This is a genomic window from Streptomyces sp. NPDC031340, assembly GCF_055569945.1.
This window is the reverse complement of the sequence record NZ_JBVIIE010000009.1, coordinates 113,187-170,719: the sequence shown is the minus strand read 5'-3', so window position 1 is coordinate 170,719 and position 57,533 is coordinate 113,187. Positions and strand designations below refer to the sequence as shown.

The 57,533-nt window shown below is 71.8% G+C and carries 47 protein-coding genes, 1 tRNA gene and 1 pseudogene (1 of these 49 only partly in view); 28 read left to right on the top strand and 21 right to left on the bottom strand.

The window, feature by feature from the left end; all coding sequences use genetic code 11:
- Positions 1-264: 264 nt before the first annotated feature.
- Positions 265-1,266 (bottom strand): helix-turn-helix transcriptional regulator, encoded by a 1,002-nt coding sequence (locus ACZ5GT_RS09295; protein WP_469017605.1) that lies wholly within the window; start codon positions 1,264-1,266, stop codon positions 265-267.
- Between the two features lie 62 nt (positions 1,267-1,328).
- Between ACZ5GT_RS09295 and ACZ5GT_RS09290 the strand changes: the two genes are divergently transcribed.
- The 3 genes from ACZ5GT_RS09290 (at position 1,329) to ACZ5GT_RS09280 (ending at position 5,535) form a co-directional block, all read left to right on the top strand.
- Positions 1,329-3,008 carry an MFS transporter gene (locus tag ACZ5GT_RS09290; protein WP_469017601.1) on the top strand — a complete coding sequence of 560 codons (1,680 nt, stop codon included), beginning with the start codon at positions 1,329-1,331 and terminating at the stop codon, positions 3,006-3,008.
- Between the two features lie 240 nt (positions 3,009-3,248).
- Positions 3,249-3,446 carry a hypothetical protein gene (locus ACZ5GT_RS09285; RefSeq protein ID WP_469017598.1) on the top strand — a complete coding sequence of 66 codons (198 nt, stop codon included), beginning with the start codon at positions 3,249-3,251 and terminating at the stop codon, positions 3,444-3,446.
- A 277-nt stretch (positions 3,447-3,723) separates the two neighbouring features.
- Positions 3,724-5,535, top strand: coding sequence for an aKG-HExxH-type peptide beta-hydroxylase (locus tag ACZ5GT_RS09280; protein WP_469017781.1), 1,812 nt, complete (start codon positions 3,724-3,726; stop codon positions 5,533-5,535).
- A 43-nt stretch (positions 5,536-5,578) separates the two neighbouring features.
- Here the strand turns inward: ACZ5GT_RS09280 and fxsT are convergent, their stop codons facing one another.
- From fxsT to ACZ5GT_RS09260, 4 genes are all read right to left on the bottom strand, one after another.
- A complete protein-coding gene (gene fxsT / locus ACZ5GT_RS09275) occupies positions 5,579-9,358 on the bottom strand; it encodes an FxSxx-COOH system tetratricopeptide repeat protein (protein ID WP_469017595.1) in 3,780 nt (1,259 codons plus the stop codon).
- Positions 9,359-9,531: 173 nt separating this feature from the next.
- Positions 9,532-10,638 carry a MoxR family ATPase gene (locus ACZ5GT_RS09270; RefSeq protein WP_469017592.1) on the bottom strand — a complete coding sequence of 369 codons (1,107 nt, stop codon included), beginning with the start codon at positions 10,636-10,638 and terminating at the stop codon, positions 9,532-9,534.
- Between the two features lie 104 nt (positions 10,639-10,742).
- On the bottom strand, positions 10,743-12,245 hold the full coding sequence (locus ACZ5GT_RS09265) for a VMAP-C domain-containing protein (RefSeq protein ID WP_469017589.1): 1,503 nt from the start codon (positions 12,243-12,245) through the stop codon (positions 10,743-10,745).
- The gene (locus ACZ5GT_RS09260) at positions 12,242-13,327 is read right to left on the bottom strand and encodes a TIR domain-containing protein (protein WP_469017586.1); all 1,086 of its coding nucleotides are present in this window, start codon (positions 13,325-13,327) and stop codon (positions 12,242-12,244) included. Before ACZ5GT_RS09260 ends, ACZ5GT_RS09265 begins: the two co-directional genes overlap by 4 nt.
- Positions 13,328-13,542: 215 nt before the next feature.
- On the opposite strand from ACZ5GT_RS09260, the gene ACZ5GT_RS09255 reads away from it, so the two are divergent.
- The 4 genes from ACZ5GT_RS09255 (at position 13,543) to ACZ5GT_RS09240 (ending at position 18,118) form a co-directional block, all read left to right on the top strand.
- The gene (locus ACZ5GT_RS09255; RefSeq protein WP_469017583.1) at positions 13,543-14,304 is read left to right on the top strand and encodes a DeoR/GlpR family DNA-binding transcription regulator; all 762 of its coding nucleotides are present in this window, start codon (positions 13,543-13,545) and stop codon (positions 14,302-14,304) included.
- Positions 14,301-15,248 carry a 1-phosphofructokinase gene (gene pfkB, locus ACZ5GT_RS09250; RefSeq protein ID WP_469017580.1) on the top strand — a complete coding sequence of 316 codons (948 nt, stop codon included), beginning with the start codon at positions 14,301-14,303 and terminating at the stop codon, positions 15,246-15,248. The genes ACZ5GT_RS09255 and pfkB overlap by 4 nt, the downstream gene beginning before the upstream one ends.
- Positions 15,249-15,564: 316 nt before the next feature.
- Positions 15,565-17,697 (top strand): PTS fructose transporter subunit IIABC, encoded by a 2,133-nt coding sequence (locus ACZ5GT_RS09245; protein ID WP_469017577.1) that lies wholly within the window; start codon positions 15,565-15,567, stop codon positions 17,695-17,697.
- Between the two features lie 166 nt (positions 17,698-17,863).
- On the top strand, positions 17,864-18,118 hold the full coding sequence (locus tag ACZ5GT_RS09240; RefSeq protein WP_469017574.1) for a hypothetical protein: 255 nt from the start codon (positions 17,864-17,866) through the stop codon (positions 18,116-18,118).
- 46 nt (positions 18,119-18,164) lie between these two features.
- Here the strand turns inward: ACZ5GT_RS09240 and ACZ5GT_RS09235 are convergent, their stop codons facing one another.
- The 4 genes from ACZ5GT_RS09235 to ACZ5GT_RS09220 form a co-directional block, all read right to left on the bottom strand.
- On the bottom strand, positions 18,165-18,911 hold the full coding sequence (locus tag ACZ5GT_RS09235) for a DUF6227 family protein (RefSeq protein ID WP_469017571.1): 747 nt from the start codon (positions 18,909-18,911) through the stop codon (positions 18,165-18,167).
- Between the two features lie 198 nt (positions 18,912-19,109).
- Positions 19,110-20,333, bottom strand: a complete 1,224-nt coding sequence (locus ACZ5GT_RS09230) for a L,D-transpeptidase (RefSeq protein WP_469017568.1) — start codon at positions 20,331-20,333, stop codon at positions 19,110-19,112.
- Positions 20,334-20,500: 167 nt separating this feature from the next.
- The gene (locus tag ACZ5GT_RS09225; protein ID WP_469017563.1) at positions 20,501-21,529 is read right to left on the bottom strand and encodes a P1 family peptidase; all 1,029 of its coding nucleotides are present in this window, start codon (positions 21,527-21,529) and stop codon (positions 20,501-20,503) included.
- Positions 21,519-21,851 (bottom strand): low temperature requirement protein A, encoded by a 333-nt coding sequence (locus ACZ5GT_RS09220; RefSeq protein WP_469017557.1) that lies wholly within the window; start codon positions 21,849-21,851, stop codon positions 21,519-21,521. The genes ACZ5GT_RS09225 and ACZ5GT_RS09220 overlap by 11 nt, the downstream gene beginning before the upstream one ends.
- A 183-nt stretch (positions 21,852-22,034) precedes the next feature.
- Here ACZ5GT_RS09220 and pflB point away from each other — a divergent pair, with 183 nt between their 5' ends.
- The 3 genes from pflB to ACZ5GT_RS09205 are packed head-to-tail and all read left to right on the top strand — an operon-like array spanning position 22,035 to position 25,407.
- The gene (gene pflB, locus ACZ5GT_RS09215; protein ID WP_469017554.1) at positions 22,035-24,335 is read left to right on the top strand and encodes a formate C-acetyltransferase; all 2,301 of its coding nucleotides are present in this window, start codon (positions 22,035-22,037) and stop codon (positions 24,333-24,335) included.
- A 12-nt stretch (positions 24,336-24,347) separates the two neighbouring features.
- Complete coding sequence (pflA, locus tag ACZ5GT_RS09210) at positions 24,348-25,175, top strand: pyruvate formate-lyase-activating protein (protein ID WP_469017548.1); 828 nt, start codon at positions 24,348-24,350, stop codon at positions 25,173-25,175.
- A 43-nt stretch (positions 25,176-25,218) separates the two neighbouring features.
- Positions 25,219-25,407 (top strand): hypothetical protein, encoded by a 189-nt coding sequence (locus ACZ5GT_RS09205; protein WP_469017545.1) that lies wholly within the window; start codon positions 25,219-25,221, stop codon positions 25,405-25,407.
- Positions 25,408-25,450: 43 nt separating this feature from the next.
- On the opposite strand, the gene mscL is transcribed toward ACZ5GT_RS09205, so the two are convergent.
- From mscL to ACZ5GT_RS09175, 6 genes are all read right to left on the bottom strand, one after another.
- Positions 25,451-25,933, bottom strand: coding sequence for a large conductance mechanosensitive channel protein MscL (gene mscL / locus ACZ5GT_RS09200; RefSeq protein WP_469017542.1), 483 nt, complete (start codon positions 25,931-25,933; stop codon positions 25,451-25,453).
- 138 nt (positions 25,934-26,071) lie between these two features.
- On the bottom strand, positions 26,072-26,647 hold the full coding sequence (locus tag ACZ5GT_RS09195; protein ID WP_469017539.1) for a hypothetical protein: 576 nt from the start codon (positions 26,645-26,647) through the stop codon (positions 26,072-26,074).
- A 215-nt stretch (positions 26,648-26,862) separates the two neighbouring features.
- Entirely contained in the window at positions 26,863-27,705 is an 843-nt protein-coding gene (locus ACZ5GT_RS09190) for an S-methyl-5'-thioadenosine phosphorylase (RefSeq protein ID WP_469017536.1), read from the bottom strand.
- Between the two features lie 80 nt (positions 27,706-27,785).
- Complete coding sequence (locus ACZ5GT_RS09185; protein WP_469017533.1) at positions 27,786-28,079, bottom strand: FmdB family zinc ribbon protein; 294 nt, start codon at positions 28,077-28,079, stop codon at positions 27,786-27,788.
- 67 nt (positions 28,080-28,146) lie between these two features.
- On the bottom strand, positions 28,147-29,439 hold the full coding sequence (locus ACZ5GT_RS09180; RefSeq protein WP_469017530.1) for an MFS transporter: 1,293 nt from the start codon (positions 29,437-29,439) through the stop codon (positions 28,147-28,149).
- 419 nt (positions 29,440-29,858) lie between these two features.
- Complete coding sequence (locus tag ACZ5GT_RS09175; protein WP_469017527.1) at positions 29,859-31,394, bottom strand: potassium/proton antiporter; 1,536 nt, start codon at positions 31,392-31,394, stop codon at positions 29,859-29,861.
- A 228-nt stretch (positions 31,395-31,622) separates the two neighbouring features.
- On the opposite strand from ACZ5GT_RS09175, the gene ACZ5GT_RS09170 reads away from it, so the two are divergent.
- A complete protein-coding gene (locus ACZ5GT_RS09170; protein ID WP_469017522.1) occupies positions 31,623-34,463 on the top strand; it encodes a penicillin acylase family protein in 2,841 nt (946 codons plus the stop codon).
- Between the two features lie 185 nt (positions 34,464-34,648).
- On the opposite strand, the gene ACZ5GT_RS09165 is transcribed toward ACZ5GT_RS09170, so the two are convergent.
- Positions 34,649-35,251, bottom strand: a complete 603-nt coding sequence (locus tag ACZ5GT_RS09165) for a 5-formyltetrahydrofolate cyclo-ligase (RefSeq protein WP_469017776.1) — start codon at positions 35,249-35,251, stop codon at positions 34,649-34,651.
- A 132-nt stretch (positions 35,252-35,383) separates the two neighbouring features.
- Here ACZ5GT_RS09165 and galU point away from each other — a divergent pair, with 132 nt between their 5' ends.
- From galU to ACZ5GT_RS09130, 7 genes are all read left to right on the top strand, one after another.
- Complete coding sequence (galU, locus tag ACZ5GT_RS09160; protein WP_469017519.1) at positions 35,384-36,286, top strand: UTP--glucose-1-phosphate uridylyltransferase GalU; 903 nt, start codon at positions 35,384-35,386, stop codon at positions 36,284-36,286.
- Positions 36,287-36,290: 4 nt separating this feature from the next.
- Positions 36,291-37,613 (top strand): molybdotransferase-like divisome protein Glp, encoded by a 1,323-nt coding sequence (gene glp / locus ACZ5GT_RS09155; protein ID WP_469017516.1) that lies wholly within the window; start codon positions 36,291-36,293, stop codon positions 37,611-37,613.
- 131 nt (positions 37,614-37,744) lie between these two features.
- Positions 37,745-38,224, top strand: coding sequence for a cyclic pyranopterin monophosphate synthase MoaC (gene moaC, locus ACZ5GT_RS09150; protein WP_469017513.1), 480 nt, complete (start codon positions 37,745-37,747; stop codon positions 38,222-38,224).
- Positions 38,221-38,763 carry a MogA/MoaB family molybdenum cofactor biosynthesis protein gene (locus ACZ5GT_RS09145; protein WP_469017510.1) on the top strand — a complete coding sequence of 181 codons (543 nt, stop codon included), beginning with the start codon at positions 38,221-38,223 and terminating at the stop codon, positions 38,761-38,763. Before moaC ends, ACZ5GT_RS09145 begins: the two co-directional genes overlap by 4 nt.
- Before the next feature lie 20 nt (positions 38,764-38,783).
- Complete coding sequence (locus ACZ5GT_RS09140) at positions 38,784-39,440, top strand: GNAT family N-acetyltransferase (RefSeq protein WP_469017507.1); 657 nt, start codon at positions 38,784-38,786, stop codon at positions 39,438-39,440.
- 186 nt (positions 39,441-39,626) lie between these two features.
- Positions 39,627-40,925 carry a divisome protein SepX/GlpR gene (gene sepX / locus ACZ5GT_RS09135; protein WP_469017504.1) on the top strand — a complete coding sequence of 433 codons (1,299 nt, stop codon included), beginning with the start codon at positions 39,627-39,629 and terminating at the stop codon, positions 40,923-40,925.
- A 110-nt stretch (positions 40,926-41,035) separates the two neighbouring features.
- A tRNA-Ala gene (locus ACZ5GT_RS09130) sits at positions 41,036-41,109 on the top strand.
- A gap of 669 nt (positions 41,110-41,778) precedes the next feature.
- Here the strand turns inward: ACZ5GT_RS09130 and ACZ5GT_RS09125 are convergent.
- Complete coding sequence (locus ACZ5GT_RS09125) at positions 41,779-42,261, bottom strand: GNAT family N-acetyltransferase (RefSeq protein WP_469017501.1); 483 nt, start codon at positions 42,259-42,261, stop codon at positions 41,779-41,781.
- A 45-nt stretch (positions 42,262-42,306) separates the two neighbouring features.
- On the opposite strand from ACZ5GT_RS09125, the gene ACZ5GT_RS09120 reads away from it, so the two are divergent.
- Complete coding sequence (locus ACZ5GT_RS09120) at positions 42,307-43,131, top strand: exodeoxyribonuclease III (RefSeq protein WP_469017495.1); 825 nt, start codon at positions 42,307-42,309, stop codon at positions 43,129-43,131.
- Between the two features lie 524 nt (positions 43,132-43,655).
- Here ACZ5GT_RS09120 and ACZ5GT_RS09115 read toward each other — a convergent pair.
- Positions 43,656-43,853 carry a hypothetical protein gene (locus ACZ5GT_RS09115; protein WP_469017488.1) on the bottom strand — a complete coding sequence of 66 codons (198 nt, stop codon included), beginning with the start codon at positions 43,851-43,853 and terminating at the stop codon, positions 43,656-43,658.
- 199 nt (positions 43,854-44,052) lie between these two features.
- On the opposite strand from ACZ5GT_RS09115, the gene ACZ5GT_RS09110 reads away from it, so the two are divergent.
- On the top strand, positions 44,053-44,790 hold the full coding sequence (locus ACZ5GT_RS09110) for a phosphotransferase (RefSeq protein WP_469017482.1): 738 nt from the start codon (positions 44,053-44,055) through the stop codon (positions 44,788-44,790).
- Between the two features lie 75 nt (positions 44,791-44,865).
- Positions 44,866-45,000 carry a hypothetical protein gene (locus ACZ5GT_RS09105; protein ID WP_469017479.1) on the top strand — a complete coding sequence of 45 codons (135 nt, stop codon included), beginning with the start codon at positions 44,866-44,868 and terminating at the stop codon, positions 44,998-45,000.
- 232 nt (positions 45,001-45,232) lie between these two features.
- On the opposite strand, the gene ACZ5GT_RS09100 is transcribed toward ACZ5GT_RS09105, so the two are convergent.
- The gene (locus ACZ5GT_RS09100) at positions 45,233-46,816 is read right to left on the bottom strand and encodes a recombinase family protein (RefSeq protein ID WP_469017476.1); all 1,584 of its coding nucleotides are present in this window, start codon (positions 46,814-46,816) and stop codon (positions 45,233-45,235) included.
- Between the two features lie 34 nt (positions 46,817-46,850).
- On the opposite strand from ACZ5GT_RS09100, the pseudogene ACZ5GT_RS09095 reads away from it, so the two are divergent.
- Positions 46,851-46,982, top strand: a pseudogene (locus ACZ5GT_RS09095) (exodeoxyribonuclease III); the annotation flags it as partial.
- Between the two features lie 14 nt (positions 46,983-46,996).
- Here ACZ5GT_RS09095 and ACZ5GT_RS09090 read toward each other — a convergent pair.
- Complete coding sequence (locus ACZ5GT_RS09090) at positions 46,997-47,647, bottom strand: MerR family transcriptional regulator (RefSeq protein ID WP_469017472.1); 651 nt, start codon at positions 47,645-47,647, stop codon at positions 46,997-46,999.
- A gap of 134 nt (positions 47,648-47,781) precedes the next feature.
- Here ACZ5GT_RS09090 and ACZ5GT_RS09085 point away from each other — a divergent pair, with 134 nt between their 5' ends.
- The 4 genes from ACZ5GT_RS09085 (at position 47,782) to ACZ5GT_RS09070 (ending at position 51,401) form a co-directional block, all read left to right on the top strand.
- Positions 47,782-49,326 (top strand): flavin-containing monooxygenase, encoded by a 1,545-nt coding sequence (locus ACZ5GT_RS09085; protein ID WP_469017469.1) that lies wholly within the window; start codon positions 47,782-47,784, stop codon positions 49,324-49,326.
- Complete coding sequence (locus ACZ5GT_RS09080) at positions 49,323-50,240, top strand: alpha/beta fold hydrolase (RefSeq protein ID WP_469017464.1); 918 nt, start codon at positions 49,323-49,325, stop codon at positions 50,238-50,240. Before ACZ5GT_RS09085 ends, ACZ5GT_RS09080 begins: the two co-directional genes overlap by 4 nt.
- Positions 50,237-51,121: an SDR family oxidoreductase gene (locus ACZ5GT_RS09075; RefSeq protein ID WP_469017461.1), complete on the top strand. Its 885-nt coding sequence runs from the start codon at positions 50,237-50,239 to the stop codon at positions 51,119-51,121. The genes ACZ5GT_RS09080 and ACZ5GT_RS09075 overlap by 4 nt, the downstream gene beginning before the upstream one ends.
- A gap of 88 nt (positions 51,122-51,209) precedes the next feature.
- Positions 51,210-51,401 carry a hypothetical protein gene (locus tag ACZ5GT_RS09070; RefSeq protein ID WP_469017458.1) on the top strand — a complete coding sequence of 64 codons (192 nt, stop codon included), beginning with the start codon at positions 51,210-51,212 and terminating at the stop codon, positions 51,399-51,401.
- Positions 51,402-51,595: 194 nt separating this feature from the next.
- Here the strand turns inward: ACZ5GT_RS09070 and ACZ5GT_RS09065 are convergent, their stop codons facing one another.
- Positions 51,596-55,021 carry a S41 family peptidase gene (locus ACZ5GT_RS09065; protein ID WP_469017773.1) on the bottom strand — a complete coding sequence of 1,142 codons (3,426 nt, stop codon included), beginning with the start codon at positions 55,019-55,021 and terminating at the stop codon, positions 51,596-51,598.
- A 156-nt stretch (positions 55,022-55,177) separates the two neighbouring features.
- On the opposite strand from ACZ5GT_RS09065, the gene ACZ5GT_RS09060 reads away from it, so the two are divergent.
- Complete coding sequence (locus ACZ5GT_RS09060; protein ID WP_469017455.1) at positions 55,178-55,780, top strand: TetR/AcrR family transcriptional regulator; 603 nt, start codon at positions 55,178-55,180, stop codon at positions 55,778-55,780.
- Between the two features lie 220 nt (positions 55,781-56,000).
- Positions 56,001-57,533, top strand: the 5' portion of a protein-coding gene (locus ACZ5GT_RS09055; protein ID WP_469017450.1) for an MMPL family transporter. 696 nt of this gene lie beyond the right edge of the window; the window shows 1,533 of its 2,229 coding nt (coding positions 1-1,533); its start codon is at positions 56,001-56,003; the stop codon falls past the right edge of the window.

Genomic DNA, 57,533 nt, shown 5'->3' with positions numbered 1-57,533 from the left:
CGGCGACCGGGGTCGGATGGACACACCTTCACCCCCCACGGACCACACCCGGTCCCGACGCAACCCCCCGGCGCCGGGACTCTCCCTGAGCCGGGCTTCGGCGCTCTTCCCCCGGGGCGCCGGAGCCCGGCTCCTCCTGTGACTTCTGCCGGGGCAGCCGGGGCACCGGGGCGATCGGGGCATCAGGACGGTCGCAGCGGTCGCAGCGGTCGTAGCGGCGGTGGCAGCCGGGGCAGTCGGAGCATTCGGGGTGGCCAGGGTCGCCTACCCCGCATCCCGGCCCGGTTCAGGGGCGCCTCCGCTTCCGGCCCGCGTCAGCCGTCCGCCCATCTCCCGTACGGCGGCGACCAGTTCCTCCGGCTCCCGGACCGTGAACTCGAACCCCAGGACGGCGAGCCGGGCCGCCAGCCACTCGACCGAGTCGCCGACCGTGGCCCGCAGGCGGCAGCCGGCGGCGCCGAGGGGTTCCGGAGTCCCCAGCCAGGACGGCACGCGCGCCGCGACGGCCTCGACGGGCGCGGCGAACGTGACCTCGAAGTCGTAGCCGTACGTCTCGTGCCGCCGCTGTATCGACTGCCGCAGGTACTCCGCCGCGCTCCCCGTCGGCAACTCCCGCGGAGCGAACCGCGTACCCGTCGCGAACGGGCGGCTCACCCGGTCGACGCGGAACGTGCGCCAGTCGGCGCGGTCGAGGTCGTAGGCGACGAGATACCAGCGCCGTCCCGTCGACACCAGCCGGTGCGGCTCGGTGACGCGCCGCGACTCGGTGCCGTCCTTGGCCCGGTAGGCGAACCGCAGCCGCTCCCGTCCCGCCACCGTGGACGCTATGGCGGTGAGCGTCTCCGAGGCGATGCTCGGCCCGTCTCCGCTGGTCAACGGCGTTGTCGCGGACTGGAGGGCGGCGACGCGGGGACGCAGGCGGGAGGGCAGCACCTGGTCCAGCTTCGCCAGGGCCCGTACGGACGCCTCCTCGACGCCCTCGACCGCGTGCCCCGCGCCGGCCCTGAGGCCGACCGCGATCGCCACCGCCTCCTCGTCGTCGAGCACCAGCGGCGGCATCGCCTTGCCCGCGACCAGCCGGTAGCCGCCGTCGGCCCCCTTCGTGGCCTGGACCGGGTAGCCCAGCTCGCGCAACCGGTCGACGTCGCGCCGGACCGTGCGCCGGGAGACGCCGAGCCGGTCGGCGAGCTCGCCGCCGGGCCATTCACGAGGCGTCTGGAGCAGGGACAGGAGCTGCAGAAGCCGGGCCGGGGTGTCCGTCGTCATGCCTTCGAGGATGCCGGAGAACTAGGACATGATCTGACCTATTGCCCCCATAGCTTCGAACCATGACCTCAACAGAAACCCGTGGGGACACGTCCGACACGCCCGGCACGCCCCTCGTCACCGCCGAAGGCGCCGCGGAAAGCGCTGCGGAAAGCGCCGCGGAGCGCACCGCGGACCGACGCCGCTGGTTCGCCCTCGCCATCGTGATGACGGCGGCCTTCATGGACCTCGTCGACGTCACGATCGTCAACATCGCGATCCCGTCGATCCGGCAGGAGTCCGGCGCTTCCTTCAGCCAGATCCAGTGGATAACGGCCGGCTACGCGCTGGCCTTCGCGGCGGGCCTGATCACGGGCGGCCGGCTCGGTGACATCCACGGCCGCAAGCGGTTGTTCCTGATCGGCATCGGCGGCTTCACGCTCGCGTCGGCGCTGTGCGGCTTCGCCGCGAACCCGGAGATGCTGGTCGCCTCCCGGATCCTGCAGGGCGGCATGGCGGCGATGATGGTCCCGCAGGTCCTGTCGATCGTGCACGCCACCTTCCCGGCGCACGAACGCGGCAAGGTCTTCGGCCTGTTCGGCGCGGTCGTCGGGCTGGGCGCGGTCTCCGGCCCGCTGCTGGGCGCGCTGCTGACCGAGTGGAACCTGTTCGGTCTGGAATGGCGGCCGATCTTCCTCATCAACCTGCCCGTCGGCATCGCCGGACTGTTCCTCGGCGGCCGTTTCATCACCGAGTCGAAGGCGCCGCGGGCGCTGAAGCTGGACCTGGTGGGCGTCGTGCTGGCGACGCTCGCGCTGCTGATGCTGCTCTACCCGCTCACCCGCGGCCTCGAGCTGGGCTGGCCGCTGTGGGGGCACCTGTCGATGGCCGGCTCGGTCGGCGTCTTCGTGGCGCTGGTGGCGTACGAGCGGCGGAAGGCGGCGCGGGACGGCTCCCCGCTGGTCGAACTGTCGCTGTTCAAGGTCAAGAGCTTCGCGGCCGGGATCGCCGTGCAGACGGTGTTCGGGACCGGGCTCGGCGTCTTCTTCCTGGTGTGGACGCTGTACATGCAGACCGGCCTGGGCTGGAGCCCGCTGCGGGCGGGGCTGACGGGCGTGCCCTTCTCGATCGCGGTGTCCGTTGCGGCCGGGCTGTCCGTGCAGAAGCTCGTTCCGCGCTTCGGACGCAAGGTGCTGCAGGCGGGCGCGCTGGCGATGGGGGCGGGCGTGCTGCTCTACATCTGGGAGTCCGGCCGCTACGGCCTCGGTATCGCCCCCTGGCAGATGGCACCGCCCCTTGTCGTCATGGGCGCCGGCATGGGCCTGATCATCGCCCCGCTGACGGACGCGAACCTGTCCGAGGTGCCGCGCGAGCACGCCGGTTCGGCGTCCGGGCTCATCAACACCGTGCGGCAGATGGGCAACGCGCTGGGGCTCGGGCTGGTGTCGGTGGTCTTCTTCGGCGAGATCCCCGACCGGCTGAGCCGTCAGGCCGTGGGCCCTGCCTTCGTGGACGCCTTCCGGCACGCGATGGGGTGGGTGGCCGCGGTGATGGCCGTGATCTTCCTGCTGATGTTCGCCCTTCCCAAGCGGGCGGAGACCGCTTCGGGCGGGGGAGCGGAGGTCGCGTCGGCCGGGGGTTCGGAGGTCGCGCCCGCCGGGGTCGCGGAGGCTGCGTCCGCAGGGGGCGTGGAGCCCGGGGACGCGGAGGGCGTGAGCCCGGTGGACGACCGCGCGGAGGCGGGTGCGGCAGCGCTGACGTGACCCTGCGATCCGGGCTCCCGGTGGTTCCGGTGGTCCCGGTGCTCCTGGTCCTCCCGGTCCTTCCGGTGGTCAAGTTGGTCAAGAGTCCGGGTGATCCCGCGGGCTCCCGGTCCCCGCAACTGCCTGCGGTGGCCGGGAGCCGCGGGGTGTCAGCGGTGGTACGGCGTCGGGGCGGGGGCAGGGAACCCGTTCGACCTGCCCAGGCTCGGCGGCAGGCACTTTTTGCTATACGGTGACGCCATGTCATCGACGGAACACGCCACCTCCCGTGAAGTGACGCAGTCCGAGGCGCCGCGATCGTGGCTGCCGGCCCTGTCAGGACTGTCGCTCGCGGAGGTCGCGGCCCTCGACGACGCCGTCCTGCGCCCGTCGGTCGAACAGCTGCGCAGGCGTGTCCACCGTCCGCTGTCCACGATCGCCGGCAGCGACGGCAGCTAGCCCGTCCGGCCGACCTGCCGGAACCGTGGCGCCCGCCACGCTCGACCGTAGGCGTGTCGTCGAGGACCCGGGTTCCCCGTCCGTGCCCCCTTTCCGGCCGACATCCCGGCATCCCGGCATTCGGGCCTTCCGCCATGCGTTCCGGCGCACACCACCGCAAGCCTCCGTCGCCCGGAGCCGGCCCGACCCGCCGGACAGACCCCGAGGCCGACGCCCCGATCCGACGCGGACGTGCACCCCACGTCACGGCCCCTGTGAACGAGGAAACGTCGTGCCCATGCGCCTTCACCACCTCTCGGACCCCGTTCTGCGGTCGCTCAGCTCCGTCACCGAGGACGAGGAGGCCGTCGCCTTCCTGCTGGAGGCGGAGGTGAGCCGCCGGCTCCTGCTGCTGCGGGCGCTCCTGGACGGCGCGACCGAGACCCCGCACTGCGACACCGCCGCCGTGCGGGTGCACTGGCAACTCCTGGAGGCCGCCGAACGCGCGGCTCCCGCGGCCTTCCGCACCGTACTGCTCGACCCCCAGGTCGGCGTGTGGTCGGCGGCCTTGGTGCGCAGGCTGGCCCGGCCGGATCCGCGGGGGACGCCGGACGAGGCGCCGCTGGGCGTGGAGTTCGGCTTTCTCGGACAGCTGGCGGCGGTCGTGCACGTCGCCGCGGGCGCCGACTTCGACGTGCGCGTGCCCGTACGGGAGGGCCGGGTCTTCCTTCCCGGGCTCGGCCGGGCAACCGTCGGCGGGGACCCCTGGGGCACCGCCCGGGTGTGGGCGCAGGACGGGGTGGTGCGCGTCGCCGCGGGCGGGGTGACCGTCACGCTGCCCGCCGACCCGGAACAGGACGGCCCCGGATGGGAGGGACAGCGCCGGCTGCGCGCGGAGCACGCCGGGACGACCCTGGACCTGGTGCTGGACGACCTGGGACCGTATGCGCCGGTGCCGGCGCTGCCCGCGGCCGGCCGGCTCTCGCCCGCTCGCCACGCCGCCTGGCAGCGCTGGTTCGAGCGCATGTGGCCGGTCATGGTCGACGACCGTCCCGAGGGCGCCCGCGCGCTGGCCGCGGGGCTGCGCTCCATCGTCCCGCTCCCACGCGGAGAACGGCTGCGGGCCCGCGCGGCGTCCTCGAGCGACGCCTTCGGGTGCGTGCTGCTGTCGGAGCCCGACGAGGACGCGGAGGTGCTCCCCGCCCAGGTCGGTGTCGCCGTGCTGCACGAGTTCCGGCACACCCTCCTGAACGGCGTCATCTTCCTCACGCCCCTCTTCGAGGAGTGCGACGACCTCTTCCACGCCCCGTGGCGCGACGACCCGCGCCCGCTCGGAGGCCTGGTGCACGGCGCGTACGCCTTTTCGGGGGTCGTGCACTACTGGCGCACGCGCGGTCCGAAGGGGCTCGCGGGATTCGAGTTCGCCCTGTGGCGCAGCGCCGTGCGTGAGGTCATCGGGACGCTGCGCCGGCACCCGGCGCTGACCGCGCCGGGGCGCGCGCTGATCGACGCGCTGGACGAGCAGACCGCGGGCCGGCAGGCGGAGCCGGTGGGGGCGCGCGAGCAGCGTCTCGCGTCGCTCGCGGCAGCGCACCACCGTGCCGCCTGGCGCGCCCACCACATGCACACGCCCCAGGCGTACGCCGAGCGTCTGGCGCATGCCTGGGGTGCCGCCGAGCGAGCCGGGAAGCGAGCCGGGGGGCGCTCAGACGACACCGCGCGCCCCGAGGCTGTCCTGCGCGCCGACCCGCACGCCTGCCGGCTGGACACCCTCGCCCTGCTGGCACGCCTGCGCCTCATCGCGCCCGCGGAGTTCGCCGCCCTGCGCGCCGTGGACGACCCGGCGAACAGCGTCCCCGGAGCCGTCCCCGCCGACCTGGCGCTGGTGGACGGCGACGCCGTGGCCGCGGCGAAGCTGTACGGCGAGGAACTGCGCGCCCCCGACGCCCGGCCCGCGGCCTGGGCGGGGCTCGGCCTGGCGCTGATCGAGTGCGGCGAGCGGGCGGCGGGAACCGCGCTGACCGAGCACCCGGAACTGGCCGTGGCGGTCAGCCGCGCGCTGCCCGTCCCGCCGGACCCGCTCGCGCTGGCCCACTGGCTGGCCCACTGAACGGTCCGTCGGGCGCCCCGGTGTCCGGCCCGGCGGCCGTCCGTCACAGGGGCAGCGGGTCGATGTCGCAGTCCGCGCGATGTCCCCAGTCGGCGGCCTGGATCACGGCCGGGTGATCGCCGCCCAGGGTGCGGCGCAGGCGTTCGCGGGTGTCCTGGCGCAGGGCCTGCGCCTCCTCCTCCCGTCCCACCGCCCGTAGGTCCATGGCGAGGTTCGCGGCGCAGGCCAGGGTGGAGGGGTGGTCGTCGTCGAAGACCTCCCGCGACCGGCGCAACGTCTCGGTGTCCAGTTCCAGAGCCGCCGCAGCGTCGCCCAGCGCGTAGCAGTCGCTGGCGAGGTTGGTGCGGCAGATCAGGGTGGAGGGGTGGTTCTCGCCGAGTTGCCCGGTGAACCGTTGCAGGGCCACGGTGTCGACGTGGTGCGCGGTCGCCGCGTCGTCCAGCAGGCGGTGGATGACGGCGAGGTTCAACGCGGCGGACAGGGCGTGGGGATGGTACGCGCCGTACGTCTCCTCGTAGCGGTGGCAGATCGCCGTGCCGAGGTCCGACGCCTCCCGCAGGCTGCCCCGGTGGCGCAGGTGGATGGTCATCTCGAGGCTGGCCGCCATCGACTCGGGGTTGTGCTCGCCGTACCGGCGCACCAGTTCGGCGTGGATCCGCTCCGCGGTCGCCGCGGCCTCCTCGTGCTCGCCGGCCTTGCGCAGTGCGACGGCGAGCAGACGGAGGCAGGACAGCGTGAACGGGTTGGCGTCGCCGAGCAGCGTCGTGCAGTGCTGCGTGATCTGGTGGTGATAGGCCAACGCCTTCTGGTAGTCGCCCAGTTCACGCAGGTCGACGATCATGCCGAGCCAGGTGCGCAACGAGTCGATGTGGTCCTGGCCGAAGATCTGGGTGCGGCTGCGCCAGGTCTGCTCGTCCAGTTCCAGGGCCTGGGCGAAGCGGCCGACCAGTCGCAGGCTCACCCCGAGGTTGTGCGCGGCCCGCAGGGTCTCGGGATCGTCCGGGCCGAGGAGTTCCAGATACTGCCGGTGCACCGACTCGGCGAGTTCGAGCGCCTCGGTGAAGGCCCCGCGCACCCGGTGGTCGATGGCGACGTTGCCGAGCGCGTCCAGCGTGTCCGGGTGACCGGGGCCGAGCGCCCGGGTGTGGGCCTCCAGCGTCGCCGCGTTGAGTTCGGCCGCCTCCTGGTAACGGCCCATGTTGAACTGCAGGAAGCCCAGCCAGCGGGCGATCTGCAGGGTGTGCGTGTGCTCCTCGCCGAGGTCGCGGGACCAGGTCTCGTAGGCCGAGCGGGCCAGTTCCAGGCAGGACTCGTAATCACCCCAGCGCAGCAGGTACTTGACCTCGTTCACCACCAGGCGGCGCACCCAGGCCGAGTCGGAGCGCACCGCCTCCGAGACGACGACGTGCGGGTACAGGGCGCCGTAACGGTCCCAGCGCAGGGCGTCGTTGGGATCGTTGGGGTCGCTGGCCACCAGCAGCAGGTGGGCGCCGCGCCGCATGGTGGCCCGGTCCTCCTCGGTCATCCGGAACTGCAGCGCCGCCTGCACCAGCCGGTGCATCTGCAGGGAGTTGGTGCGGTGGTTGAAGCGGGCCAGGGAGTACCGGCCGATGTCGCGGATGACCTGACCGAGGCGGATCGGGTCGTCCAGCGCCGCGTCGAGTTCGGGCGTGACGGGACCCGGCGGCACACGCGAGAGCATGCTGCGCGCGATCGGCTCCGGCGCGTAGAAGGAGCACACCTGAAGGAGCTGGTAGGCGGCCGGATTCTTCGCCTCCAACTGGTCCAGGGAAATGTTCCAGGCGGCTATCACCGGGTGCTGGTTGCCGAGCGGCGCGGTGCCGCGCAGCAGGTCGACGCGTTTCTCGTCGAGCAGCCGCAGGTACTCCTCCACCGGCATGCCGGTCTCCGCGTGCCACGCCGCGGCCTGCTCTATGGCGAGCGGCAGATCGCCCAGCGCCTCCGCGAGCCGGTCGGCGTCCGCGTCCTCGATCTCCGGACCCCGTGCCCGTATCAGCTGCTTGCTCTCCTCCCGCAGGAAGACGTCGACCTCCAACGGGCGGGCCAGTGAAGCCCACTGGGGGTTGCGCGAGGTGACCAGGATGTTGCCCGGCCCGCCCGCGGGGAAGAACTGCCTTACGGACTCCGGGCTTTCGGCATTGTCGAAGACCAGGATCCAGCGCGAGTACGGCACGCCGGTGCGCAGCGCCTCCAGGACCGCGGCCACGGTCGAGGAGGCGTCGGAGCCGGTCGGCAGGCCGAGTCTCGGGGCGAGTTCCACCAGGGACAAGGAGATCTGCGCGGTCCGCTCCGCGGAGATCCACCAGATCACGTCGTACTCGCTCATCCGGCGGTACAGGTACTCGACCGCCAGCAGGCTCTTCCCGACGCCGCCCATGCCGTGCAGGGCATGGGGCAGTACGGCGGTCGCCCGCTCCCGCAGCAACCGCTGGTGAAGTGCGTCGAGCAGCGCTTCACGGCCGGTGAAGTTCGGGTTCCTGGGCGGGATGTTGCCCCAGATCGTCGGCGTGGAACCGGCGCGTCCGCCGCCTGTCGTGTCCGCCGGGGCCTGCTGCGGCATCACCGGCCTCCTCTTCCCGTGAAGGGTCGTCTCGTGAACGGTGCTTCCATGAAGGGTGCTTCCACGAACAGTGGTTGAGTGCAGGGTGGTTCCCTGAGCGGTGGTGCCCTGAGCGGTGGTGCCCTGAGCGGTGGTGCCGTGCCGCGGTGCCCGCCGCGCGTCGTCCCGGCGGGCCGCGAGCGCTGCGTCGGCCGCGAGGACCTCGTCCACTTCTCTCGCCGGCTTCAGGAACGGTCCGGACAGGGCGTGGAGCACGGCGCTCTCGGCCACGAGCCACGGCCCGGACTCCTCGTCGACCGGGGGGAGCCGGTGCTCGGCGGCCCCGCGCAGCAACCGGGGCAGTCGCCACAAGTGTTCCCCGCCGGGTCCCCTGCGATCCCCCACGAACTCGACGACCCGCACCAGATCCGGTCGCCGTGCGGCGGCCAGCAGCTCGTCGCGGACGCCGGCGTCGAACTCGAACGTCCCCGCCTCCCGGCCCACCGGCACGACGAGGCCGTACACGAGCAGTTGGGCGAAGTCGCTGAGGGAGGTGCCGGGCAGCAGCGCCTGCTGGATCTCGGTGATCAGCCCGGCGGTGAGAGGGACGGCGGCGAGCATGGTCGCCAGCGTGAACACGTCGCGCGGCACGGACGACCGAAAACCCGCCACCCGCGCCGCCGGCGTGCGCGCCGGCTCGCCGTCGCCGGCACCGACGGGCACGCGCGCGTGGGGGAACATCACGGTCAGCGGCAGCCACGCGGGCGGGGCCGCGCTCAGCAACCCGGACCAGGCGTCCAGCCAGCGGGGTGCCAGTTCGAGCACCGGGACCGGGACGTCAGGCCGATGACCGGGCGGCATGTCCCGCACGTCCGGGCCGAGGCCGCGAGGCCGCCAGCGCGTCCGGTGGTTGGGCACGCCCGGCCCGGGGGAGCGCAGCAGCACCTGCCAGCCGCGCAGTCCCGTCGCCCGCCACACCGGGTGGGGCAGCAGGTGGATCAGGGCGGTCGGCCCGGACTGTCCCCAGCGGCGCAGCAGGGGTTCCACCTCGTGCGTGCGCCAGCGGGGGCCCGCGCCGTCGGTGAGGAGCAGGGTCAGCCGCGACGCCGCGTGCCGGCGCGGCAGCGCCGCCGGGTCCGCGCTGCGGGCCAGCGGGAGCCGGTGCACGGTGACGCGGCGGGTCGCGCCCACGTGCTGCAGGACCGTCGCGAACTCACCGACCGTCGGCAGCCAGAGGCCCATCGTCGGACCGGTGTCGGCCACCACCGCGACCTCCCGGACGCCGACGCGTCGGAGCGTGCCGCCCAGGCGCCGCAGCGCGTCCGGGACGCCGGGGGGCAGGGCGGGGGGAAAGCCGCCGCTGCTCCGGGAGGCGGGCCAGGAGGGGCGGCTCCCGGTCGGGGTTCCGTCCGGGAATGGGGCTCGCCGTGGCCCCGTCACGGCTCCTCCGTCGTGGTCCACTCCCAGACGGCGTCCACGGCCTCCTGCCAGCCGCCGTTCTCGGCCAGCGTCGTCAGGACGCCGTCGGCGGCCAGCCGCAACGCGTCCAGGAAACGTTCGACGACCGGTCCCTCGCTGCGGACGGCCCGGTCGAGGAAGGCGTCCACGACGTCCGGCGCGGGGGCGGGGGCGGTGGCGGTGGCGGATGTGGTGTCGGGTGCTGGGTCGGAGGGCGGGGTGGGGGTGCCGGGGGCGGGCGGGAAGTGGTTCGCGGCGATCGCGCGCAGCAGTTCGGGGCCGGGCCGCCGTGTGCGCAGGGTGACGCAACGTCGTACGAGATCCGGGGACAGGTCCCGCTCGCCGGTGGTCGTGATGACGATCACCGGGAAGGCGTGGCACCGCACCGCCCGGTCCGGCAGCACCACCGTGGCCGCCGGATCGTCGTCGGTGGCCACCCGCGTCCCGACGGGCGCGTCGGACACCGAGGGCGCTGCGGACCCCGGGAACGACACGGCTTCGGGGGACGACACGGATGCCGGGGACGACACGGATGCCGGGGACGATCCGTGCGCCGTGCCGGGCAGCCGGAATCCTCCGGCGGCCAGGACCGTGCACAGGTCGTCGGGCAGGGCGATCTCGGCGCGGTCGAGCCGGTCGATCAGCAGCACCCGGGGCCTGGCGTACGGCAGGAACGCGGTACCCAGCGGGCCCAGCCCGATCCGTCCTCCGTCCCCGGTGTCGTACAGCCCTTCCCGGAGGGTGCTCAGCGACGTGATGCGCCAGCGCAGGACGCGGCCGAGCCCCAGTTCCCGGCTGATGCGGTAGGCCAGCGTCGATTTCCCGGTGCCCGGCTCGCCGGTGACGAGCAGGGGGCGGCGCAGGTGCAGCGCCGCGTTCACCCGGTCGACCTCCTCCGGCGGCGCCGGCAGGTGATGCCGCGCGGCGCCCAGCACGATGCGGGCGTACGGGTCGGCGGCGGGCGGCGGGGGCAGGTCGGGGCCGCCGCCGAAACTGCGCCAGGGCGGCGCCTCGGGCCACGGCCGGTGCGCCGTACCGGGCAGGCCCGTGCCCCGGTACGGTCCCCAAGACTCGCTGTTGGGCATCGACGGCGTCCCTTCGGAAGACGGCTGGACACGTACGGTCCCGGAACCGGTCCTGGTTCCGAGGGCCGGGGCGGGCACGGGCGCGTGGCGCGCGCCGGGGTCGGTCATGGCGCTTCGGGGAGTACGGGCTTGCGGTCGGGGTCGTCCCACAGCACCGCGAGGTGCCGGCCGATGTGCGTCGCGTCCTCGTCCTCGATGGCCGCGCGGCGACGGAAGGCCGCCACCTTGGCCGGAAACCGCCGCAGGCCCTCCGCGAGCAGTCCGTCGATGACGTCCCGGAACTCCTGCGGCGAACGGCCCTCGCGGTGCCAGATCACCACCGGCAGCCCGCTGCGCAACGCCGCCTGCAGTTCCCGCCGGCTGTGCGCTCGGCTGGGCACGGGCGGCTCGCTCAGCACCAGGGCGACGCAGTGCTCGTCGTCGCTCAGGCGCGCCTCCAGGCCCCGCAGGTGGTCGCCGTTCGTCCGCGCGACGTTGACGTACACCGACTTCGACGGGTGCTCGTCCCGGGCCAGCTGCTGCCAGCGGGAGCGCCAGAAGCGGTACCAGTCACGGTTCTGCAGCCGGTCCAGGCTGCGCACGACCACTGGGTAGTCCACCGCGAGCGGCACACCCGGCACCTCGGAGGTGTCCCGGGGCCAGCGGTCGACGGGCAGGTTGAGAAGCTCGAAGGGGAGCACGAACTCCAATGACACCTCGGCCAGCCGGTCGCCGCCCGTCTCCTCGACCCTCCTGATGACGTCCGTCACCGTCTGCTGCAGCCGGTCGGTCGGCACCCGCACCACCGTGTCGCCCAGTTCCCAGATCCGGCCGCGCGCGTCCGACATGAGGGAGTAGGAGACGGTGTAGTGACCGTCCTCCAGCGGATCGGGCGCGATGTGGATGGCCAGGTACTCCTGGTGCGGCCGGGCCACCGACGGCGCGGCCGGACTCGCGGCGCGGTCGCGGTCGAGTAACTCCGCCAGCCCGCAGCTGAGCGCCCACTGCCGGTTGCGGGCCAGCAGCTCCCGGGCCGTGGCCGGCTCCATCGCCTCGGCACTGCGGTCGAGGTACACCATCCACGGCGGCAGCCCGTTCCGCGTGGCGCCCTGGCCCGCCATGTGCAGGAAGTCGTGCCAGCAGCTCACGGCGTGCGGCGGCGGTACGACGACCCTGGACTCGGTGGCCGCCCGGACCACGGCACTGCGCATCGCGTACGGCATTGCCAGACCGCCCAGGGCGCCGCTCAGGAAGTCCCAGGAGGCGGTGACCTGCGGCAGCCCGTGCAGCGAGTCGACCGCGGTCCACTCGTCGGCGAGCCGTTGCACCGCCGGTGCCTGGGGGCAGCCCGGGTCCACCAGCGACAGGTTGCGTGCCAGGGCGGACAGGCCGTCCTGGTGACGGGTGCAGAACCGGAACAGCTCCACGAACTGCAGCGGCAGCGTCGGCTGCTCCCTCAGGTCGGCCCGGCGCCCGAGCGCCTCGCCGACCATCTCGGCCAGCAGGACGCGCGCGGAGCGCTCGTGCAGGGCGGGCACCTGGAGCAGCGCGGCCTGCGTCTCCTCACCGATCCGCTCCCGTATCCGTAACGCCGAGCTGTCGCGGCCCGCGCCGCCGTCTCCCGTCAACGCCGGCCCGCCGGATCGGGAGCGGACGGGGTGGGGGAGCCGGGGGCGGTGGGCGCCGGGTCCGTGGGTGCCGGGTCGGGGGAGCGGGTGCCGGGGAAGGCGGGGCCGGCGGTGGTCGGGGGACGGCGGTTGGTGAGCGGGTGGCCGGTGGACGGGTGGCCGGTGAGCGGGTGGCCGGTGGACGGGTGGCCGGTGAGCGGGTGGCTGGTGGACGGGTGGCTGGTGGACGGGTGGCCGACGAGGGAGTGGCCGGCGGCGGTGAGCAGCCGGGCGCGTGCCTCGGCCTCGGTCAGGCCGCCCGCGAGGTCGACGTACGCCGTGTCCGGCAGGGGCCACGGGGGACGACACCGCTCCACCAGGACCGGCAGCAGCGCATCGCTCCCGCCCTGTGGATCCCCCGCGTGCACCGCCTGCCACACCAGCCCCGGATACGGGCCCGAGCGGTAGGCCGCGGACAGCACGGGGACGGTGCGTTCGCTCCGCTCCACACCGCTGCGCACACCGGAGCGACCGGCGTCGACGGGGCCGTCGCCGCCGAGGCCGTCGCCGCCGAGGCCGTCAGCGGCATTGCCGTCAGCGGGACTGTCGTCGGCGGGGGCCGCGACGTCCCGTTCCTGTACGAGGACGCGGTAGCCGGCGTCCTCCAACTGCCAGGCGATCCAGGAGGCCCACCGGCGGTCGGTCGCGGCGTACGACACGAAGAAGTGGACGCGGTCCGCGGATGCCGCAGCGCCGACGGTTCCGCCCGCGAGATCCCCCGCCCGGGGCTCCCGGAGGCTCCGCACCAGGTCACCGATGGCCTCGGCGGTGCGGCTGTGCCCCTCGAGGAGCGACACCGCTTCGGCCAGTGCGGGCGGCCCGTCCGCACCCGCGCGCAGGCAGAACCGTACGAGCTCGAGCAACTGCCCCCGCACGGTGGGCTGTTCCCGCAGGATCACCGGACGCCCCAGGGCGTCGCCCACCAGCTCGACCAGCGTGGCCCGGGCACCGCGGTCGCCGAGGACCGGGGAGGCGCACAGCGCCTGCACGGCGGCGCGCAGCCAGTCCTCGTCCGCGCGGGTACGGAGACCGTCCCTGTCCACAACACCCCCCGAGAAGTTGTGTCCGAGAGTCCAGGATACGGACGCGGTGACACGGCGTCAGGTGTTCTGCGGTGCGGGGGCGGGCGGTGGCAACCCGCCTGCCCGATGCCTGTTTGTGTCTGCTTCGCGCCCGAACCTGTTTACATAGCGGAAAAGCGGGCGTAGCCTCCCTCAGAGAAACCACACGTTCGGGCATAACTCGGAGGCGAACGGACATGTACGCACCGGAGCGCCAGCAGGAGATCCTCCGGCTGGCCCGTGACGGCGGCCGGGTGGACGTGGTCTCGCTGGCCGAGGAGTTCCAGGTGACGGCGGAGACCATCCGGCGCGACCTGAAGGCCCTCGACCGCGCAGGCCTCGTGCGCCGGGTGCACGGCGGTGCCATTCCGGCCGGGCGCCTCGACTTCGAACCGGACCTCACCGAGCGCGAGAGCACCGCGGCCGACGAGAAGGACCGCATCGCGAAGGCGGCCGTAGCGGAACTGCCGGGTGAGGGCACCATGATCCTCGACGCCGGCACGACCGTGGCGCGGTTCGCGGCCGCCGTCCCGCTGGAGTCCTCGCTCACCGTCGTCACCCACAGCCTGCCGATCGCGGCCCGTCTCGCGGACCACCCCGGCATCCAGCTCCACCTCGTCGGAGGGCGCGTACGGCACCGTACGCGCGCCGCCGTCGACGCCTGGGCGCTGCGGGCGTACGGCGAGATCCGGGCCGACGTCCTCGTCCTCGCGGCCAACGGCTTCTCCGTCGAACACGGCCTGACCACCCCCGACCTCGCCGAGGCGGCGGTCAAGCGGGCCGCGATGGCCGCCGCCCGGCGCGTGGTGCTGCTCGCCGACTCCGCCAAGTGCGGCCAGGAGCACTTCGCCCGCTTCGGGGACCTGAGCGACGTGGACCTGCTGATCACCGACAGCGGGCTGAGCCAAGAAGACACCACCGCCATCGAGCGCGGCGGCACGGAAGTAGTGCGCGCATGATCCTCACCGTCACCCCGAACCCGTCCCTGGACCGCACCTACGAGGTTCCGTCACTGGAGCGCGGCGAAGTCATCCGCGCCACCGGCGAGCGCATGGACCCGGGCGGCAAGGGCGTCAACGTCTCGCGCGCCGTCGCGGCCGCCGGGCGGCGCACGGTCGCCGTGCTGCCCCTCGGCGGTGCGCCGGGCGCGCTCGTGGCCGCCCTGCTCGACGCGCAGGGCATCGAGGTCGCGCCGGTGCCGGTCGCCGGCGACACCCGCTCCAACATCGCGCTCGCCGAGGCGAACGGGGTGCTCACCAAGATCAACGCGCCGGGTCCCGAACTGTCCGCGGCCGAACAGGAGCTCCTGCTGGAGACCGTGCGCGAGCAGTCGCGCGACGCGGACTGGATCGCGTGCTGCGGGAGCCTGCCGAGGGGACTCGCGCCGGCGTGGTACGCCGACGTCGTGGCGCGGGCGCACGCAGGGGGCGCGCGGATCGCGCTGGACACCTCGGGGCGCGCGCTCCTCGAGGCGCTGCGCGAGCGGCCCGATGTGGTGAAGCCGAACGCCGAGGAGCTCGCGGAAGCCGTCGGGCGCCCCCTGGCCACCGTGGGCGACGCGCTGAAGGCGGCCGAGGAGTTGCGTGAGATGGGCGCGCGCGCCGTGCTCGCGAGCCTGGGCGCCGACGGCCAGTTGCTCGTGGACGGCACGGGCGCCTGGTTCGGCAGCGCGCGCGTGGACGCCGTACGCAGTAACGTCGGCGCTGGAGACTCCTCGCTCGCCGGTTTCCTGATCGCGGGCGGCAACGGTCCGGAGGCCCTCGCCTCCGCTGTCGCGCACGGTGCGGCGGCCGTCCAGCTGCCGGGCAGTGTGATGCCGGCGCCGGCCGATCTGGACCCCGCGGCCGTGACGGTCACCGCCGAGGTGCCGCTGGACCGCGCTCTGAGGGAGCCGGTGTCATGAACGCCCGCCCGGCCGCTGCCACCGCGGCGACGCCGACCGTCACGCTCCCCGAAGGCGCCCCGGAACGCGCCCTCGAACCGAGTGCCGAACCGGCTGCCGCACCGGCCCTCGGACGGCGAGGCTTCCCGCTGCTCGCCGCCACCGACGGGAGGCAGAGCCGCCTGAGCCGCCCTGCCGCCTCTGGGAGGCGGGCTTTCCCCGGCTCCGCCCCCTGCGGCGCGGGTTTCCCCGCCCGTGCCGCCAACCCCCACAGCACCCCCGTCCCCACCCCCGCCCACCCCACGTCCCGGGCGATACGCGTGCGAAGGAGCCCGCGATGAGCAAGATGATCACCGCGGACCTGGTCGATCTCGACCTGTCCGCCGATACCAAGGAAGCGGCGGCGCGTGCCCTCGCCGAGCGCATGGTGGCCCAGGGCCGGGTGACCGACCTGGAGGGCTTCCTCGCCGACGTGGCCGCCCGTGAGGCCCAGATGCCGACCGGCCTGGACGGCGGCATCGGTATCCCGCACTGCCGCAGCGCGCACGTCACCGAGCCGACGCTCGCCTTCGGGCGCAGCCGTGCCGGTGTCGACTTCGGCGCCCCGGACGGCCCCGCGGACCTGATCTTCCTGATCGCGGCGCCCGCCGGCGCCGACGACGCCCACCTGACGATCCTGTCGTCACTGGCCCGGCAGCTGATGAACGCCGAGTTCACCGGCGCGCTGCGCTCGGTGGGCGACGCGGCGGCCGCGGCGGCGCTCATCCGCGGCGAGGAGCCGTCGGCGGAGGCCGAGGCGTCGGCGACGGCCGAGCCGCAGGCTGCGCAGCCCGAGGGCGCCGCTGAGGGCGCCGCTGAGGGCGCCTCCGAAGACTCCGTGGCGGCGTCGGGGGCGGCCTCCGTCGACGCCGCCACGGGCAGTGCGGCCCCGGCGTCGGGCGCCAAGGCGTCCGCCGACGCCTCCCCCTTCCGTATCGTCGCCGTCACCTCCTGCCCGACCGGCATCGCCCACACCTATATGGCGGCCGAATCGCTCGAGAACGCAGGCCGCGAGGCGGGCATCGAGGTCGTCGTCGAGACGCAGGGCTCGGCCGGGTTCACCCGGCTCGACCCGGGCGTCATCGCGGCGGCGGACGGCGTGATCTTCGCGCACGACGTGCCCGTGCGGGAGAAGGAACGCTTCGCCGGCAAGCCGACCGTCGACGTCGGTGTCAAGGCGGGCATCAACCGCCCCGCCGAGCTGATCTCCGAGGTGCGCGACAAGGCCGCGCGCGGTGAGGTGAGCGCGGGGGCGCCCGCCGGAGCCGGTACGCCGGTCGAGCGCGCCGGCGAATCCGGCGAGGGCTACGGCACCAAGCTGCGCAAGTGGCTGATGTCCGGCGTGAGCTACATGGTCCCGTTCGTCGCGGCGGGCGGTCTGCTGATCGCCCTCGGCTTCGCGATCGGCGGATACAAGATCAACAAGGCGCCGTCGGTCATGGACCACTTCGTGTGGGGCCAGGCGGACAGCTGGGCAGCGCTGCTGTTCCAGATCGGTGCCGTCGCCTTCGGCTTCCTCGTCCCGGTGCTGGCCGGCTACATCGCCTACGGCATGGCGGACCGCCCCGGTCTCGTCCCCGGCTTCGTCGGCGGCGCCATCGCCCTCACCATCAACGCCGGCTTCCTCGGCGGCCTGGCCGCCGGTCTGATCGCCGGTGGCGTCGTGATGGCGATCCAGAAGGTCAACATTCCGGCCGCGCTGCGCGGCATCATGCCGGTGGTGGTGATCCCGCTGATCTCCTCGGCGATCGTCGGGTTCCTGATGTTCGTCGTGATCGGCAAGCCCATCGCCTCCGCCCAGAAGGGCATGACCGACTGGCTGAACGGTCTCTCCGGCGCCAACGCCATCCTGCTCGGCATTCTGCTCGGCCTGATGATGTGCTTCGACCTCGGCGGCCCCGTCAACAAGGTCGCCTACACCTTCGCCACCGCCGGCATCGCGGTCTCCAATCCGAGTGACTCCGCGATGAAGATCATGGCGGCGGTCATGGCGGCCGGCATGGTCCCGCCGTTGGCGATGGCCCTGGCCACCACCGTGCGCGGGAAGCTGTTCACCGAGACCGAGCGCGAGAACGGCAAGGCCGCCTGGGTCCTGGGCGCCTCCTTCATCTCCGAGGGCGCGATCCCGTTCGCGGCGGCCGACCCGCTGCGCGTCATCCCCTCCTCGATGGTGGGCGGCGCGATCACCGGAGCCCTGTCGATGGCCTTCGGCGCGACTCTGCGCGCCCCGCACGGCGGCATCTTCGTGGTCCCGCTGATCGGCAACCCGTTCCTCTACCTGGTCGCCATCGCGGCGGGCGTGTGCGTCACCGCGGCACTGGTGGTCGTCCTGAAGGGCATGCGCAAGCCGGCCTCCGGGACGGCGGCCGAACAGGCGGCCGACGGCTCGGTCACCGCGAAGGCCGGTTCGAAGCAGCCGGTGGCTGCCTGACATGCCCGGAGGGGGCGTCTCGCGCAGAGACCGCCCCCTCCGCATGTCCCTTTACGTGTGCTGTGAGTTGTTCACGGCACCTGAGGCAAGTGCGACGCCTGCGTGTCATGCGAGATACGTCACGGTCCGGGACGGAAGTCCCGGACCGTGGTGTCTACTGGAACGCATGTCTGAGCACGTCTCGATCCTCCGGTCGCTGGGCGTCGCCGTCCTCGCCCTGACGGCCGTCGTCTGGGTGATCCTCCTGACCCGCATCCTGCGCCGCGGCCGCACCCGGGCGGGCATGCGGCCCACCGGCCCCACACTGGACGCCCTTCCGTACCAGGCTCAGGCCGGACCCCACCTGGAGTCCGTGGAACTTACCCCGGCGGAGCGGGATGCCTTCGCCGGCCTGGTACGGCAGCTCAGCGACGGCCATTGAGGCGCCTGTCCGGCTGCAGAGGCGCGTGTCCGGCTCGCTCTTCCGGTCAGGAGACCTGAGCCGCCCGCCGTTCCATCGCGTCCCGGGCCGCGTCCTCCGTCGTGTAGACCTCGCACATGTGCCGTCCGTCCGGCGTCGCCGTGTGCTCGACCTCCCACAGGGACACCTCCGCACCGTCCCGCAGCAGGAACGCGTGCTCGTACAGCGAGAAGCACAACCCGCTGCGACCCGCGCGGCACGGACGCCCGAAGGCCTGCATGATCTGGTGCGCGAACGCCGTCCTCAGCAGCGCGGCGGTCTCCGCGCCCGGCCGGTCCGGGTTCTCCGCGCGGCGCAGGAGCCGGCGGGCGTGGTCCGCCGAGTCGTCCGGCACGTACGCGTGCCGCGGCACGGGGACCGACGACCACTGCACCGTCACCGGCAGCTCGAAGTCGGCGGCGTCCGGCGGCATCGGCAGCCGCGTGGTGGCGACGCGCAGCTCCTCCTCGTCGACGTACACCTCGTGCTGTGGGACGCTGCCCGGCGCGGTGTTGTGCACGAGCTCCCAGAGCGTGAGCGCCGAGCCGTCGACGAGCAGCCACGTGTGCCGGTACGTCTCCCGGTGCAGCCCCGCGCTGTGGTGCGCCGAGTGCAGCGAACTGTCGTGCGCCAGCGCGCTGTCGAGTCGTCGTATCGTCTCGTCCGGAAGCTCGAAGGAGTTCAGAGCCCGGCCGAGCAGTCGCGCGAGGTGCTCCTCCGGAGACTCCGGCGACTCGTGTGGTTCGTACGCTGCCGTCTCGTACGGAACGCTCAAGGTTTCTCCCGGCGTTGCTGCATGTCACCTTGTGGGTGCATACCGTAGCCCCTCGGTCGGACATCGTGTCCGTGAACCGAGAAAACGTACGCCCGGAAAACGCGCGGGCCGCGCGAGAAGTTCCCCGCGCGGCCCTTTGGATCCGCCAAAATGCCCTGCACTCCCGGCACTTGGCCGGTCAGGCGTGCGATGCGGCGATCACGCCGCGCTGCCCGCGGTCCACTCGCTCCACGACATGTTCCAGCCGTTCAGCCCGTTGTCCGGAGCCACCGTCTTGTCGGGAGAGTTCTTGACGATCACGACATCGCCGATCAGCGAGTTGTCGTAGAACCACTTGGACGGCGTGGCCCCCTGCGCGCCCTCCATGTCCGCAAGCCCGACGCAGCCGTGGCTGGAACCCACCCTGCCGAAGGGCGGGTTGCCCCTGTTGTACCAGTAGTTGCCGTGGATGAACGTGCCCGACGACGTCAGACGCATCGCGTGCGGGACGTTCGAGATGTCGTACTCGGAGCCCAGGCCGACGGTCTGACTGTTCATGCGGGTCTGCACGAACTTCTCGGAGATCACCATCTGCCCGTTGTACGTGGTGTGCTGAGGGTCGCCCGTCGAAACGGGCACCGTCTTGAGGGTCTCACCGTCCCGCACCACCGTCATGGTCTGTGTGGCGGTGTCGACGGTGGAGACCTGCGAGCGCCCGATGGTGAAGGTGACGGTTTTCCTCTGCACCCCGTAGACGCCGTTCGCGCCTTCCACGCCGTCCAGGTCGATCTTCATCGTGACCTTGGAGCCGGCCTTCCAGTACTCCTCGGGCCGGAAGTCGAGCCGCTGCGACCCGAACCAGTGCCCCACCACCTCCTGCCCGCTGCTCGAGGTGACGCCGATGTGCGACTGCACGGCCTTCTTGTCGCTGATCGCCTTGTCGAAGGTGAACGACACCGGCATCCCGACACCGACCGTCGTGCCGTTGTCCGGCGTGTACGTGCCGATGAAGCTGTTCGCCGAAGAGACGGTCGTGAAGATGGAGTTGGCCGCGGACGTGCCACCGTTCGCGTTCTTGGCGGTCGCCGATATCTGGTACTTGGTCCCGCGCTCCAGCTGCTCCTTCGGCTTCCAGCTGGCGCCGTCCGCGGACAACGAGCCCGGCACGGTCTGTTCCGTCCCCGCCACCGTCATCTTCACGTCGGTCAGCCTGCCTCCGCTGACCTTCACCCCGGTCGTGTTGATCGACGCGCCGGTCGATCCGTCCTTCGCCGAGATGACGATCTTCGCTGCCGACGTCTTGGAGGCACTCTTGCCGCCCTTGCCGTCGTTCGTGGAATCGGCTTTGGCGTTGCCGCCGCAGCCGGTCAGGGTGAGGGCGCCGACCATCAGGGCGGCACAGGCCCCCAGTGCGCGCCGCGCTGCTATGTCCGGCGTTGTCACGGGCTGCTCCAGGTTCGTGTGATGTGCGTGATCCGCTCCAGTCGTGGAGAAAGAGGGCGGCAACGGCGGGACAGGTTCCCGCCGTTGCCGCCCGAACGGCGACACGTGACAGAACCGGGACAATCGGAGGGACGGCGCCTGGGAGAGTCAGGCGCGCCGCCGCCGTGTCACGCCGTCCCGTACAACTCCTGGTACGACGGCCACACTCCACCCGGCCCGTCCACCGACTCGGCGGCGCGCACGGCGCGCACGACGGCGCGGGTCACCACGTCCGCGCCGGCCGCGAGAACCTCGTTCAGCGCGAGGGGGTTCTCGGTGTCGAGGAGACGCGCCCCCGTCGCCAGCGCGAACACCGTGTCGCCGTCGTTGAGCAGGTGCACCGGTCGCACGGCGCGCGCAATGCCGTCGTGCGAGGTGCCGGCCAGCTTCTGCGCCTGCGCCTTCGACAGGCCGGCGTCGGTGGCGACCACGGCGAGTGTGGTGTTCAGCGGGGGACGCCCGTTCGCCGCCGCGAGGTCGGTGAGGCGTCGGCGCGCGGCCTCATGGACACGTGCGTCCGGATAGTTCACGCGCCCCTGGAACAACTCCCCGTACAGAACGCCCGTCTCGGGATCCACCGCCGATCCGGCCGCGTTGGCCACCACCAGAGCGGCCACCGTGATCCCGGAGTCCAGTACGACGCTCGCGCTGCCGACCCCGCCCTTCAGCGCGCCCACGGCGGCTCCTGTGCCGGCGCCCACGCACCCTTCCGGCACTCGCGCGCCCGAGCCGCTCCGTGCTGCGGCCTCGACCGCGGCGCGGCCGGTGGACGCGTCCGGCCGGGCGGAGAAGTCGCCGCCCCGCCCCAGATCGAAGACGCACGCGGCGGGCACCACCGGCACGACGTGCGCGGGATCGGTCCCGACGCGCACGCCGCGCCTCTGTTCCTCCAGCCAGGCCATCACCCCGGACGCCGAGTCGAGCCCGTAGGCGCTCCCGCCGGTCAGCACGATCGCATCGACTCTCTGCACGAGATTGCGCGGGTCGAGGGCGTCGGTCTCCTTCGTCCCGGGGCCGCCGCCCCGCACGTCCACGGCGGCGACGGCGCCACCCTCCGGCGCGAGCACGACCGTGGTGCCGGTGAGCCAACCGGCGCCGATCCGCGTCGCATGGCCCACCCGCACCCCTGCGACGTCCGTCAAAGCGTCAACTGTCATGACCCCAGTCTGGCCCGGCCCGCCCTGCGGACGGCCGTCTCAGGTGCCGTCGTCGCCGGCCCCGCGCTCGTCGCATGTCCCCTCGCGCCACCCGCCTCCTCCCGGGAAGCGCGAAGCCCATCCACGCCCACCAGACGGCGAGGAGAACCCCCGCGGATCTCGGCACCGCCGCGCCCGTGTGCCCGTCTGTGGCGGCGTCCAGCAGTGAGACGCCCGCCTGGGCGAGAGTCACGACGAAACAGAGATCGAGAAACAGTCCGAGTGCGCTGCGCGTCAAGCGTCCAAGTCCCGAGGCCGCCCTGCGGACGCTCTTGTGAAGCATTTCACAAGGCGATGGCCAGCCGCCTTTTCCGCGAATGGGGCAGGTCAGACCCTTCCCATCGGAGAGTGATCGATTATCGATAGGACCTTTGGACCCCGATAGGGGACCAACGCTGCCCCCGGACGCGCCCTCACTGACGTGCAATGGAGTCGACCCCATGAAGCGATGTGGAAGGTGCGGGCCATGACTGCCACTCCTGCGGAGACCACCAACGTCACTCCCGCTGCGCCCCGGACGGCCCCCGAGCCGTCGGCGCAGGGTGCCGCCTGGGCCGGCTTCCGAGGCGGCCTGTGGCGCGACGCCATCAACGTCCGCGACTTCGTGCAGCACAACTACACCCCCTACGAGGGCGACGGTGCCTTCCTCGCCGGGCCCACCGAGCGCACCACCAAGGTCTGGAACAAGCTCCTCGCGATGTTCCCGACCGAGATCGAGCGCGGCATCTACGACGTCGACGCCAAGACGCCCTCCCGCATCGACGCTTTCGCCCCCGGCTACGTCGACCGTGACCTCGACCTCATCGTCGGCCTCCAGACCGACGCCCCGCTCAAGCGCGCCATCATGCCCAACGGCGGCTGGCGCATGGTCGAGAGCGCCCTCAACGCCTACGGGTACGAGGCCGACGTCACCGTCCGGGAGATCTACACCAAGCTCCGCAAGACCCACAACGACGGCGTCTTCGACGCCTACACCCCCGAGATCCGCGCCTGCCGCTCCTCCGGCATCATCACCGGCCTCCCGGACGCCTACGGCCGCGGCCGCATCATCGGCGACTATCGTCGCGTAGCCCTCTACGGTGTGGACCGGCTCATCGCGGCAAAGCGAGCGGACAAGCTCGCCCTCGAAGTCGAGTGGCCGAGTGCGGAGGTGATCCAGGAACGCGAGGAAGTCGCCGAGCAGATCCGCGCCCTCCAGGAACTCAAGGCCATGGCCCTCTCCTACGGCTACGACATCGCCGGCCCCGCCCGCACCGGCCGCGAGGCCATCCAGTGGCTGTACTTCGCCTACCTCGCCGCCGTCAAGGAGCAGAACGGCGCCGCCATGTCCATCGGCCGCATCGACGCCTTCCTCGACATCTACCTGCAGCGGGACATCGAGGCCGGCGTGCTCACCGAGGCCGCGGCCCAGGAACTCATCGACGACTTCGTCGTCAAGCTGCGCATCGTCCGCTTCCTGCGCACCCCCGAGTACAACGAGCTCTACTCCGGCGACCCCACCTGGGTCACCTGGTCCATGGGCGGCATCGGGGACGACGGGCGGCCGCTGGTCACCCGCACCACCTTCCGCGCTCTGAACACCCTCTACAACCTGGGTCCGGCGCCCGAGCCCAACCTCACCGTCTTCTGGTCCCCGCGCCTGCCCGAGGGCTTCAAGACGTACGCCGCCCAGGTCGCCATCGACACCAGCGCCCTGCAGTTCGAGTCCGACGAGCTGATGCGCCCCAAGTACGGTGACGACACCGCCATCGCCTGCTGCGTCTCCGCGATGGCCATGGGCAAGCAGATGCAGTTCTTCGGCGCCCGCGTCAACGTCGCCAAGGCGCTGCTGTACGCCATCAACGGCGGTCGCGACGAGAAGTCCGGCAAGACGGTCGTCGAGGGCTTCGAGCCGATCACCGACGAGTACCTCGACTACGACACGGTCCTCGCCCGCTACGACGCCATGCTCAGCTGGCTCGCGAAGACCTACGTCCACGCGCTCAACGTCATCCACTACATGCACGACAAGTACGCCTACGAGCGCCTGGAGATGGCCCTGCACGACCGGGCGATCCTGCGCACCATGGCATGCGGCATCGCCGGCCTGTCGGTCGCCGCCGACTCGCTGTCCGCCATCAAGCACGCACGCGTGAAGGTGATCCGGGACGAGACCGGCCTCGCCGTCGACTACGTCATCGAGGGCAAGTACCCGGCGTACGGCAACAACGACGACCGGGCCGACTCCATCGCCCAGTGGATCGTCCACGAGTTCATGGAGAAGGTCCGCCGGTACCCGACGTACCGCGACGCGGTGCACACCCAGTCGGTCCTGACGATCACCTCGAACGTCGTCTACGGCAAGAAGACCGGCAACACGCCCGACGGCCGTCGCGCGGGCACCCCCTTCGCGCCCGGCGCCAACCCGATGAACGGGCGTGACGAGCACGGATACATCGCTTCGGCGCTCTCCGTCGCCAAGCTCCCGTACGACGACGCGGAGGACGGCATCTCGCTGACCAACACGATCACCCCGGACGCCCTCGGCCGCACTCCCGAGGAGCGCGTCGCCAACCTCTCCGGCGTCCTGGACGGGTACGTCGCCAGCGACGGCTTCCACATGAACGTCAACGTGCTCGACAAGGCGACCCTCGAGGACGCGATGGAGCACCCCGAGAAGTACCCGCAGCTGACCATCCGGGTCTCCGGCTACGCGGTCAACTTCATCCGCCTCACCCGCGAGCAGCAGCTCGACGTCATCAACCGCACCTTCCACGGTTCGCTGTAAAGGAGAACGGCGATGACCACGCGTCTTCCGCCGGCGTCGGCTCTGCCGGCGCCGGTCGGCGGGCCCGTTTCCGCGGCGGTCACCCCGGCCGCCGCGGCGACCCGCCGCCCGGTCGTCGGATCGGTCCACTCGTGGGACCTGTCGACCGGCGTCGACGGTCCGGGCACCCGCTTCGTCACCTTCCTGACGGGCTGCCCGCTGGCCTGCCTGTACTGCCAGAACCCCGACACCTGGCGGATGCGCGACGGCAAGCGCACCACGGCCGACGAGATCGTCGCCGAAGCCCGCAAGTACACGCGGTTCATCGCGGCCGCCGGCGGCGGCGCCACCATCAGCGGCGGAGAACCGCTGCTGCAGCCCGTCTTCACCGGCGAACTGCTGCACCGCTTCAAGAACGAACTCGGCCTGCACACCGCCCTCGACACTTCGGGCTTCCTCGGCGTTCGGGCCACCGACGCCCTCCTGCGCGACACCGACCTGGTCCTGCTCGACATCAAGTCCTGGGACCCCGCCACCTACCGCAAGGTCACCGGTCGCCCCGTGCGCCCCACCCTCGACTTCGCCCGGCGCCTCGCCGACCTGGGCCAGGAGGTCCACGTCCGCTTCGTGCTCGTGCCCGGACTCACCGACGCCCCCGACAACATCGACGGAGTCGCCGCCTTCGCCGCCTCTCTCGGCAACGTCACGCGCGTCGACGTCCTGCCCTTCCACAAGCTGGGCGAGGCGAAGTGGCAGGCGCTCGGGCGGCGGTTCGTGCTGCACGACACGCCCTCCCCGACCGCCGAGCAGACCGCTCTGGCCAGGAGCATCTTCGCAGCCCACGGCCTCAACGCCGTCTGAGCCGCCGGGGCCCGGCCCACGCCCGGAGCCGTACTCTGGACGCATGAGCACTGCCCCCGAGCCCGAGACCGAGCCGCGCGCGCCGAAGCCCGCGCTGATCTTCGACGACCCGCTGGACCAGCAGTCCTCGGACGACACGGACCGCGGGTGGGGCGAGCGGCCCGGTCCCGACGGCGGTGACGCCTCGGACCTGAAGCGATTCCTCGACGAGAAGCCGCCCCACCACCTGTGAGCCACGCGGGCCACGGCCCGCCACGCACAGCGGGCCGCTGTCCCTACCGCCCGTCGAGCCCTGTCCCGCGCCCGCGCTGGGCGACCAGGGCGTCGCGTATCTCCTTCAGCACCTGCAGCTCGGTCACCTCGATGACCTCGTGCGCGCCCTCCCGCGCCTTCCGGCGGGCCTCCTGCCGTGCCAGGTACTTCGACATCGGCAGGACCATCAGGAAGTAGACCACCGCCGCGGTCGTCACGAAGCTGAGCGTCGCACCGAGAACGGTGCCCCACATGATCGGGATCCCGCTCTTGACCGTGCCGTCCGCGGCCACCTGGCACGGATCCTTCAGGCACGAGCTGTAGCCGTCGAGGTTCTTCGTCCCGATCGCACCGACGAGCGGATTGATGATCCCCTTCACCACCGAGTTGACGATGTTGGTGAAGGCGGCGCCGATGACCACCGCCACTGCCAGGTCGACGACGTTCCCGCGCATCAGGAAGGCCTTGAAGCCCTGCAAGACGCTCGGTTTCTTCTTCTCGCTCACCGCGGGGCCTCTCCTCGCACGCACAGGGTGTGGAACAAACAGCTCCGCAACCTACGTCAACGCGACGCGCGCCGGTACGGCCGGGTGGCTCCGAAGAGCGACTTGACAGCATTTCACGAAGGATGCGGAAGACCCCGTTCAGCACAGCGTCACCGCCAGCCGGGCTGCCGCGCCCGCACCGGCGAGGCGCGCCGCGGTCGACCGGGGCACCGAGAGCACGACCAGCGCGCCGCTGTCGGCCGCACCGTCCAGGGTTTCCGGTACCTGTGCGACCCGAGCCCCGCGCGCGACCACACGGGCATCACCGCCCGTCGCCGTCTCCCGCGCGGCGATGACGTCCACCCGGTCGCCCGGCCGCAGCAGGCGGACCGTGGCCGCGTCGGCGATCCGCACCGGAGCGGACACCGTCTCGACCGCACGATGCCTGCGCACGGGATCCGCCGCGGGATGCCCGCGCGCCCGGTCGGCGTCCCGCGGCACGGCCGCCACCAGCGCGGCCGCGGTCACGGCGAGGCCGGCGGCCAGTGCCCGCCTCCGGTGCCCCAGGAGCCGGCGCAGCTGGTACCGCCCGCCGCGCACCCGCACGGGAGCGAAGTGCGGAACCTCGCACGTGGCGGGAGCGTCCGCGCCGGGCGGGCGCGGAGGTGAGGGGGAGAGGGGCGGAGGCGAGGGGGACGGAGGTGACGGGCAGAGGGACGGAGGGGGCAGGGACATCGCGGATCACCACCTGCGGAGAGGAATCGGCTTGCGAGCCCACGATGAGGCTTCACGCCGACGCTCGCCGGGACCGGTGGACTACCGACGGGTTGTGGACAACCCGCCCACTCGCACGAGGGAACCGCACCTGGGAACCACCCGAGAGAACAAGCGGGCGGGCGCTTGCCCGCTGCCGGATTCCCGCCCGATCTTCCCGGCCCCCGCTTCGGCCCTTACGGCAGACCGAAGCCCGGGTCCATCCCGCCCAGCGCGTTCCCGCACAGACAGTCCCGCTCCTCGTTCACGGGCAGGGCGGCCACCACGTCGAACAGCACATCGCGCAGTCGGTCGACGTTGGCCGCGAACACTCGCAGCACCTCTTCGTGGGAGACGCCCTCACCGGTCTCGGCGCCCGCGTCGAGGTCGGTGACCAGCGTCATCGTCGTGTAGCAGAGTTCGAGTTCGCGGGCGAGCGCCGCCTCGGGATGACCGGTCATGCCGACGACGGACCAGCCCTGTGCCTGGTGCCACAAGGATTCGGCACGGGTCGAGAAGCGGGGCCCTTCGACCACGACGAGCGTGCCGCCGTCCACCGGCTCCCAGTCCCGGCCGCGCGCGGCCTTCAGGGCGGCGGCGCGCCCTGCGGGGCAGTAGGGGTCGGCCAGGGAGACGTGCACGACGTTCGGGACGGTCCCGTCGGGCAGCGGCAGCCCGTCGAAGTACGTCCCCGCCCTGGATTTCGTACGGTCGACCAGCTGGTCGGGCACCAGCAGCGTGCCCGGTCCGTACTCGGGGCGCAGACCGCCCACCGCGCACGGGCCGAGGACCTGGCGCACCCCCACCGACCGCAGGGCCCAGAGGTTGGCCCGGTAGTTGATGCGGTGCGGCGGCAGGTGGTGGCCGCGTCCGTGCCGGGGCAGAAAGGCGACCCGCCGGCCGGCGACCTCGCCGAGGAAGAGGGAGTCGCTGGGTGGCCCGTAAGGGGTGTCCACCTGTACCTCGGTCACGTCGTCGAGGAACGAGTAGAAACCGGAGCCGCCGATCACGCCGATCTCGGCGTTCGCCTTGTTCGCCATGCTCCGCACCCTAGCCGCCGCGGGAATCGCCGAAGACCCTGCCGTCGGATTGACGACAGGGTCCGGCAAGAAGTGGTCGCCTACGCGGCGGAGCTGCTGGAGGTGGAGCCGGTGCTGGACGGCTTCGTGTCCGAGGACGACGAAGAAGACGTGGACGCCGACGGCTTCGAGGACGCCGACGAGCTGCTGGACGACGAGCCACGGCTGTCGTTCCGGTAGAAGCCGGAACCCTTGAAGACAATGCCGACCGCGGAGAACACCTTCTTGAGGCGGCCACCGCAGTTGGGGCACTCGGTCAGGGCGTCATCGGTGAACTTCTGCACCGCCTCGAGGCCCTCGCCGCACTCGGTGCACTGGTACTGGTAGGTAGGCACTGTCTTCCTCCTGGCACTCTCACTCAATGAGTGCTAACGAGGCTCCATAGTGACGTATTCCTGGGGATCAGTCCACTGCGACGGCCTCGCGGTGACCGACGCCACGTGCGACGGTCACCCGCCTGGGCCGGGCCGCGAGCCGCGAGCGGAGGGTGAGGAGAGTCACCAGGGCGAGCATCGTGCCAGCCATCGGGACGAGGAATCCGGCGCCGTCCCGGAAGCGGTCCTCCAACTGTCCGGCGACCGTGACGGCGGCCGCCTGACCGAGCGCCACCGCCCCCGTCAGCCAGGTGAAGGCCTCTGTGCGGGCGCCGGCCGGCACCAGGCCGTCGACCAGTGTGTAGCCGGTGATCAGCGCGGGCGCGATGCACATGCCGACGACCAGGCCGAGCCCCGCGAGGAGCGGCACCGAGTGCGCGGTCCACAGGCCGGAGGCCGCCAGCGCCAGCGCACCGTAGCCGACGACGAGGCGTCGGCGCGGAGCCGCCTTCCAGGCGACCGCACCGCAGACGACGCCGGAGAGCATGTTCCCCGCGGCGAAGATCCCGTACAGCACACCGTTCAGTCCGGGCTCGCCGATCGACTCCGTGAACGCCGCCAGCGAGACCTGCATGCCCCCGAAGACCGAGCCGATGCCCAGGAAGGCCACGACGAGCACGCGCACGCCGGGCACGCGCAGCGCCGACCCGTGCTCCACACGCGCGTGTCCGGTGCCGGTCACCGTCGGTTCGGTGCTCTTCTGCGCCGCGAACAGCAGGCCGCCGAGCAGAGTGAGCGCGGCTTCCGTCATCAGGCCCGCGGCCGGGTCGACGGCGGTGCACAGGGCGGTGGCCAGCAGTGGGCCGACGACGAAGGTCAATTCGTCGGTGACCGACTCGAAGGCCGCGGCGGTGGTCATCAGGGGCGAGTCCTGGAGTCTCACGCCCCAGCGGGCACGCACCATCGGGCCGATCTGCGGCACCGAGGCGCCGGTGGGCACGGCCGCGGCGAACAGCGCCCACAGCGGCGCGTGACCCAGCGCGAGCGCCGTCAGGGTCAGGCCCGACAGCGCGTGCAGCACCACGCCCGGCACGAGTACGGCGCGCTGTCCGTACCGGTCGGCGAGGCGGCCGCTGAAGGGCGCGAACAGCGCCATGGAGACGCCGGTGGCCGCTGCGGCGGCGCCCGCCGCACCGTACGAGCCGGTGGTGTGCTGCACGAGCAGCACGATGGAGATGGTGAGCATCGCGAACGGCTGCCGCGCCGCGAAACCGGGGACCAGGAACGTCCAGGCGCCACGCGTGCGCAGCAGTTGCCCGTATCCCGGACGAGAGGATGCCGACGAGTCCTTGGACGACTCGCTGGTGACCGTGGATGCCACGGCCCGTGCCTTTCCGCCGCCTGGTAGCGCGCCCGTGCGGGGGGCGCCGAGAGCTGTCCTCATGCGCGGACTGCGGTAGATGCCGGCGCTGAAGCGAGGAGCGTCCCGGCCGCCATACGGTCGCGCCAGCTCTGCGTCAGGCAGAGTTGGTTCGATCAGGGTGCGCCTTCATCATACAGAGATCACGTCTGTCGAGCCTGTGAAAGCAGGCACCGTGAGGCCGTCGGCCTGCGATTGCCCGGGTTGAGAACCGTACGAAACGTGCGCTTAACGGAAGACCGCGCCGTTCCGCGCGCCGCGCACGCCCCTCACGACCGCGCGGCCGTCCGAGTTCACGCCCGCGCTCGGCGCCCGCACTCACGCCCGCGAACGGCTGCCGCGCCGCGCGCACCCGGCGCGAGCGCGGCGTCCCCGCGCCCTCAGCTCCTGGCCTGCGCACCGTTCGTGCCCAGCCATCCGGCGAGCTTTCCGCCGCGCCCCACGGCGCGCAGCCGGCGCTCCGCCGCGTCCCGCACCGGGTCGGTGGCGACGACGAGGAGTTCGTCCCCACGCCGCAGCACCGTCGCGGGAAGCGGGACGAACGATTTTCCGTCACGTACGACGAGCGTGACGGCGGATCCGGCCGGCAGGCGCAGTTCGTTGATCTCGACGCCGTGCATCTTCGACCCCTCGGGGATGGTGACGGACAGCAGATGTCCGCGCAGCCGCTCCAGGGGCGCCGACTCGATGCCGAGGTCGGCCGCTTCGCCGCTCTTGCCCAGGCCGAGGGTACGGGCGACCCAGGGCAGTGTCGGCCCCTGGATGAGGGTGTAGGCGACGACCAGGACGAAGACGATGTTGAAGATGCGGCGGCTGGAGTCGACGCCCTCCACCATGGGGATCGTCGCCAGGATGATGGGCACGGCGCCGCGCAGTCCGGCCCAGGACAGCAGGGCCTGCTCCGGCCAGGGCAGCCGGAAGGGTGTGAGACAGGCCACGACGCTGAGCGGACGCGCCACCATGGTCAGCACCAGGCCGATCACCAGGGCGGGCCAGATGTCGTCGCCCAGCTCGTGCGGGCTGACCAGCAGGCCGAGCAGGACGAACATGCCGATCTGGGCGATCCAGCCGAGCCCTTCGGCGAACCCGCGGGTGGCGGGCCAGTGCGGCAGCTTCGCGTTGCCCATCACCATCGAGGCGAGGTAGACGGCGAGGAAGCCGCTGCCGTGCGCCAGCGCGCCCGCCGCGTACGCCGTGACGGCGATGGCCATGACGGCGATCGGGTACAGGCCGGAGGCGGGCAGGGCCACGTGCCGAAGGCCCCAGGAACCGAGCAGGCCCACCGCGAGACCGAGGGCGGCGCCGATGGCCAGCTCGAGGGCTATCTCGCCCAGCAGCACGTACCAGTGGTCGATCGGGCCGGCGGTGGAGAAGGCGACGACCAGGATGACCACGGGTGCGTCGTTGAAGCCGGACTCCGCCTCCAGGGTGCCCGTCAGGCGCGCGGGGAGAGGGATCTTCCGCAGCACCGAGAAGACCGCCGCCGCATCCGTGGAGGACACGACCGCCCCGATGATGAGGGCCTGCCGCCACGGCAGCCCGGTGAGGTAATGCGCCCCCGTCGCGGTGACTCCCACGCTGACCGCGACCCCGACCAGCGCCAGCGCGGAGGCGGCGGGCAAGGCCGGCCTGACCTCGTTCCACTTCGTGCCCAGACCGCCTTCGGCGAGGATCACGACGAGGGCGGCGTATCCGATGACCTGGGTGAGTTCGGCGTTGTCGAAGTGGACGTGGCCGATTCCGTCCTGGCCCATGAGGACGCCGATCCCCAGGTACACGAGCAGGCTGGGGAGCCCGCTGCGCGAGGAGATCCGGACCGCTGCCACGGCGACGAGCAGGACGAGCGAGCAGGCGAGCAGAAGCTGGTTGAGGTGGTGGACAGTCAGCGGCCGTTCCCTTCGACGGCTCGCGCGCATCCCGCGCGGGAGCTCCCGTACATAGGACACGAAGCGGGGTAACTCCGCACCCAAGTACTTCGTTACCTTACCTAACTCTTGACGATCTCTTGACACTCACACGGCAAGATCGAACGCTCATCCGGGCCGGTTCCCGACTCCGCGTCAAGTCGTGCCGGGCCCTGCGCCTATGGTTGCTCCAGCACTCCAGGACCGCCTGCCGCTCGCGTTAGGACAGCAAGGACAGCGATGCCCCCCAACACCACCGCCTCAACGGGCCAGCAGCCCGGCAAGTCCGGCAGGAAGAAGGGGCGCAAGGCCCGCCTGCTCGTCCTCGTCCTCGTGCTGGCCGTCGTCGGGGGCGTCGCGTTCGGGGCGTACTGGTCAGTCAGTACGGTCCGGGCCTCCTTCCCCCAGACGAAGGGCTCGGTCACCATCGAGGGCCTGTCGGGGCCCGTGGACGTCAAACGCGACGGCTACGGCATCCCGCAGATCTACGCCTCGTCCGAAGAGGACCTGTTCATGGCGCAGGGCTACGTGCAGGCGCAGGACCGGTTCTACGAGATGGACGTGCGCCGCCACATGACCTCCGGGCGCCTGTCGGAGATGTTCGGCAAGAGCCAGGTCGACAACGACGAGTTCCTGCGCACGCTCGGCTGGGACCGGGTGGCGAAGAAGGAGTACGACACCAAGCTGTCGGCCTCCACGAAGAAGTACCTCCAGGCGTACGCCAAGGGAGTAAACGCCTACCTCAAGGGCAAGGACGGCAAGGAGATCTCCCTCGAATACGCCGCCCTGGGCTTCACCAACGACTACAAGCCCGAGAAGTGGACCCCGGTCGACTCGGTCTCCTGGCTGAAGGCCATGGCCTGGGACCTGCGCGGCAACATGCAGGACGAGATCGACCGCGCCCTGATGACCAGCAGGCTCGCCCCCAAGCAGATCAAGGACCTGTACCCGGACTACCCGTACAGCCGCAACAAGGCGATCGTCCAGGAGGGCCAGTACGACGAGCTGACGAAGACGTTCCAGCAGGGCGGCGGCACGTCGACCGCCGGGACGTCCACAGGCGGTACGACCGGCACGACCGGCACGACCGGTACGACCGGCACCACTGGCACTGCTGGTACCAGCGGTGCGACCGGCACGGCCTCGACGGCCTCCGCGTCCTCGACGTCCGCGTCCTCCGCCTTGGAGAGCCAGCTGTCGGGCCTCTACAACGTCCTGGACGACGTGCCGGCGGCGGTCGGGGTGAACGGTCAGGGCATAGGCTCGAACTCCTGGGTCGTGGCGGGGGAGCACACCATCACCGGCAAGCCCCTGCTGGCCAACGACCCGCACCTGTCGGCCTCGCTGCCGTCCGTGTGGTACCAGATGGGCCTGCACTGCCGGAGCCTCTCCAGCAAGTGCCGGTACGACGTCACCGGTTACACCTTCGCCGGCATGCCCGGCGTGGTCATAGGCCACAACCAGAACATCGCCTGGGGCATGACGAACTCCGGTGTCGACGTCACCGACCTCTACCTGGAGAAGCTCAGCGGCGACGGCTACCTGTACGACGGCAAGGTGCAGCCCTTCACCACCCGCGAGGAGACCATCAAGGTCGCCGGCGGCGAGTCGAAGAAGATCGTCGTCCGGGAGACCAACAACGGACCCCTGTTGTCCGACCGCGACAACGAGCTCGTGAAGGTGGGCAAGAAGGCCACCGTCGACACCGCGGCGCCCGACCGCGGCGACGGCTACGGCATCGCGCTGCGCTGGACCGCCCTCGACGCGGGCACCAGCATGGACGCCGTCTTCGCGATGGACAGGGCGGCTGACTGGAGCGACTTCCGGGCCGCCGCGACCCTGTTCGACGTGCCCTCGCAGAACCTGATCTACGCCGACGCCAAGAACCACATCGGCTACACGCTGCCCGGGAAGATCCCCACGCGCGCGCAGGGCCACGACGGCTCCATCCCGGCGCCGGGATGGGACCCCAGGTACCGGTGGACCGGATACATCCCGCAGGACGCGCTGCCCTACGAGTACGACCCGGAGCGCGGCTACATAGTCACCGCCAACCAGGCCGTCATCGACAAGGACAAGTACGCCTACACGCTCACCACGGACTGGGGCTACGGCACTCGCAGCCAGCGCATCACCGACCTGATCGAGTCGAAGATCAAGGGCGGCGGCAAGATCTCCACCGATGACATGCGCCAGATGCAGATGGACAACAGCAGTCAGATCGCCAAGCTGCTCGTGCCCAAGCTGCTCAAGATCGACATCGGTGACAAGGCGGTCCGCGACGCGCAGGAGCTGCTCGAGGGCTGGGACTACACCCAGGACGCCGACTCGGCCGCGGCCGCCTACTTCAACGCCGTCTGGCGCAACATCCTCAAGCTCGCCTTCGGCAACAAGCTCCCCAAGGAGCTGCGGGTCAAGGGGCAGTGCCTGTGGGTCGACCCGGTCAACACCACCGGCCCCGTGGACGACACCGAGAAGGTGCGCGAGTGCGGCCAGCGCGACGCCGACCAGGCGCAGCCCGACGGCGGCGACCGGTGGTTCGAGGTGGTCCGCGGCCTCATGGACGACGAGAACAGCGCCTGGTGGAGGACCCCGGCCGGGGTCGGCGACCGCCCGAAGGCCGAGAACCGCGACCAGCTGTTCAAGCGCGCCATGATCGACGCCCGCTGGGAGCTGACCGCCAAGCTGGGCAAGGACACCGACACCTGGAGCTGGGGACGGCTGCACCGCCTGTTCCTGAAGAACCAGACGCTCGGCACCGCGGGCCCCGGATTCCTGCAGTACGTCCTCAACCGCGGACCCTGGAAGCTCAGCGGCGGCGAGGCCACGGTCAACGCCAGCGGTTGGAACGCCGCCGGAGGCTACGGCGTCGTGTGGGTGCCGTCGATGCGGATGGTGGTCAACCTCGGCGACCTCGACAAGTCGAAGTGGATCAACCTCACCGGAGCGTCCGGGCACGCCTACAGCGCCCACTACACCGACCAGACCGGCAAATGGGCGAAGGGCGAACTGCTGCCGTGGTCCTTCTCGAACGGCGCGGTCGACAAGGACACGAGCGACACACTGGTGCTGAAGCCGTAAGCCACAGGCCGTAGGCCGTAAGCCGCCGTCGCCGGGGCTGAGGCCATGAGGCCACGAGGCGCTGAAGGGGCCCTCCACGCACGCGTGGAGGGCCCCTTCGCGTTCGGGGGCGTGCGCGGTGGTGCGCGCCGGGCGCGGTGGGCGTGCGGGAGGCGCTGGACGAGGGCCGAGCGCCCGCCGGACGGTCACGCGCCGCCGCTGCCGTCCCCACCGTCGCCGAAGCGGCGCACGCCCGACGGTGTCACTACCGCGTGCACCGGCCGGTCGTGCGCCTCCTCCGGTACGCGCGCGACGACTTCCGAGTCGTAGAGCAGCACCAGGAGCGCGGGGCGTGCGCCCGCGCGCTCCAGTCGCGCGAGGACCCGGTCGTACGATCCTCCGCCGCGTCCCAGCCGCAGCCCGCGCGTGTCGACCGCCAGCCCCGGCAGCAGCACCACGTCCGCCTCGGTCACGGCGTCCGGCCCCAGGCGGTCGCCGACCGGCTCGAAGAGGGCCATCTTCCCGCCGTGCCGGACCCGCGCGAGCGAGTCCTGGCCGGCGTACGCACTCCAGTCCAGGTCGTTGTCCGGGAGGAGCACGGGGAGCAGTACGCGCACGCCCCGCGCGCGCAGCGAGTCCAGCAGGGCGAGAGTTCCCGGCTCGCTTCCCACCGAGACGTACGCCGCCACCGTGCGGGCGTGCGCCAACTCCGGCAGTTCCAGCGCGCGCCCGGCCAGCGCGTTCGCCGCCTCCCGCACGTCATCCGCGGTCAACCTGCCTCTCACCGCGAGGACCTCTCGCCGCAACATCCGCTTGCCAGGCTCGGCAGCACGTCCGATGTGACTCACAGCTCGCACCTGTACCCCTCCTAATGCACTCATATGAGAGCTAATTAACCGGAGCCACAGATTCCTTACAAAGGCACCGGATAAGGTTGCGGCATGACCCAGTCGCACCTCAGGATCAGCAAGGCTGTCATTCCCGCAGCGGGCCTCGGCACCCGGTTCCTGCCGGCCACCAAAGCCACTCCCAAGGAGATGCTGCCGGTCGTCGACAAGCCGGCGATCCAATATGTGGTCGAGGAGGCCGTGTCCGCGGGCCTTGACGACGTCCTCATGATCACGGGCCGCAACAAGCGCCCCCTGGAGGACCACTTCGACCGCAACTACGAGCTCGAGTCGGCTCTCCAGAGGAAGGGCGACGCCGGCCGGCTCGCCAAGGTCCAGGAGTCCAGCGACCTGGCCACCATGCACTACGTGCGACAGGGCGACCCCAAGGGTCTTGGTCACGCCGTCCTGTGCGCGGCCCCGCATGTCGGCCAAGAGCCCTTCGCCGTCCTGCTCGGTGACGACCTGATCGACCCGCGCGACCCGCTCCTCGCGCGCATGGTGGAGGTGCAGGAGCAGCGCGGCGGCAGCGTCATCGCGCTGATGGAGGTCGCGCCGGAGCAGATCCACCTCTACGGGTGCGCGGCCGTCGAGCCCACCGAGGACAGCGACGTCGTCAGGGTGACCGGCATGGTCGAGAAGCCCGATGTGGCCGACGCGCCGTCCAACTACGCGGTCATCGGGCGGTACGTGCTGGACCCGCACATCTTCGACATTCTACGCAAGACCGAGCCGGGTCGTGGCGGCGAGATCCAGCTCACCGACGCCCTTCAGCAGCTCGCGGAGGGCGAGAAGGCCGGGGGTCCGGTGCACGGCGTGGTCTTCAAGGGCCGCCGCTACGACACCGGCGACCGTGGCGACTACCTGCGTGCCATTGTCAGACTCGCGTGCGAACGTGAAGACCTGGGCCCCGACTTCCGGGCCTGGCTCCGCAGTTACGTAGCCGAGGAGATGTAGCGATTTGAACAGCGCCGCGCCCCGCACCGCCGGCCAGGAGCACCTGTGGTCGGTGGACGAGCACCTGGAGGACATCCTCGCGACTGTCCGTCCTCTCGAACCCATCGAGCTGAACCTGCTGGACGCTCAGGGCTGCGTCCTGGTCGAGGACATCACGGTGCCGGTCTCGCTGCCGCCGTTCGACAACAGCTCCATGGACGGGTACGCGGTGCGGGTCGCGGATGTCGCGGGCGCGAGTGAGGAGTTCCCCGCCGTCCTGGACGTCGTCGGGGACGTCGCGGCGGGCCAGGCCGATCTGATCCACGTGGGTCCCGGCCAGGCCGCCCGCATCATGACCGGCGCCCCGCTGCCGCCCGGCGCCGAGACCGTCGTCCCCGTCGAGTGGACCGACGGAGGCCTCGGCGAGGGCCCGGTCACCGGCATGCGCGCCCGCAGCCTGACACCCGAGGGCGCCGAGGGACAGGTGCACGTGTACCGGCCGGCGGAGGCACGCGCGCACGTGCGCGCGACGGGCAGCGACGTCAAGGCCGGCGACCGCGCTCTCGACGCCGGCACCGTCCTCGGGCCCCCGCAGATCGCGCTGCTGGCGTCGATCGGCCGGGGAACGGTACGCGTGCGCCCGCGCCCGCGCGTGGTCGTCCTGTCCACCGGCAGCGAACTCGTCCAGCCCGACGAGGAACTGGGCAGCGGCCAGATCTACGACTCCAACAGCTTCGCCCTCACCGCCGCCGCCCGCGACGCCGGCGCCATCGCCTACCGGGTGGGCGCCGTCGTCGACGACGCCGAGATCCTGCGCTCCACCATCGAGGACCAGCTGGTCCGCGCCGACCTGATGGTCACCACGGGCGGTGTCAGCGTCGGCGCGTACGACGTCGTCAAGGAGGCGCTGTCGCACGTCGGCGACGAGGACGAGGCCGGCAGCGGCGTCGAGTTCCGCAAGCTCGCCATGCAGCCCGGCAAGCCCCAGGGCTTCGGCTCCGTCGGCCCCGACCACATCCCGCTGCTCGCCCTGCCGGGCAACCCCGTCTCGTCGTACGTCTCCTTCGAGCTCTTCGTCCGTCCCGCGATCCGCACCCTCATGGGACTCGACGACGTCCACCGGCCGAGGACCCGCGCGACCCTGACCGCCGGCAAGGCGCTGACCTCGCCGAAGGGCCGCAGACAGTTCCTGCGGGGGGAGTACGCGGACGGTTCCGTGACCCCGGTCGGCGGGGCCGGCTCGCACCTGGTCGCCGCCCTCGCGCGCGCGGACGCGCTGATCGTCGTTCCGGAGGACGTGGTGTCCGTCGAACCCGGTGCCGAGGTCGAGGTCGTCCTGCTCGGCTGAGCGCCCGCGCGGGTGGCGGTCCGTGGTACGGGTCCTGGTCCGCTGTCCGCGCCGTCTTGGCGGTACCGTGTCGCGCACAGCAGGCCCGCGCGCCGTACCGCGGCGGGCCCGGACCGGGAGCGCCACACAGCATGAGTACGCAGGACCGTTTGACGCACATCGACGACGCCGGCGCCGCCCGCATGGTCGACGTATCGGACAAGGACGTCACCGCGCGCACCGCCCGCGCCAGCGGACGCGTCCTCGTCTCACCGCGCGTGGTCGAGCTGCTGCGCGGTGAGGGAGTCCCCAAGGGCGACGCGCTCGCCACGGCGCGGATCGCGGGCATCATGGGTGCCAAGCGCACACCGGACCTCGTCCCGCTGTGCCATCCCTTGTCGCTGTCCGGTGTGAGACTGGATCTGTCGGTCGCGGACGACGCCGTGGAGATCCGCGCCACGGTGAAGACGACGGACCGCACGGGCGTCGAGATGGAGGCGCTCACCGCGGTCTCCGTCGCCGCGCTCACCGTGATCGACATGGTCAAGGCGGTTGACAAGGGAGCGGTCATCACGGACGTACGGGTGGAGGAGAAGACGGGCGGCAAGTCGGGCGACTGGAGCCGGGCGTGAGCGCCGGGGCGCACGCCGGGAGCGACGCGCTCGCGCCGTACCGGGCGCTCGTCGTGACCGCGTCCAACCGTGCCGCTGCCGGCGTCTACGAGGACCGGGGCGGCCCGCTGATCGCCGCGGGCCTCGCGGGCTTCGGCTTCGCCGTCGAGGGGCCGCAGATCGTGCCCGACGGGGATCCCGTGGAGGCCGCGCTGCGCGCCGCGGTCGAGGCCGGCTACGACGTCGTCGTCACGACCGGCGGCACCGGCATCTCGCCGACCGACCGGACGCCCGAGGCGACCCGCAGGGTGATCGACTTCGAGGTGCCGGGCATCGCGGAGGCCATCCGGGCGTTCGGACGGGAGAAGGTGCCGACCGCCGCGCTCTCCCGGGGCCTGGCAGGAGTGGCGGGGCGGACGCTGATCGTCAATCTGCCGGGTTCGGCCGGCGGGGTGAAGGACGGGCTGGCCGTCCTCGAGTCCCTGCTGAGGCACGCCGTCGACCAGGTCCGTGGCGGTGACCACCCCAGACCCGGCCCCACCCCTGGGGGTGCGAGCTGAACAGCCCAACCTGGCCCGTCGTGCTGGCGGACGGCGACGTCGTCCTCCGGCCGATAAGAATGCGCGACCAGCGGGCCTGGCGCGAGGTCAACCGGCGCAACCGGGACTGGCTGCGCCCCTGGGAGGCGACCATCCCGCCGCCCACGCCCAGCGGGCCGGTCACGCACCGGCCGACCTACCGGCAGATGGTCCGTCATCTGCGGTCGGAGGCGAACGCGAACCGGATGCTGCCCTTCGTCATCGAGTACCAGGGGCGCTTGGTCGGACAGTTGACGGTCGCCGGGATCACCTGGGGCTCGATGTGCTCGGGGCACGTCGGCTACTGGGTCGACCAGGCGGTCGCCGGGCGCGGTGTGATGCCGACGGCGGTGGCCCTGGCCGTGGACCACTGTTTCCGGATGGTCGGTCTGCACCGCATCGAGGTCTGCATTCGCCCCGAGAACGGGCCCAGCCGCCGGGTCGTGGAAAAGCTCGGATTCCGCGAGGAGGGCCTGCGTCCGCGCTATCTCCACATCGACGGAGCCTGGCGCGACCACCTCGTCTTCGCGCTCACCGCGGAAGAGGTCCCGGACGGACTGCTGAAGCGCTGGCATCGGGCGCGCTCCCAGCACACGTCGCCCGACACCTCACGCGGCACTCCGCGAAACCCGCAGAACACACCGGGCAATCCCGCATAGCCCCGGGAATTGAATAAACGTTCGAATTAGGTCGCGCGTCGACCGTCCCCGGGCATTGCTTTTCCCGCGAGCGGCGGACTGCCGGCCGTGTCGGTCACAAAAAAAGTTCGAAATATCAGCCAGATCGTGCGACACACCGGCCCAATTGGCGGATGGCCTCACGTAAACCCCTCTACCGTGTGAGGCGTGAGCAGCAGCGGCCTCATCTACGCAGTCATTGTCGGGGCCTGGGCCGCCTACTTGGTGCCGATGTGGCTCCGTAGGCAGGACGAGCTGAATGAGGCCCGTCCGACGGAACGCTTCAGCACAGCCATCCGGTTGCTGTCCGGACGGGCGGGGATGGAGCGCCGGTACGCCAAGGACCTGCGCGCGCGCTCCGCCGACGAGGGGGAGCCCGACGCCGACGCTCCGGACGCCGTCACCGACTCGGTGGACGTCCGGGCCTTCGCCATGCCTCCGACCCGTCCGCAGGCCCGCGCAGAAGTGCAGGCGCGGGCGGCCGGGCGGGCGCAACCGGCGCGTGAATCCTCGGACGCGCCGGCGCCGGCATCCGGTTCCGCACCGGCGCGCACATCCGGTTCCGCACCGGCGCCCGAGGAGAACTCCGCTCCGGCGCGCGAGCGCGTTCCCGCCGCCAGGCGTACGCCCTCGGCGGAGGCGGCTGCGGCGCGCGCCCGGCGCACGAAGGTGCTTGCGCGCCGTCGGCGCACGACCGTCGTGCTCTTCCTCGCCTTCACCCTCGGCGCGATCGTCGCGGCCGTCGGCGGACTCGCTCTGCTGTGGGCACCCGGCGTGCCCGCCATACTGCTCAGCGCGTACATCGCCTATCTGCGCTCCCAGGAGCGCCGTCGCTTCGCCTTCCAGATGGACCGGCGCCGCGCCGAGGCCGCCGCCCAGCGACTTCGTGAGCGCCAGCAGCGTCTGCCGCGTCGGCGTCCTTCCCCGGAGACGGACGCCGACGAACCGGACGAGGGACCTGAGCCGGAGACCGACCCCGGACTGTCCGCGCTCGCCGCCGACCGGCGTGCGCTCGTCGAGCAGACCGACCACGCCGAGTGGGTCGACCAGCAGCGGGAGCGGCAGCGGCTGCCCGGGCATGGGGAGAGCTGGGACCCGGTGCCGGTGCCGTTGCCGACGTACGTGACCGCGCCGGTCGCTCCGCGGGCCGCCACGGACGTGGACCTCGGAGCGCCGGACACGTGGAGCTCGGCGCGGTCGAGTTCCATCGGCCGGGAGCAGGAGGCGCCGGCCGCGCCCGGCGCCGAGCGGACCGGGGACCCCGCCGCCACGCACGCGCAGGAGCACGCGCACCCGCATGGGCACGCGGACGCGGACATGGACGCCGCCGCGGAGGACAGGGCTGACGACGACGTGCGCAGTGACGCCCGTCGGGCGGCTTCGGCCCGGCGGGCGCGGGAGCGGGGGCGTACGCCGTTGTTCGACCAGTACGAGGACGGCGAGCGGCCTCGTGCCGCCAACGAGTAGCTCCCACGGTCACCATGCCCACCACGCCCACCTGCGTCGCCTTCGCCGGAGGGGCCGGGAACGGATTTCCAAGCACCGCGATCGGGATGCTAGAGTTTCACTCGTTGCAAGGGCCTGTGGCGCAGTCCGGTAGCGCACCTCGTTCGCATCGAGGGGGCCAGGGGTTCAAATCCCCTCAGGTCCACGCAGCACGGAGCCCCGGTCGGTGAAAACCGACCGGGGCTCCGTCATGTTGCCCGGCAGTCAAGTACGGCGACTCCTCTCGGACTTGCTGACCGCATGACGACTAGCGGACAGCCGAACGCGGCAGCCGAATGCGGGCAGCCGGAGGCGGTACTCAGCCGGCCCGTCCCTGTTCCACGCCGGTGGCCGGCGGGACTGGCCCGGAGCTTCGCCCCGACCCGCACCCAGGACACATCCGGGCCATCGAGCTCGACGAGGGCGCTCCAGACGGGCGGCAACTCGGTGAACTCCCCGTACGGCTGCCGGTGCATACGGACCACCCGGGCCGGGGGCGTCACGGCTCCCGGTGGGCTGTCCACCGGGAGCACCGAATCGCCGATGAACACCCCCCGTTCGAGGCTGACGCTGCGGGCGTGGCAGACCACCCGGTGCGCCGAGGGGCGCTCGTGGACGACCAACACGTGCAGCAGTCCCACCGGATCGGTGCTCATCGGTGTGCGCATGCCTCCGTCCGGGGCCCCGATCCGGGGCCTGCCGGCCATGACCACCCCGTCGGCCCTGCGGAAGGGGCGGATGACGTCCGGCAGTTGGCGGGCGCCTGCCGGACTCACGCACTGACCTGCCGGGAACCGCTCGAAGAGCAGGCGGGGCCGGGCCGTGCTCGCCCGGCTCAGGGGTTGAGCGGCTTGGCGTAGCAGAGGCTCTCCGGGTGGAAGCGGTAGTAGCCGAACTTCTCGCAGGGCTCGTAGCCGGAGGACGCGTACAGGGCGACGGCCTCCGGCTGCTTCGTGCCGGTCTCCAGGACCATGCGCAGGCGGCCGGCCGCGCGCGCGTCCTCCTCCAGGGCGGCCAGGATGCGGCGGGCGAGGCCGCGGCCGCGCATGCCGTCGATCACGTACATCCGCTTCAGCTCGGCGTCCCCGTCGCGGTTGCCCTCGCCGTTGGCGTCCCGGGCGCGCCAGCCGCCGGTGGCGACGGGGCTGTCGTCGGCGTCGTAGGCGATCAGGTACACACCGTTCGGCGGCTCGAAGTCCCCCGGGGCCAGCTCGGTGGCGTCGCCGCCGTCGCCGTAGCGGACGTGGTACTCGGCCTGGACCTGGTCGTTGAGCTTGATGGCGTCGGGGTGGTCGAACGGGACGCGACGGACATGCATGTGGGACACCGTATGTGAAGTCGGGAGGGGACAGGACGCCGTCCAGTGTGCCGGTATCGTTCCGGCGTGCTCACTGTGACCTCCGTCAACGTCAATGGACTGCGGGCCGCCGCGAAGAAGGGCTTCGTGGAGTGGCTCTCCGGCACCTCCGCCGATGTGCTGTGCCTGCAGGAGGTGCGGGCCGAGCCGGAGCAGCTGCCCGAGCAGGTCCGCGCGCCCGAGGGCTGGTACGCGGTGCACGCGCCCGCCGCCGCCAAGGGCCGCGCCGGCGTCTCCCTGTACACCCGCCGCGAGCCCGACCGGGTCCGGACCGGCTTCGGCTCGGCGGAGTTCGACGCGAGCGGCCGGTACGTCGAGGCCGACCTGCCCGGCGTCACGGTCGCCTCCCTCTACCTCCCCTCCGGCGAGGTGGGCACCGAGCGGCAGGAGGAGAAGGTCCGCTTCATGGACGAATTCCTCGGATACCTGAAGGAGCTGCGCGAGCGGGCCGCCGCCGACGGCCGTGAGGTGGTCGTCTGCGGCGACTGGAACATCGCCCACCAGTGCGCCGACCTGAAGAACTGGCGCGGCAACGTGAAGAACTCCGGCTTCCTGCCCGAGGAGCGGGAGTGGCTCGGGCAGGTCCTCGACCCGGCGGACGGCGGCTACGTCGACGTCGTACGGGCCCTGCACCCGGACGTGGAGGGGCCGTACTCGTGGTGGTCCTATCGCGGGCGGGCCTTCGACAACGACACCGGATGGCGCATCGACCTGGTTTGCGCAACGCTAGGCATGGCTGAGCGCGCCGTTAAGGGGTTCGTGGAGCGACCAGCGACACATCAAGAGCGCTGGTCAGACCACGCGCCGGTGACGGTCGTCTTCGACCACTGAACCCGCCCTTGTGGCTTGTGTCACATGGGCGGCGTGTGCTGCCCAGGCGTCCGTCCCCGTAGCGCGTGGACGGGCCAGCACAGAGCCACCCAGGCTTCCCCGGACGGCCCCTCGCTCGTCGGCAGCGCCACGCGGCCAGTGCGGACGGCAGACAGCCGCAGGCGCAGCGCGCCACGATCGACGCGTCTCCGGTCATCAACGCGGCCTGGTGCGCCTCCAGGCGGCCTGTCCGGGCGCGTAGCGCGGCGCTGTCCTCCCCGCCCAGGACGCGGGCCAAAGTACGGAGGCTTGGGCCTGGAGGGCGGCCGGCTCCTCCGCGCGGGTGTTGGGTGTCGGGACGTCCACGGCCGGTAGCGGCGTGGCCTGGACGTCGTGAACGGACACGTTCGGCCAGCGTCGGCCCGCAATGTTGCGATGGCCGCGTCCTTCGTCCAGCACGCACGGCAGGCTGTTGGTACCGACGCGTGAACGCTGGTCGAAGCCAGGCTGGCGGGCGCCGCAGGTTGCTGCCGCTACGGCCGCGGTCATCGGCCGGCCTCCTCGTCGATCGCTGCGAAGAGGGCGTCCAGGGACACCAAGGCGTCCGCCAACAGCTCTGCGTCCATAGCGGTCGGCATCGCCAGTTCCGTCAGGCGCAGGAAGGGCCGGACCAGCGCGGCGTCCTCCGTCGACAGGTTGTCCGCCAGGGCCAGGATTGGGTCCGCGCGAGGGCGCTCGGGCACCATGAAAGTTCCTCTCAGTGAGTCTCCGCCAACTCGAAGTCGCAGGTCAAAGGCCTGGTGTGACCGGTTCTCGGGGTGCTCGCGCTGGTCGTCGGTGGCCGTCTGCGGAGTAGATCATCTGGCGGCGTTGTCTCGGGGCGGATCAAGCGTCGGGAAAAGATATTGAGCGTTGGAGGTAGCGATCAGGCAGGGTGGACGGATGCATGAGTCGTCCTTGCCTGGAGGTTTCGTCAATGTGGTCGTCCGTGTCGGGGACACGGTGCGCCGTCCAGCCTCGGCTCGCACGAAGTTCGTGGGTGATCTGCTGAGGTTGCTTGAAGCCGGTGGCTGGAGTGGTGCTCCGCGGTATCTCGGTGTGGATGACGAGGGCCGTGAAGTCCTCAGTTACCTCGATGGCCATGTGGCATGGGAGCCGCGACAACCTGCCGCAGTGTCATCCGACGAGAGTCTGGTGACGGTCGCCCGGCTCGTGCGTGAGTTCCACGACCTGACGGCCGACACCACTCTGGCCGGCGACCAAGAGGTCGTGTGTCACAACGACCTGTCGCCCAAGAACACCGTCTATCGCCTGTCCAGTGGCGAGCTTCGCCCGACGGCATTCATCGACTGGGATCTTGCTGCGCCTGGCGCGCGGATCCAGGACATCGCTCATGTCTGCTGGCAGTACCTTGATCTGGGCCCTTCGGTCACCGACGTCGAGGAGACAGCCCGGCGCATGAGGCTGATCGTTGACAGCTACGTGCTGTTGGACCGGCAACGTCTCGTGTCCACGATCTTGTGGTGGCAGGACCGGTGCTGGCGAGGCATCGAGACCCAGGCCGATGCGGGTGACGTCGCCATGGCCCGGCTCCGTGACGCAGGGGCGGTGAGGCAAGTTCAGACGGCCTATCAGTGGGTTTCCGATCATCGGGCTGCATTGGAACGCTCAGTGCGGTGAGCGCGTGGGGAAGGGCCGCAGTCGGTTCGCTGATTCCGTCCCGTGTCGGTCGCACGGCCTTCTGCGATCCGGCGCATGCTGGATCCCGAACTCCTGGAACGGATCACCGCGCGCCGTGCGGAACTGGACGAACTCGAAGAACAGCCGGCCAAACAGCTGGCAGAGGTGCGGGCCGAGCGGGACGAACTCGCCGTCGCCGAGTGTCCTTGACCGGGTGAGCGAGCAGCTCGCCGACGAACGCGCCTCGGCCGCGCCAGCACCCAGGCAGGTGGGCGGCCGACCGGTGATGCTGATCCCGCACCGCACGCCGGATACGGAGGAGACCATGCTCCCGCCGGACTACCAGCGCATCCTGGCTGCCGTGCGGCAGGCCGCGGGACCCGTCATGGCCCGCTCGGTCGGCGAGATACTGGGAGGCGACTTCAGTGGTGCTGTCGTCGGCTCAGCCGAGACGGGATGCGCGCTCCTCCTCTTCCACGGCTTCGAGCGCCGCTGCATACGGGTCGTCGTGCGCCCCGATCGTGAACGCCAGCCGTGCCCGGTCCGGACCGTTCAAGCGTTCAGCCCCTCCGCCTGAGCGGCCCTTCGCCACAGTCACGCGGGCGCCGGCGTCGAGGAGGAGTTGGCGGCGGCCGGCTGCGTCATGTCGGGCCCAGAAGCTGGCGTACGTCTCTCCGGTCTCCACGACCTCTGTCCGGGCTTCCGTCCTGGGCGTCGCTTCCAGGGCCTCCGCACGCCGTTCCAGGGCCTCTACCTCCTCCTGCCAGATCATCCGGCCGGTCCGGGACTTGCGGGACTCTTTGTCCGCGTACAGCGCGCGCAGTTCCTCCTCTGCCTCCCGCAGTTCCGGCGTCGGGTCGTAGCCCTTGTGAGTGATGACCTTCGTCATCAGGGAGTCTCCGAGGCGGGCCATGACCTCAGCCTCTACGTACGCCTCCAGCCAGTCAGCGCGGATGCCGGCGGGGGAAGGACAGCGGTCGCCCCGGGCCGTCGCGCGACAGTTGTAGTCGCTGCCTCCAGCACGCTTCGACAGATACAAGTTCCCGCCGCAGCCGCGGCACTTCGCGACGCCCAGGAGCATGGCCTGGGTGTCCTTGCGGGTCCGATTCTTTTGGGGCGTCAGCGTGGAGAGGTGATCCTGGAGGACGTCGAACTCTTCCCGCGTCAGGACAGGTTCCCCGATCAGGACCGGGTTTCCGTCGCGGTCGCGGACGGGCTTCCCCTGGTGGATCCGATAGCCCATCAGGGCAGGGGACCGGAGAACCTTCGACAGGGTCCCCGCCGTCCACTTGAAGCGTTCGATCTTGCGGCCCCCACGGATCCCGCCAGGCTCCCGTCCCATCTTGATTGCCTGGTAGTCGCGGGGGACGGGGACGCCGTCCTCATTCAGCGCCATGGCAACAGCGGTGAGTGACTCCCCGTCCAGGACGTCTCGGATGATGTCGGAGAGGACCTTGACGGCCTCCGGGTCGGGGGCCAGCTTGAAGCCTTCGCCATCAGGGTTCTTGATCTTCGCGTAGCCGTACGGGACCAGGCCGCCGGAGTACCGGCCCTGGGCGCGGAGGGCGGCCTGGGCGCCCGTGACACGCTCCTGAATGGCCAGTGCTTCCATCTGAGCGCTGAAGGCCAACATCATCATGATCAGCTCAGACACGGGCGACACGGTCCGCATGTCCAGCTCCAACGGGGCGCCGCCGGGACCCTCAGCGAAAACCAGGAGCTTCCCATGGTCCTTCGCCCAGCGGCCCAGCTCCGCCATGTCGGCCATGGAGCGGACAGCACGGTCCATGCGCCACCAGATGACCATGTCGAATTGGTCGGGGCGCTGAAGCCAGGCTCCCAACTCCGGCCGGTTGAAGGGCGTCGTCTTCGTTGCCGATACGTCCAGGTCCTCAGCCTCACCGACGATGACAGCGCCACGGCGCGCGGCTTCGGTGGAGTTGGCGGCGCGTTGACGGCCTGGAGACGTCGTCTCGTCGGTGCGGACGGATAAACGAATGGCGCTGAGCGCGCGGAGTTGGACCATGACTCGGGAACGTACTGGAATCCGCATCGAGCGGATGCGCATCGACTACCACGTCGCGACGCCGGGACTGGCCGGCCGGGCGGTCAAGGGGTTCGTCGAGCGCGCGGCCACGCACGCCGAGCGGTGGTCGGACCACGCTCCGGTGACCGTCGTCTACGACCTCTGAACGGCCCCCGGAACCTACGGCCTGCGGGCCCGCTGCAGCCGCCGGTCCAGTGCCAGGGACAGCTCCGCCTCCACGACGCTGCGGGCCAGCGGGCGCAGCCGGGTGAGGTCGTCCTCGCCCGCGTGGCGCAGCACCAGGTCGGCGAAGAGATCCGCCAGCGCCTCCGCGTGCTCGCGGACCCGGGCGCCCGTGGTGAGCACCTCGGCCAGCGGTATGCCCTCGCGGACCAGGGCGGAGGAGACGTCGAGCAGGCGGCGGCTGATGTGGACGATCTCGTCGCCGTCGGCGCCCACGTAGCCGAGCTCCATCGCGGAGGCGAGGTTCTCGGGGGTGACCTCGCCCTCGAAGCGGGCGGCGAGTTCCTCGGGGGTGAGGCGGACCGGCTCCTCCTCGGTGGGGGTGCCCAGGCCGAGGACGTCGCCGACGCCACGGCCGTGTTCGAAGGCCTCGGCCAGTTCGGCGATGCCGCTGAGCGTGTGTCCGCGTTCCAGCAGCGCGGCGATGGTGCGCAGGCGGTTGAGGTGGCTCTCGTCGTACCAGGCGATGCGGCCCTCGCGGCGCGGGGGCGCGATCAGCTTGCGCTCGCGGTAGAAGCGCAGGGTGCGCACCGTGATCCCGGCCTCCCTGGCCAGCTCCTCCATGCGGTATTCACGCTTGTCTGCCACGCCCCGACCCTATGTCGTACTCAGGGTAACTTTCCCGGGCCGGCCCCCTACCGATCGGTACGGAAGTGCCCTACAGTCCCATTGCGCCAGTGTTCACTGGCGGGATCCATCGGGCGATGCGTGGAGGCTTCGGGATGGCCGAGCACGAACACGAGCATGTGCGGGTGGCGGTGATCGGGTCCGGATTCGGCGGGCTCGGGGCCGCGGTACGGCTGCGGCGCGAAGGCGTCACCGACTTCGTGGTCCTGGAGCGGGCCGGCAGCGTCGGCGGCACCTGGCGGGACAACAGCTATCCGGGATGCGCCTGCGACGTGCCGTCCCACCTGTACTCGTTCTCCTTCGCGCCCAACCCCGACTGGCCGCGCACCTTCTCCGGCCAGGAGCACATCCGCGCCTACCTGGAGCACGTCACGGACGTCTTCCGGCTGCGCCCGCACATCCGCTTCGACTCGGAGGTGAAGCGGATGACGTGGAACGGCGAGCGGCTGTGCTGGGACATCGAGACCACCGGCGGGAACCTGTCGGCCGACCTGGTCGTGTCCGCCACCGGGCCGCTGTCCGACCCTAAGGTCCCCGACATCCCGGGCCTGGACTCCTTCCCGGGCAAGGTCTTCCACTCCGCCCGCTGGGACCACGACTACGACCTGCGCGGCAAGCGGGTGGCGATGGTCGGCACCGGCGCCTCGGCGATCCAGATCGTGCCGAGCATCCAGCCGCAGGTCGGCAGGCTCACCCTGTTCCAGCGCACCCCGGCGTGGGTGATGCCCCGCGTGGACCGGGCCATCAGCGGCGTCGAGCGGGCGCTGCACCGGGCGCTGCCCTTCACCGCGCAGGCCCGCCGCGGACTGCTGTGGGGCATCCGGGAGCTGCAGGTGCAGGCGTTCACCAAGCACCCGAACGAGCTCGGGTTCGTGGAGCAGCTGGCCAGGCGGAACATCGCCCGCGCGATCAAGGATCCGGCCCTGCGCGCCAAGCTGACCCCCGACTACCGCATCGGCTGCAAGCGGATCCTGCTGTCCAACGCGTACTACCCGGCCCTCGCGCAGCCCAACGTGGACGTCGTCGCGAGCGGACTGAGCGAGGTCCGCGGCTCGACCGTGGTCGCCGCCGACGGCACCGAGGCGGAGGTCGACGCGATCGTCTTCGGCACCGGCTTCCACGTCACGGACATGCCGATAGCCGAACGGGTCGTCGGCGCGGAGGGGAAGACGCTCGCCGAGAGCTGGAAGGACGGGATGCAGGCCCTGCGCGGCGCGTCCGCGGCCGGCTTCCCCAACTGGGTCTCGATCATCGGCCCCAACACCGGCCTCGGGAACTCCTCCATGATCCTCATGATCGAGTCCCAGCTCAACTACCTGGCCGACTACGTGTGCCAGCTCGACGTCCTCGGCGGCCGGGTCGCCCTGGACGCCCGCCCGAGCGCGGTCGGCACCTGGAACCGGCGGGTGCAGGAGCGGATGAAGCGCACGGTGTGGAACACCGGCGGCTGCACCAGCTGGTACCTCGACGCGAGCGGCCGCAACACCACCGTCTGGCCCGGCACGACCTCCGAGTTCCGGCGGGCGACCCGGCGCGTGGACCTGGCGGAGTACCAGGTCCTGCGACCGCCGGCCGGCGCGGCCGAGCAACGGACCGTCAAGTCCGGGCAGGTCACGCAGGCCGCGGAGGTGACCGCGTGAGCCGACTCACCGCAGTGGCCTCCGGCCCGTACGCCCCGCCCGTCCCGACCCGGGAACTCACCGCCGTCTCCGCCGACGGCGCCCGCCTGCACGTCGAGGTGCACGGACCCGACGGCGCGCCCGCCGTGATCCTCGCGCACGGCTGGACCTGCTCCACCGCCTTCTGGGCGGCGCAGATCCGCGACCTCGCCGCCGACCACCGGGTCGTCGCCTACGACCAGCGCGGCCACGGACGCAGCCCGCACAGCCCCGCCTGTAGCACCGACAGCCTCGCCGACGATCTGGAGGCGGTGCTGAAGGCGACCCTGGCCCCCGGCGAGAAGGCCGTCGTCGCCGGTCACTCGATGGGCGGCATGACGGTGATGGCCGCCGCCGAGCGGCCCGGCTTCCGCGAGCACGCGGCCGCCGTCCTGCTGTGCAGCACCGGCTCCTCGCGGCTGGTCGCCGAGTCCACCGTCGTCCCCCTCCGGGCCGGCCGGCTGCGGACCTGGCTGACCAAGCACATCCTCGGTTCCCGGGCACCGCTCGGGCCGGTCACGCCGCTCGCCCGGAAGATCCTGAAGTACGGGACCATGGGGCCCGGCTCGGCGCCGCACATGGTGGAGGCCTGCGCGCGGATCGTGCACGCCTGCCCGCGCAGGGCGCGGTACGCCTGGTCACAGGTGCTGGACCTGCTCGACCTCGACCACGGCGTCCGCGAGCTGCGGGTGCCCGCGGCGGTGGTCGTCGGCACCGCGGACCGGCTGACGCCGCCCGTGCACGCGGCGGCGCTGGTGGCCGCGCTGCCGAACTGCGTCGGCCTCACCGAACTCCCCGGGATCGGCCACATGACGCCCGTGGAGGCACCGGAACTGGTCACCGCCCGGATACGGGAACTCGTGACCACGTACGCAACGATCAAGGAGGGCGCATGAGCAGGGTCAGCCTCGACGGACAGGTCGCCGTCGTCACCGGAGCGGCGCGCGGCGTCGGGGAACTGCTCGCCCGCAAGCTGTCCGCGCGCGGCGTCAAGGTGGCGCTGGTCGGGCTGGAGCCGGACGCCCTCAAGCAGGTGTCCGAGCGGCTGCACACCGACAGCGCCCACTGGCACGCCGACGTCACCGACCACGAGGCGATGGCCCGGGTGGCGCGCGAGGTCAAGGAACGGTTCGGGAAGGTCGACATCGTGGTCGCCAACGCCGGCGTCGCGACCGGCGGGCCCCTCGTCGACTCCGACCCGGAGGCCTGGCGGCGGGTGATCGAGGTCAACCTCGTCGGGTCGGCGGTCACCGCCCGCGCCTTCCTGCCGCTGCTGATGGAGAGCCGGGGCTACCTGCTCCAGATCGCCTCCCTCGCGGCCATCACCCCCGCGCCCATGATGACCGCGTACTGCGCGTCCAAGGCCGGCGTGGAGGCGTACGCGCACAGCCTGCGCGCCGAGGTCGGCTACCGGGGCGTCCGGGTCGGGGTCGGCTACCTGTCGTGGACCGACACCGACATGGTGCGCGGGGCCGACCAGGACGACGTGCTGCGGGAGTTGCGGCAGCGGTTGCCGTGGCCGTGCAACAAGACCTATCCGCTGGGCCCCGCGGTCGACCGGATCGTGGCCGGCATCGAGCGGCGGTCGAGCCATGTGTACGGGCAGTGGTGGCTGCGCGGGATGCAGAGCGTGCGCGGCTACCTGCCGGCCCTCATCGGCACGGCCGGGCAGCGGGAGATGAGGCGGTTCGGCTCCCGGCTCGACGGCATGCGCAACGGGCTCGTCGGCGCGGGCGGAGCGGCGGACGAGGAGTCGCGCGCTACGCACGGTAGTTGATCGACATGCGCAGGGTGACGGCTCGTGTGAATCTGGTCGAGGCCCGGTAACGGGCCGCATCCCCTACCCGCAACGGGAGTGAACCCACATGGGTATGAAGGACCAGTCCCAGGACAAGTCGCAGCAGCGGCAGGAGCAGACCAGGCGGAAGCCGCAGCAGGGCCGCGAGCAGACTCCGCAGCGTGGCCGGCAGCAGGACCAGGACCGCGACCGCATGCGCGACGAGCCGGAGCGGATGCGTGAGGAAGAGGACCGTCTCGAGGCGGACTTCGACGCGTAGCCGCTGCGCTCGGCTTGGGCTGTGGATGCGGGGCGCCCTTCTTCGCGGAGGGCGCCCCGCGCTCTTGCCCGAGCGCGCTCCTCTTCGCCCGAGCGCGCTCCTCCTTCGCCCGGTGCGCACTCTTCTTCGCCCGGTGCGCGCTCCTCTCTTGCTCGGTGCGCGGTTCCTCGCAGCCCCTTCATGCCCCCGCGTCTTCAGGAAGTCGGGCGGGGTGGGAGTTGCGGGCGGGCGCGGTCGGGGGTGTCGGAGTAGTCCGGCGGGGCTGCCGGGGGGTGGGTCTTCAGCAGGTCGAGGGCCAGGCGGACCGCGTCGTCGAGCTGGGCGTGGCGTCCCTCCGCCCAGTCGAGAGGGGTGCGCGGGATCTCCAGGTCGGGGGCGACGCCGTGGTTCTCCACGCCCCAGCCGTAGGCGTCGAACCAGGCCGCGTTCATCGGCACCGTGATCACCGTGCCGTCCCCGAGCCGGTGGCGGCCGGTCATGCCGACCACTCCGCCCCAGGTGCGCTGGCCGACCACCGGGCCCAGCTCCAGCAGCTTGAACGCGGCCGTGATCATGTCGCCGTCGGAGGAGGTCGCCTCGTCCGCCAGCGCCACCACCGGCCCCCTCGGCGCGTTCGAGGCGTACGACACCGGCTGGGCGTCGCGGGTCAGGTCCCAGCCCAGGATGGTGCGCGTCAGTTTCTCGACCACCAACTCGCTGATGTGACCGCCCGCGTTGCCGCGCACGTCCACGATCAGGGCGGGCCTGGACATCTCCATGCGCAGGTCCCGGTTGAACTGCGCCCAGCCCGAGCCGCCCATGTCGGGGATGTGCAGATAGCCGCACCGGCCTTCGCTCAACTCACGCACCAGGGCGCGCCGTTTGGTGACCCAGTCCTGGTAGCGCAGCGGCCGTTCGTCGATCAGCGGGACGACGGCCACCCGCCGGGCCCGGCCCGCCTCGCCCGGCGGCGGGGTGAACGTCAGCTCCACCGTCGTGCCGCCCGCGCCCGCGAGCAGCGGGTAGGGGCCGGCCGGCGGGTCGACGGGGCGTCCGTCGACGTGGGTGAGGACCGCCCCCTGCCGGATGCCGGTGCCGGCCAGCGGTGAACGGGCCCTGGAGTCCGAGGAGTCGCCGGACAGGATCCGCCGGACCGTCCATCCCTCTTCCCGGCGGGTGAAGTTGGCGCCCAGCAGTCCCTGCCACCGTTGGTAGTGGGGCGGGCCCTCGTTGCGGCGGGCCGGGGTGACGTAGGCGTGCGAGGTGCCGAGTTCGCCGAGGACCTCGCGCAGCAGGTCGGCGAACTCGTCGGGGGAGGCGACCCGTTCGACCAGCGGCCGGTACTGCTCCAGCACCGCGTCCCAGTCGATGCCGCACATCCCCGGCTCCCAGAAGTAGGCGCGGATGAGGCGGCCCGCCTCCGCGTAGGCCTGGCGCCACTCGGCGGCCGGGTCGGCCTCGTGCAGGATGCGGCGCAGGTCGATCCAGACGGTCGTGTCGCCGTCGCCGGGCTCGTTGGACGGTACGGCCCGCAGCTCGCCCTCGTCGGCCACGACCAGCCGGGTGCCGTCGCCGCTGACCGCGAACCAGTCGAGGTGGCCGACGAGTTCGGACTTCCTCGCCTTGCCGATGGTGAAGTGCTCCAGCGTCGGCCGGCCGGTGGTGTCGTCGGGGTTGGCGAAGGTCTCGCCGAGCGCGCCCGATATCGGCCAGCGCAGCCAGACCAGCCCGCCGCCCGCCACCGGGCGCAGCGCCGAGTACTTGGAGGCGATGACCGGGAAGGGCGTGACCCGGCTCGCCAGTCCCTCCGCCTCCACGGTCACCGTGCCGTCGCCGCCCTCCCCGTCCGGCAGCGGGTCCAGGCCCCCCGCGGCCGGGCGGCCCTCGGGGCTGAGGGCGAAGGGGGAGGGGGTCGCCGAGGAGAGGGGCACGAGGTAGGGACGGCAGCCGAGCGGGAAGGACAGGTCGCCGGTGTGCACGTCGTACACCGGGTCGAAGCCGCGCCAGGAGAGGAAGGCGAGGTAGCGGCCGTCCCGCGTGAAGACCGGGTTCTCGTCCTCGAAGCGGCCGTCGGTGACGTCGACGATCAGCCCGTCCTTCATCCGGGCCAGCTTGATCTGCCGCAGCGAGCGGCCGATGACGGGGTGCGACCAGGTCAGCCAGCCCCCGTCAGGGGAGAACGCCAGGTCCCGCACCGGCCCGTTGACCGACTGGACCAGCTCCCGCACCGGCTCGGTGACCGACCGGAGCAGATCCCGCGCCGGCTCGATGACCGCGCCGGGCGCGTCCGTTTCCTCCTCGGCGGCGTCCGGGTCCGCGTCCCCGCCGGCCTCCCCGGCGCCCACGCTCGGGCCCTCGCTCTCCTCTTCTCCCGCGATCTCACCGGCATCCCCGTTCGCGTCCTCGCCCGCGTCCCCGTCCGCGCCCGTGTCCTGGCTCACGTCGACGAGCAGCAGCCGCCCGTCGTGCGAGGCGACGGCGAGGCGTTCGCCCTGCGGGTCGGCGACCATCTCCAGGACCCGGCCGAGCCGGCCGGCCGCGAGCCTGCGCGGTTCACGGCCGCCGCCGGCCCGCGGCAGGCCGGCGATCTCGATCGCGTCCTCGCCCTCCGCGTCCGTCACGTACGCGATCCGGTCGGCCGGGCCGAGCATCTCCGGGAGCCGGACGCGGACGCCGGCCGTGTCGGTGATCGTGCGGGCCGGGCCGTCCCGGTGGGTCAGCCAGTGCAGGCTGCCGCGCACGACGACGGCGCTCGCGCGGCCCGTCTCGTCCACCGACACGCCGTCCACGTGCTGGGCGGCCGGCACCTGGTACGGGCGCCGGCCCGTGCGCGGACCGCTCAGCCGTACGTCCAGACGGCGCGGGACGGAGCCGGCGGACAGGTCGTCGACGATCCACAGGTCGCCCGCGCACTGGTAGACCACCCGGACGCCGTCGCTCGCGGCGTGGCGGGCGTAGAAGTCGTCGTGGTCGGTGTGGCGGCGCAGGTCGGAGCCGTCGGGGGCGCAGGAATAGAGGTTGCCGATGCCCTCGTGGTCGGAGAGGAAGGCGATCCGGCCGCCGACGAACAGGGGTGAGTGGAGGTGGCCGTCCAGGTCGGCGAGCAGGCGTTCGCCGTGCAGCCAGAGGCGGCCGGTGGCGCCGCCGCGGTAGCGCTTCCAGGCCGCGGGCTCGTGCGGCGGGGTGCCGGTGAGCAGCAGGGTCCGGCGCTCCCCGGCGATCTCGCCGGCCTGGATGTCGGAGACGGGCCCCCAGGGCAGCTTGCGGCCGGGGTCGCCGTCGGGGGAGACCTTGTAGGCCCAGGTGAAGTACGAGAACGGCTCACCGTGGGAGGCGACGGCCAGGATCTGCCCCTCGGGGGTCCAGCCGCACACCCGCGTGTCCGGCGAGCCCCAGTACGTCAGCCGCCGGCCCGGCCCACCGTCCACCGGCACCAGGTGGATTTCGGGCATCAGGCTGAGCCAGCTCGTGTACGCGATGTGGCGGCCGTCGGGGGAGATGCGGGGGTGGCCGGCCTTGGTGCGGTCCACGGTCAGGCGCCAGGCGCGGTCCGCGCCGTCGAGGGACGCGAGCCACAGGTCGTCCTCGGCAACGAAGCACAACAGGTCGCCGCGCAGATGCGGCAGGCGCAGATAGCTCACCTTCTCCATGCTTTTCCCCCGAATGGGGGGCGGCAACTTGTGCGTCCTTGACGGACGTGAGCCAGCCCACGTACGAAACAGTTTCGTTTCGCTATGGCTCGGGGTAATCTTCATGGAGTACGAGAACGCGCAACCGGAAGCGGGAAGGTGACAGGCATGACCGCGGCCACCACGGCACGTCGCAGTCGGATCACGCCCGAGCGCGCGGCCGAGCTGTACGAGGCCGTGCTCGACCTGCTCCGGGAGGTCGGCTACGACGCCCTCACCATGGACGCCGTGGCAGCCCGCACCCGGTCCAGCAAGGCGACGCTCTACCGCCAGTGGGGCGGCAAGGCCGAGCTGGTGGCCAGGGCGGTCCGGCACAGCAAGCCGGGCGGCTCCGCGGACGAGATCGACACCGGGTCCCTCCGAGGCGACCTGCACGCGTTCACGCTGCGCTCGGACGACTGCGAGATGGAGCAGAGTTCCGCCCTGATGCGGGGTCTGGCCATGGCGGTCCACGGCAACCCCGATCTCCTCCGGGCGTTCCGGGAGCACCTGATCGAGCCGGAGATGGCGGAGTTCCGCCGGATCCTGCACCGGGCGGTCGACCGCGGCGAGGTCCGTGCCGACAATCCCGCGATGGACTACATCGTGCACATGATGGTCGGCGCGTTCGCCGCCCGCACGCTCATCGACGAGCAGCCTCCGACGCAGGCCTTCCTCCTGTCGTACATCGACGCCGTGGTCCTCCCCGCCCTCGGCGCGCCCACCGCCTGAGCATCCCCGCCAGGCACACGCACCGCCTGGACATCCCCGCCGGGCGCGCGCACCGCCCGAGATCCCGCAGGGCGCCCGCACCGCCCGGGATCTCAGCCAGGCGCGCGCATCGCCCGACAACCCCGCAACGCACCCGCACCACCTGACGCGACCGCTCACGTCGTCGGGCCGATGACCCCTGCCCCGAAACACCCCACGACCTGACCGGGAGTACGCCTCCGTGGCCACATTCCTCTACCGACTCGGCCGGTTCGCCTTCAGGCGACGGCACTTCGTAGCCCTGTTCTGGGTGGCCCTGCTGACGCTGGCGGGAGTCGCCGCGGCGAACGCGCCCGCCGCCGGCAGCACCGCCTTCTCGATCCCCGGGACCGAGGCGCAGAAAGCTTTCGACCTGCTGGAACAGCGCTTTCCCGGGATGAGCGCCGACGGTGCGACGGCCCGCGTCGTCTTCAAGGCGCCGGCCGGCGAGAAGACCACCGACCCCGGCAACAAGGCGACCGTGAAGAAGGCGGTGCGGGAACTCGCCGACGGCTCCGAGGTCGCCTCCGTCGCCGATCCGTTCCGGGCCCACGCGGTCAGCAAGGACGGCACGATCGCCTACGCGTCGGTGAAGTACGACGTCTCCGGCATGGAGCTGACCGACGCCGCTCGGGACGCCCTCGAGAAGGCCGCGCAGGACGCCCGCGACGCCGGGCTGACCGTCGAGATCGGCGGTGACGCGTTGCAGACCACGCCGGAGACGGGTGCCAGTGAGGTCATCGGCATCGCGGTCGCCGCGGTCGTCCTGGTCATCACCTTCGGCTCGCTCGTCGCGGCCGGACTGCCGCTGCTGACGGCGATCGTCGGCGTCGGCATCGGCGTGTCGGCGATCACCGCGCTGGCGAGCACGCTCGACCTGGGCTCCACCACCTCCACGCTGGCGACGATGATCGGCCTGGCGGTCGGCATCGACTACGCCCTGTTCATCGTCTCCCGCTACCGCGCCGAACTCGCCGAGGGCCGCGAGCGCGAGGAGGCGGCCGGCCGGGCCGCCGGAACGGCCGGGTCCGCGGTGGTCTTCGCGGGCCTGACGGTCGTGATCGCGCTGGTCGGGCTGTCGGTGGTCGACATCCCGATGCTGACGAAGATGGGCGTCGCGGCCGCGGGCACGGTGGCCGTCGCGGTGCTGATCGCGCTGACCATGATCCCGGCCCTGCTCGGGTACGCGGGCCGCAGGATCAAGCCCGCCGGCGAGCGGAGCGGGCTGCTGGGCGGCGCGCGGAGGAAGGCCTCCGGCAAGCCCAACATGGGCAGCCGCTGGGCGAGCTTCGTGGTACGGCGCCCGGTCGCCGTCCTGCTGCTCGGCGTGATCGGGCTCGGGGCCGCCGCCGTTCCCGCCGCCTCGCTGGAACTGGGCCTGCCGGACGACGGCTCCCAGCCGACGTCCACCACCCAGCGCCGCGCCTACGACCTGCTCTCCGAGGGCTTCGGCCCGGGCTTCAACGGCCCCCTGCTGGTCGTCGTCGACGCCACTGCCGCCGACGACCCCAAGGGCGCGGTGGCCGCGGTCACCGACGACATCAAGGGCCTCAAGGACGTCGTCACCGTCACCCCCGCGACCTGGAACAAGGCCGGTGACACCGCCACGGTCACCGTGATCCCGGGCTCCAAGCCGTCCTCGGCCGGCACCGAGGACCTGGTGCACGACATCCGCGGCGCGGGCGCCGGCGTGCGGGCCGACACCGGCGCGACGGTGCTGGTCACCGGCTCGACG

Coding starts and splice junctions, on each gene's coding strand:
- ACZ5GT_RS09295 (WP_469017605.1), bottom strand. CDS start 1,266: ATGACGACGGACACCCCGGCCCGGCTTCTGCAGCTCCTGTCCCTGCTC.
- ACZ5GT_RS09290 (WP_469017601.1), top strand. CDS start 1,329: ATGACCTCAACAGAAACCCGTGGGGACACGTCCGACACGCCCGGCACG.
- ACZ5GT_RS09285 (WP_469017598.1), top strand. CDS start 3,249: ATGTCATCGACGGAACACGCCACCTCCCGTGAAGTGACGCAGTCCGAG.
- ACZ5GT_RS09280 (WP_469017781.1), top strand. CDS start 3,724: ATGCGCCTTCACCACCTCTCGGACCCCGTTCTGCGGTCGCTCAGCTCC.
- ACZ5GT_RS09270 (WP_469017592.1), bottom strand. CDS start 10,638: ATGCCCAACAGCGAGTCTTGGGGACCGTACCGGGGCACGGGCCTGCCC.
- ACZ5GT_RS09255 (WP_469017583.1), top strand. CDS start 13,543: ATGTACGCACCGGAGCGCCAGCAGGAGATCCTCCGGCTGGCCCGTGAC.
- pfkB (WP_469017580.1), top strand. CDS start 14,301: ATGATCCTCACCGTCACCCCGAACCCGTCCCTGGACCGCACCTACGAG.
- ACZ5GT_RS09245 (WP_469017577.1), top strand. CDS start 15,565: ATGAGCAAGATGATCACCGCGGACCTGGTCGATCTCGACCTGTCCGCC.
- ACZ5GT_RS09240 (WP_469017574.1), top strand. CDS start 17,864: ATGTCTGAGCACGTCTCGATCCTCCGGTCGCTGGGCGTCGCCGTCCTC.
- ACZ5GT_RS09225 (WP_469017563.1), bottom strand. CDS start 21,529: ATGACAGTTGACGCTTTGACGGACGTCGCAGGGGTGCGGGTGGGCCAT.
- ACZ5GT_RS09220 (WP_469017557.1), bottom strand. CDS start 21,851: ATGCTTCACAAGAGCGTCCGCAGGGCGGCCTCGGGACTTGGACGCTTG.
- pflB (WP_469017554.1), top strand. CDS start 22,035: ATGACTGCCACTCCTGCGGAGACCACCAACGTCACTCCCGCTGCGCCC.
- pflA (WP_469017548.1), top strand. CDS start 24,348: ATGACCACGCGTCTTCCGCCGGCGTCGGCTCTGCCGGCGCCGGTCGGC.
- ACZ5GT_RS09205 (WP_469017545.1), top strand. CDS start 25,219: ATGAGCACTGCCCCCGAGCCCGAGACCGAGCCGCGCGCGCCGAAGCCC.
- ACZ5GT_RS09195 (WP_469017539.1), bottom strand. CDS start 26,647: ATGTCCCTGCCCCCTCCGTCCCTCTGCCCGTCACCTCCGTCCCCCTCG.
- ACZ5GT_RS09190 (WP_469017536.1), bottom strand. CDS start 27,705: ATGGCGAACAAGGCGAACGCCGAGATCGGCGTGATCGGCGGCTCCGGT.
- ACZ5GT_RS09175 (WP_469017527.1), bottom strand. CDS start 31,394: ATGCGCGCGAGCCGTCGAAGGGAACGGCCGCTGACTGTCCACCACCTC.
- ACZ5GT_RS09170 (WP_469017522.1), top strand. CDS start 31,623: ATGCCCCCCAACACCACCGCCTCAACGGGCCAGCAGCCCGGCAAGTCC.
- ACZ5GT_RS09165 (WP_469017776.1), bottom strand. CDS start 35,251: ATGTTGCGGCGAGAGGTCCTCGCGGTGAGAGGCAGGTTGACCGCGGAT.
- galU (WP_469017519.1), top strand. CDS start 35,384: ATGACCCAGTCGCACCTCAGGATCAGCAAGGCTGTCATTCCCGCAGCG.
- moaC (WP_469017513.1), top strand. CDS start 37,745: ATGAGTACGCAGGACCGTTTGACGCACATCGACGACGCCGGCGCCGCC.
- ACZ5GT_RS09125 (WP_469017501.1), bottom strand. CDS start 42,261: ATGCATGTCCGTCGCGTCCCGTTCGACCACCCCGACGCCATCAAGCTC.
- ACZ5GT_RS09110 (WP_469017482.1), top strand. CDS start 44,053: ATGCATGAGTCGTCCTTGCCTGGAGGTTTCGTCAATGTGGTCGTCCGT.
- ACZ5GT_RS09105 (WP_469017479.1), top strand. CDS start 44,866: ATGCTGGATCCCGAACTCCTGGAACGGATCACCGCGCGCCGTGCGGAA.
- ACZ5GT_RS09100 (WP_469017476.1), bottom strand. CDS start 46,816: ATGGTCCAACTCCGCGCGCTCAGCGCCATTCGTTTATCCGTCCGCACC.
- ACZ5GT_RS09085 (WP_469017469.1), top strand. CDS start 47,782: ATGGCCGAGCACGAACACGAGCATGTGCGGGTGGCGGTGATCGGGTCC.
- ACZ5GT_RS09075 (WP_469017461.1), top strand. CDS start 50,237: ATGAGCAGGGTCAGCCTCGACGGACAGGTCGCCGTCGTCACCGGAGCG.
- ACZ5GT_RS09070 (WP_469017458.1), top strand. CDS start 51,210: ATGGGTATGAAGGACCAGTCCCAGGACAAGTCGCAGCAGCGGCAGGAG.
- ACZ5GT_RS09060 (WP_469017455.1), top strand. CDS start 55,178: ATGACCGCGGCCACCACGGCACGTCGCAGTCGGATCACGCCCGAGCGC.